Genomic DNA, 57,671 nt, shown 5'->3' on the forward strand with positions numbered 1-57,671 from the left:
ATCAGGAATGAGATATTTAAGATTTAGACATAAGAGCATGGAAAAAATCGTTGCAGAGATGAAATTATTAAGTTTTGCCATAAATATAAAAAAATTAAGTAATAAAATGAAATCTAATAAACTGGGTTTCGTGAAATATAAAGAGGCAATTTAATTATAAAAAATATAATAAATAGAATAAAACTTAAAAATATTTAAGTTTTGTTTGCTATACCTAAAATTAGGCTAAGAAAAATATATTTGAATTTATTGAAACTTAGGTACTTCAGTTGTTAACTTGAACATAATAAAAGAGGCGTTTCATAACTGATTAATCAGTTATGAAACAGCCCCTTTTTTTTATATAAGATTAAAGAAAAAATATAATAAAAAACTAATCTTCATATTTTCTTCAAAATTGTTCACTATAATGGAATCAAAGAAAAGATGTGGTTAGAAATAGATTGATTCTATTATAAAAACTATATTTTAACCACCAAAAATAGGAGGAATAAATTATGAAAAATAAATTTTTAGCAATATTAGGTGCAGCAGTAATTACAGTGGGTGCTATAGGTGGTGTAGCATTTGCAAGCAATTTTAATAATGGTAGTATCTACAATAGAGACACAAATATGATGGGTTCAAGGTTTAACGAGACAAATAGAATTTCAAATAATGATTTTGGAAAAAGACATTATAATCAACAGATTGATAGACCTTCAGAGTATATGCATAGTGACATGATTAGAATTATGAGAGACAATGATGCTGTGAGACATATGGAAACAGATAATTACAATAATATGACAGAGTATATGAATAATATGTCACAAGAGGATTATGATGAAATGATTGAAATTATGAATGACAATGATTATCAGTATATGGGCGAAATGATGGAGTCAATAGACAGAGATGAAATGACACGAATGCATAATTCAATGGGAAGGATGCATGGAAGAGGTCATGGCAGTATGATGGGTAGATGGTAAATATAATAAAGGCACAATATTTCAACTAAAATATTGTGCCTTTATTTATTTAATACTAATTTACAAATACATTTAGAGGTATAAGGTATTTAAAAGGCGAAATATTATATATAATATTTTCAAGGGGTTAAACTATGGAGAAAAATATGTATAAATACCTATTAAAACATAGCTTTTGGGGGAATTTTGACTCAGGTGTAATCTTTATTTTTCTTTCCTTTTATATATGGGAACAGACAGAAAACATGATTACTATAGCCATAGCATTTGCAATTCCCATACTAATAAATACCGTAATTGATTATTACTTTTCCTATCTAAGTGATAAAAAAGACCGTATTAAACTTATAATTCTAGGGAATATAGGTTCAGCAATTTTTTTGAGTTCATATGGACTTGTACATAATATATACATTTTATATATCTTTATATTTTTCAAATCATTGTTTACTAAATTATATTTGAGTTCATTGGAGCCCTATAAGAGAGAAACTATAAAAGAGAGTGAATATAAGGATTATATATCTAAAGAAAATATTAGAGTGAGTATAGGTGCATCAATTGGTGGTTTTGCATTAATGTGGATATATATATATACCAATAGCATTCCTTTGATATTTATCATATCTGGGCTGATAGAACTATATTCTACAATATATCTATGTAGACTTAGCAATATTAATCAACGAAAAACAAAGGATAGGGAAGAGGATATTGATCTAAAATGGCTAAAAGAAATTACACTGGTTTATACCATTGAAGCCTTTGGAATTGCTCTAATAATAAATAGAATAATAATATTTTTGCACGATGCTTATAGAGTAGAAATAGAAGGTGTAGGACTAATATTTTTTGTTGTATATGGTATATCTAATATAATTGCAGCAAAAATATATGATAAATTTACAAATATGCAGTTGAAAAATATGTTCATCATATCATTTTTCCTTCAAGGGATATTGATGTTACTATTTACAAAGATAAATAGATTGACAATAATAGTAGTACTGTGGTTCATATTTGAGTTGATATCTAATATAACAGATATATATTCAAGGGACAGGATAAATAGGAGTCTCTTTACAAATATTGGTGGAAGATTATCTAGGTTTAGAGTAAGTATAGCCATAGGAAGTATATTGGGGCAGATAATTATAAGTCAAATATGGGATAGGATAGGCGTGGATCAAAGTTTTTATTTTTCAAGTATGATATTGATATTGTTATCGATTTTTATCAAGTTTAAAATGAATGCAAGTTTATTAAAGTAAAGACAATTAGTTGCTTTTTTGATTACAGCATAAATAAATGGTGCCAGTGTAATATTACACTGGCACCATTTATAAAATGATTTATAATCATATATTGTCTTTTTTAGCTAGCTTTTTTTAAAAGTTCACCTTTATATTCAGTAACAATATTTTGTTCTTTGGCCATTAATTTAGCAACCTTTGGAGATAACCAAACCATTGGTAATAGTATAATGGAAACAGGGACTGCAGTTACAACGATAAATGATTGTAAAGCATCAACGCTTCCTTCACCAATTTTGAGCAGTATTGCAGCCACAAATCCCATGACAAGGGCCCAAAACACTCTAATGCTACTTTTAGGGTTATCATTTCCTGTAATGGCCATAGATATGGTATAGGCCATGGAATCACCAGTTGTAGCAACAAAGGAAACAGTTACAAATAGAAATGCTGTTGCCATGAATAATCCAAAGGGTAACTGTTTAGTGATGGCAATCATTGCGGCAGGCATGCCAGCACTGTTTAACGCATTGGAAATAACCCCTGGATTTTGCATTTCGAAAAATATTCCTGAACCACCTATAACTGTAAACCAAAAGTTTGTAACAATAGGGGCAATTACTGCTACTGCAATAAATAATTCCCTTAATGTTCTCCCTCTGGAAATACGACTTATAAAGATAGCCATCATAGGTCCATATCCAATAAATCATCCCCAGAAGAATACAGTCCAAGATGAAAGCCAGCTTTTATCACCACGATAAAGGCTCATCTTTAAGAAGTCTTTTGTGTAGACACCTATAGTATTTAGGAATGAATCAAATATAAATCCGCCAGGACCTAAAAATATCATAGCTATAACTAATATAAATGTAAGGATAATATTAAATCTACTTAAAATTTGAATTCCCTTATCAATACCTGATACAGCAGAGATAGCAGATACTGTTACAAGTCCAAATATAATAAATACCTGGGTTAGATAGACATTTGGAATTCCAAAGAGACTTTCAAGTCCATATGCCGCCTGTAATCCAAGAAAACCTATGGGACCTATTGTACCTGCAGCAACTGCTATAATGGAAAAAGAGTCCACAAGGGTTCCCAATATACTATTTTCCATTATTTTATCACCAAAGATAGGATAAAGCAGTGTACGAGGTTTAAGGGGCATACCTTTATTGTAATGTCCATACATTAAGACTACAGAACTTAATGTTCCTAAAATAGCCCAAGCTAGAAATCCCCAATGCATGAAAGATTGAGATAAAGCAGGCACGACTGCACTTTTAGAGGCTGAATCAACACCATCGAATACAGGTGGAGAAGATATAAAGTGGTATATAGGCTCAGCTGCAGCCCAAAACACACCACCCCCAGCAAGAAGTGTACACATAATAATTGCTATCCATCTAAAAGTACTCATTTCAGGAGAATCTAAATTTCCAAGTCGAATATTTCCCAAATTAGATATGGCCATACCAATAGCAACAAAAAAAGTAACTAACATTAATACTTGCCAAAAAGAACCAAAATATTTTACGGACAGTCCAAAACAATAATTTACAACATTACTAACAAGATCGGCATTTATTAATGAAGTCAATACAAATAGGACAAGGAGTCCACCACTTATCATTAATACAGGCCAATCAATTTCCTTTTTTAAATTCAAAAAATAACCTCCTAGATTTTCTAACACCTTAAAAGATGTTTGATTTTTATTTCAAAATTACAACACAGTTAATAACTATATCATAAAAAGCAATAAAATCAAAAAATAAAGGGATTATTTAAAAAAATATACATATAGTTACAAATCACCATATATTCATTGGAAATCATAAAAGTGATTCTATTTACTAAATACAGAGACATGTGGTAATATTATTGTTAAAGTAATGGCTAATTACCTGAATTATAATTAAACTAGAAGTTTATTACATAACAAATAGAGGTGTATATATGAATGAGAAAAAACTATTTACAGTCAAAACGTCCATGGGAAAAGAAGATTATCATAAATTTTTATATATAGCTACTTTTTTACGGAATAAAATGATAATCCCATTTATACTTGTGATTTCTGGAATAATGTCTGTCTTTCTGATTTATAGAGAAAAGGAATTCAATATGAAAAGATTTTTATTTTTTTGGGTGGCATTGGCAGTCGTAGCCATCATTGTAATAATATTCAAAGTTGAGAGAAAGAACAAACAGAGAATTAATACAGATAAAGCAGGTGTATTTAATGCACAAGAGATATTAGATTTTTATGATGACTTTTTAATTATAAAAAGTACAGCATTTGAGGGAGAGAGTAAAATTAATTATAATCAATTTTATCAGGTATTGGAGACAAAGGATTATTTTATTAATTATTTCAATATAAATCAAGCGTCATTAATAAGAAAAAAAGATATGGATAGTGGGACAATAAAGAAGTTAAAAGATTTATATAGAAAAAATATGAAAGATAAATATAGACAAACGTATTTAACAGGAAAATAGTTAGTAGCTAATAGCTAGTAGTTTATAATATAGCAATATAAGGGGAGGGTATTGAGGTGGAAATAGTTTGTATTGGAGATAGCCTTACATTTGGATATGGAGTGGAGAAAAATAATAGATGGACTGAAATTTTAAATAATAGATTGGCTTCAAATATAATAAATAGAGGAGTAAGTGGAGAGACCACTACCCAGATTATAAATAGATTTCAAAGAAATGTTTTATCTAAAAGGCCTGATAAGGTATTTATTATGGGAGGCAGTAATGACTTAATTTTTGAAAGGGCTCCTAAAAAAATGAAAGATAATATTATAAAAATGGTTCAATTAGCATCATATAATAATATAATTCCGATTATAGGAATACAGCCATTAACATATCCAGAAATGGCCAGTAAATTTTGGACAGATGGCACTGACTATGTCTGGATAAATGATCAAATCCAATTATACCGAAATTATATGTATGAATTTGCCAATAAAAAGGATATAGATATCATAGACTTTTATGGACTTTTTACTGATATAGTAAATAATGCCAATGCATCAAAATATTACATAGATGGTCTTCATCCTACTGCTAAAGGGAATCTTTTGATGGCAGAACAGGTTATAAAAAGCAGAGTGTTTGAGTAATTTTTATAATGGCAGTTAAAATATTTAGGGGTGATTATATTGAAAAGGTTAGTTTCAATTATTATAATTATGATCATGGTATTTTCATATTCAGTTACTATTTTTGCCAATTCAGGACCGGTATATTGGAAAGGGTATCCATCTTCAGATATAATGATAATTGAAGAAGAATCCCCTATTGAAATAAAAAAAGAATATCTTGTATTCGACTTTTCTAACAATGATAATGCCTATTATACTGTTAATGGAAAAGTTAGAGCAACTTATGAAATGGTTAACAATACAGATGAGGGACAGAATGTGGAGATGGCATTTCCTTTGGTTAGTAATATTAATAATATATTAAAAGAGGAAGTGACTATAAATGCTGATGGTCTTTCATTACCTTATAGCATTTATATAGGAGATGGATTGAATAATTACAATAGATTACCTATGGATGATAAGCAGGTAAAATTTGATTTTAAAAGTATCGTAGATGAAATAACAGATAAAACTTACAGTCCGAGGAATTTTACTGAAAATGAGATAGGAAAGCTATACAAAATCAAAGTAATACCCACAAGTGAGCAACGGATAAACTTTGCTATTGATTTTAGCTTTAATCATCAAAAAACTAAAATTTTTGTTGATGGTTTTAATAGTTATCAACGAAATAATAAGGAGATAAAAATTGCTGCACGATGTTATAAGCCTAAAATGTTAGAAATCTTTGTAATTGGAGAAGATATTGATTTAGATATAAATGGGTATATAGATGGAGAGTTTAAAAAGGAAACTGATTTATATAGGTACGAAATATATACGGAAAAAACAAAGTTTAAATCATATTTAGTAGAACATATAAAGGAAGATATAGAATATGGAAATGAAAAGTTTAATACACAATTGTATAATATGTATGCTAAATTATTAGATAATATGTTTGATGCAAATAAGGGGTATATCTATAAGGATGATATAATGGGACAAAGTAATTATAATCGAATTTTGACTTTAGTATATGATGTTTATTTTCCTAAAAAGAGTGAAAAAGACATAACAGTAGTATATAATACATCTGGAACTATGGATATGACAGAAACTCCAGACCCATTATATTCATTTGATTATATATTAAATCCTGCTAAAAATTGGAGAAATTTTAAAGATTTAAGTATAAAGATTATTCCACCAAAGGAGGCACCATATATAGTAAGTAGTAATATCGAATTTGATAGACATAAAGATGGTTTTTATACAGCAGAATTATCAGATCTACCAGAACAGGATTTATCATTTACTCTATATTCAAATGAAAAAGTGACATTAATGGATAGAGTCCATGGAAGATTTAAAAATACCTTTGGGTACTTTACTCCTGTAGCTATAGGTATGGTAGTATTTATAATTTTATTAGTTATTATAATTATATATAGAAGGAAAAAGAATAGTTTATAATAGATTTAAGGGAGGAAATGTATATGGTTAAGACAAATAGTGAAAAACTAGTTATGCAATCAGTTCAAGGCAAGATTCATAGCCCTGTAGCATCTAAATTATTTAGAGTTAATAGGGAAGGTATAGCAGAGATTATACCTGCAACTGGAGGGATTACATATAATTTTAAAATTGGTGACTCATGCATGGATTTAGTAGGAGATCATATAGAACCAGGAGTCAGCATCAAAAATGATAATGTTAGCGAAAATAATGCTCTTATGCTACTGTCTTGTATAGGCAATGAGGCTAGAGTTGTATCTGGTGAAGCTAAAGGAGCAAAGGGCTATGTAACAGGTATGCATGGTGGAATAGAACATGTCCTGATATATTTTGATGAAGAAGATATGGAAAAGATGGCAATAGGAGATTCTATATTGGTAAAATCCCATGGTCAAGGATTAAAAATAGAAGGTATTGAAGATGTAAAGTGTATGAATATAGACCCCAATTTATTTGACAAAATAGGCATTAAACAAAATGACGACAAAATTCTAGAGGTTCCTGTAGTGACAGAAATACCTGCATATCTTATGGGTTCAGGAGTGGGAAGTGCTACAGCGTTCTCAGGGGATTACGATATAATGACAGGTGATAAAGGTGCAAATAAAGAGTTCGGAATAGATAAACTTAGGTTTGGAGATTTAGTACTGTTGAGGGATTGTGATAATACAAATGGACGTCAGTATTTGAAGGGTGCTGTATCAATAGGAATAGTTGTCCATAGTGATTGTATAAAATCTGGTCATGGTCCTGGCATTACTGTCATTATGAGTTCCAAGGACAGATTGATAAAGGGAATAAAAACAGAAAATGCAAATATAGCACATTACTTAGATATTGTATAAAATGCTTTGCTAATATATACTAAAAAAGTTAGATTATAATCTAACTTTTTTAGTATACAAATATCTTAACTAATCGTTTAACATATTTATTAACAAATTCTATTAAACCATATTCACCGTCATGTAAACACCAGTCATAAATGATACCCCTTACAGCTATAAATAAATATTCTACAATTTCATCGGAGGACATATCCCCATGAATTTCTCCATTTTTTTGACCTTGTATAATAATATCTTTTAATACGGTCTGCATATGTCTTCCCTTTGCCTTAAATACTTTAGTGTGAACATTGAATAACTGTTTTATAAAATCAATGCCATTATCGAAATTATATTTAGCATAGGCATGAAAGAATTCAATTATCTTATCTTCAGCAGTGCTTCCTGTTAATTGATTTGACACCATATTATAAAAATAATCATCTGCAAGTTTAAAGATTTCATCAAGTATATCATTTTTTGATTCAAAATAATTATAAAAAGTCCCAACAGAGACTCCAGCTTTTTTGCAAATTTCTGATACTGTAATATTTTGAAATCCTTTTTCACTCATCAAAGCTACAGCTGTTTTATATACTCGTTGTTGAGTATTTTGTGCCTGAATCTGTCTCTTAGTTAATTTTTTCATAAAAACAGTCCTCTTTAAAAAATATATCCCATAATAAATTATACTAGATCAATATTAAAAGTCAAACACATACAGTGATAGGACAAGATATATAAATAGTTATAAGAAATTTTTAAAATAACTATAGATTTAATAGATTGACTAATTGTTAACAACTATATATAATGAATGTATTCGGTGAATACGTTCATCATTAATCTACCCATAAAAATTATACTAAAGGGTTGTAAACTATGAGGTAAATTTTGTAAAAAAGGGAGGAATGTAAAATGAAAAGTAATAGAAAAGCAAAAAGGATAATTTCTGCGGTACTATGTATTATGTTAGTTGCATTGACAGCTGCTTGTGGGTCTCAACCTGCTGAAGAGACAGCAGCCATGTTTAAAGCAGGAACTTATACTGCGACAACTGATGCACATAATGGAGAGTTAAATGTTGAGGTTACAGTTGACGAAAACACAATTAAGGAAGTAAAGGTAATTGAACATAAAGAGAGTCCTGGCATATCAGATCCAGCAATAGAAAGAATACCAAAGGCTATTGTAGATGAACAAAGTTTGGCAGTGGATACTATATCTGGTGCTACTGTGACAAGCGATGCTATTATTGTAGCAGTAACAGAGGCATTAAAGCAAGCCGATGCTGATATTGAGGCACTAAAGGTAAAAAAAGAGGATGAAAAGGGATCAAAAGAGACTAAAGAATATACAACTGATGTAGTTGTTATCGGTGGTGGAGGAGCAGGATTGGCAGCAGCAGTAACTGCCCATGAAAATGGTGCCGAGGTGTTAGTACTTGAGAAAATGCCAAGGCTTGGAGGAAATACAATCCTTTCTGGTGGGGCATACAATGCAGTAGATCCTGGAAGGCAATCAAAACAGGAGATTGAAGACTCTATAGAAAAATATTATACTCAGACATATGAGGGAGGAGATAAGGCTGGTAACCCTGAATTGATAAAAACCCTTGTAGAGGGAGCATATCCGGGTATTGAATGGCTTGAAGGGTTAGGCATGGAATTCAATGATGAAGTATTTACAGTCTTAGGTGGTCTATGGCCAAGGGCACATAAACCTTCTGCACCATTGGGAACTGGTTTTATAGATACATATTCAAATTATATTGAGGAAAACGATGGCATTGAGGTATTGCTCGATACAGAAGCAAAGGAACTTATGATGGACGATGATAGAGTCGTAGGAGTAAAGGCAAGGGGTATAGAAGGAGATGTCATTGTTAATTCAAATAAAGCTGTAGTCATTGCAGCTGGTGGATTTGGAGCCAATGTTGAAATGAGAAATCAATACAATGAAATTTGGCCTGACCTTACTAATATAAATACAACTAATCATCCAGGGGCTACAGGAGATGGATTAGTTATGGCTGAAGGTATAGGAGCAAATTTAGTTGGAATGGAAAATATTCAGTTGCTTCCAATGGGAGATCCTGAAACTGGAAGTCTCAGTGGTAATATCGAACAAGGTGTTGAGAATCGTATATTTGTTAATAAAAGTGGTAACCGTTTTGTAGATGAAGGAGCCCGTAGAGATGTAATGACACAGGCGTTAATGGAACAAGAAGATTCCTTTATGTGGGTAATAGTGGATAAACATTCTTATCCAACAGAGGATACTACAAATAACTTCAATGAAACAATTGCTGAACTTTTAGAACAAGGAAGGGCATATAAAGGAGAAACACTGGAAGAATTGGCAGAAAAAATAGATGTAGATGCCGATAATCTTGTTAAATCAGTAGAAGAATTTAATAAAGCAGTAGAAAAAGGAGAACCAGATGCCTTTGGAAGGACATTATTTGCAGATAAATTAGATGCACCTCCTTATTATGCAGGTGGTCGTGTGCCAACAGTACATCATACAATGGGTGGAATTGAAATCAATACGAAGGCACAAGTATTAGACAAAGATGGCAATATAATATCTGGACTATATGCAGCTGGTGAGGCTACAGGTGGTATTCATGGTACAAATCGTCTAGGTGGCAATGCATTAGCAGATATAACTGTATTTGGAAGAATAGCTGGTGAAAATGCTGCAAAGGAAAAATAATTAAATTATAATGAATGGATATATTGGGGTTGCAAGTGAATTAGTTCATTTGCAACCCCAATATGTTTTTAATCAAAGAGATGTATACAATACATTATTGGTAGGAGAAGTTATAAAATAGAGGTTAGTAGTTAAAAAAATTATTGATGATATTTTAAATTTTATTAAATTAGGTTTATCTACATATGATATACTGTAAAGCAAATAGTATACTTGATATTATGTGATAATAGTATATTTAAATATGAGGTGAACTATGGCAAAAATATTTATAATAGAGGATGATAAAAAAATAAGAAATCAACTAGCTATATTTTTAGGTCGATATGGCTATGAGTGTAGTTATAGTGATGATTTTAGAAATATAATAGAAATAGCATTAAATGAAGATCCAGATATTATACTTTTGGACATTAATCTTCCATATTTTGATGGATATTATATTTGTAAAGAAATTAGAAGTATATCAGATATTCCTATTATTGTGGTTACAAGTAGAGATACGGATTTAGATGAAATTATGGGAATAAATTTAGGTGCAGACGACTTTGTTACTAAGCCTTATAACTCTCAAATTCTCCTTGCAAGGATAAAATCGGTTTTAAATAGATATAGAGGTCAGAATTTTATAGAAAAGGTGGAGCACAATGGTGTTGTACTTGATATATCCAAAGGAGTGGTATTACATGAAGGCAAAGAGACAGAGCTTACAAAAAATGAATTGAGGATATTGAATTTGCTCATGAAACAGAAAGGTAGCATAGTCTCTCGTAATGAAATTATGAATGAGCTTTGGCAGAGTGATCAGTTTATTGATGATAATACGTTGACTGTAAACATTGCAAGACTTCGTGAAAAATTAAAATCTATTGGGATAGAGGACTTTATTATGACTAAAAGAGGTCAGGGGTATATTGTACTATGAGAATAATAGAATTTTTAAAAGATAAAGGTATGTTTTTTATCATAGTATTATTAATTACTATATTTGAATCAATCATACTTTGGGCATTTAATTTAAATATATATATTATAATAGTGATTGTTACAATAAATATTTTAGGCATGATTTTTTCTTTGACTTTTGAATACATTAGGAAATGGCGTTTTTATAACGATATTGATACAAGTATTAGAAGCCTTGATAAAAAATATCTTTTATCTGAAATTATAAGCAGGCCGAGTTTCATTGAGGGGCAAATATTTTATGATGCACTAAAATTTTCAAATAAATCAATGAATGATGAAATATTAAAGCATGAGATTTTATCTCAAGAGTATAAGGAATATATCGAGACTTGGGTACATGAGGTTAAAACACCCCTTGCATCAAGTAGGCTGATTATTGAAAACAATAAAAATGAGATTACACTTAATTTATTAGAAGAGATTGAAAAAATAGATGGATATATAGAACAGGCACTTTATTATTCTAAAGTAAATAATCTTGAAAGTGATTATATAATCAAGAAAACTAATTTAGAGTATATTGTCAATGAAGCAATAAAAAAACATTCAAAGACTCTTATACAGAATAATGTAAAAATATCTAAAAGAAATCTAGATATAATAGTACTTGCAGATATAAAGTGGATAAAATTTGTTTTAGGTCAAATTATAGAAAATTCAATTAAATATAGGAAAGAAAATTTAGATTTAGATTTTTCTGCAGAAGAATGGGATAATAAAGTAGTACTATATATAAAAGACAATGGAATAGGTATTAGCGATAAAGATATAGGTAAAGTATTTGATAAGGGGTTTACTGGAGAAAATGGACGAAGATTTAAGAAATCCACAGGTATAGGACTTTATCTTTGCAATAAACTTTGTGATAAGATGGGACTAGAAATAAATATTCAATCCAATATTGACATTGGGACTACAGTAAATATTACATTTCCTAAGAATAGAATGATAAATTTTGAAGAATCGTAAAAAAAAATGCGATTCTTTTTAATATGCAATAATCTATATTAGAAAACTTTCAAAAATGTAAGTTTAATGTAAGGAATAGTTATGGTAGCAAAGGAGAGTTATTTGTATAATAAAAAATGAAGTTCACATATTATAAATACTATTATAAAAGAGGAGTTTTAAAATGGCAAAAGTGTTAGAAGTGGAAAATATTGAAAAATATTATGGTAATAAAAAATACATGACCAAGGCATTAAATAAGGTAAGCTTTTCTGTTGACAATGGAGAGTTTGTTGGGATTATGGGGGCTAGTGGCAGTGGTAAGACTACTCTTTTAAACTGTGTATCTACAATAGACACTGTAACTGCTGGTCATATATATATAGATGGAAAAGATATTACTACATTAAAGAGCAAAAAACTTTCACAATTTAGGAGAGAACAATTGGGGTTTATATTTCAAGACTACAATCTTTTAGATACACTTACAGCATATGAAAATATTGCAATTGCCCTTACTATAATGAAATATCCTGCAAAAGAGATTGATAATAAGGTTATGAATATGGCAGAAAAGCTTGAAATAATGGAAGTGTTGAAAAAATATCCATATCAAATGTCAGGTGGGCAGAAACAAAGGGTGGCATCTGCTAGAGCAATGATAACTGGACCGAAACTTATACTTGCAGATGAGCCAACAGGTGCTTTAGACTCCAAATCTTCAAGGATATTGCTTGAAAGTTTTGAGAAATTAAATGATGAAGAAGGTGCTACTATTCTAATGGTGACTCATGATGCCTTTGCTGCCAGTTATTCTAAGAGGATACTTTTCTTAAAAGACGGAAAGATTTTTACTGAATTAATTAGAGGAAATGATTCGAGAAAAGAGTTTTTTAATAGAATAATTGATGTTGTAACATTATTAGGGGGCGATAACAGTGATGTTATCTAAACTTGCCATAGGAAATGTAAAAAAAAGTTTTAAAGACTATACTATATATTTTTTAACCCTTGTTTTTGCAGTATGTATATTTTATATGTTTAATTCAATAGAATCTCAAAGAGAATTAATGGAGGCTACAAAGACTAAAAATGAAGCTATGGAGTTATTAGTAGCAATACTTAGTTATATGTCTATGTTTGTATCAGTGGTATTGGGATTTTTGATAGTTTATGCAAATAATTTTTTGATTAGACGAAGGAAAAAAGAGTTGGGGATATATATGACTCTCGGTATGGAGAAAAGCTCAATATCACTGATTCTAATTCTAGAGACATTATTTATTGGCATATTTGCTTTGATTGTAGGATTAATAGCAGGCATATTTTTGTCCCAGATTATGTCCATATTCACAGCAAAAATGTTTGAAGCAGACATGACATCTTATAAATTTATATTTTCTTTGAAGGCCAGTATGAAGGCCATATTGTATTTTGGAATAATATTTTTAGTTGTAATGGTATTTAATTTTATATCAGTAAGTAAAGGTAAATTGATTGATTTATTATATGCAGAAAACAAAAACGAAACATTTAAGACAAAAAATATATTTATGTCATTGATATTGTTTGTATTATCAGTTATAAGTCTGGGCATTTCTTACTATCTCATATTGACAAATGGTATGCTTGATTTAAATAGATATTTTACATTTAGTATTGTCTTTGGTGTAATAGGAACACTATTGTTTTTCATGTCATTATCAGGATTTATATTGAAATTTGTTCAAAATAATAAAGGACTATATTTTAGGAAACTAAATATATTTATTTTAAGACAATTAAATAGTAAGATTAATACCAACTATATTTCCATGAGTGTAATATGTATAGTCTTACTTTTTAGTATAGGTACTTTATCAAGTGGTATGAGTTTAAATAATGTCCTTTCTCAAACATTAAAAAAAGGGACCCCCTTTGACAATAGCTTCTTTTTATATCGTGATACAGGAAAAAATATATATGAAGGTATAGATAAGGAATATCCCCTTGGCGATAAAGTAAAGGAATATGAACAGTATAATATATATAAGGCAGAACAAACATATGACAAAATATTGTCACCTGACTATAAAGATAGTAATTATGAGATTATGGGAAATGAAAAAATAGATGTAATTAGTATTAGTGATTATAATAATATTCTTAAAATGCAAGGGAAAGAACCAATTACACTTGATAAAGATGAATATGCAATAAGCTGTTCCAGTAAAGAAATATTAGATTTATTAAAATATACTATAGAGAATGATATTAATATATCAATCAATGGGAAAACTCTAAAATTAGGTATAAAAGATGTATTGGAAACAACATTTGATAATAATGTAATAGCTTCAAATATGGGAACAGTTATTGTAAATGACAAATTAATAGATGGACTTTATTTGGATAGCTCTGTATTGAATATTAATTACAAAGATACCGTTGACCCCGTAGAAATTGATGAAGCTATGGATAAAATCAATAAGAAATATTATGAAGAAGATAATAAACAAGAAGCACCATTTCTTTTCTATATCTCAAAATTAGCCACGTATACTCAGGCGGTGTCTACAAAGACCATAGTGACCTTTATTGCTATTTATCTTGGACTTGTATTTTTAGTAGCCTGTGTTGCAATCCTTGCACTCCAACAATTATCTGAGGCTGCAGATAATAAAAAGAGATATGATTTATTAAGAAAAATAGGTACAGAAAGGTCTATGATTAATAGTGCTTTATTTACACAAATATTTATATATTTCTTGATGCCTTTGAGTCTTGCTATTGTTCATTCAATTGTGGGATTGTCAGCAGTTAATGATGTGATTAAAATATTTGGTAAGGTAGATTTATGGCATAGTATACTTGCTACAACTGGGTTCTTTGTAGTAATATATGGAGGGTATTTCATAGCAACTTATTTTGGCTGTAAAAATATAATAATAAAAAATTAAATAAAGGGAAAATATGGTCATCCTTGTAAAGAATAAGAACAAAGTATATAATATAAATGTTAACAAATATATGGGATATTTTTCTATAAAATGAAAAAATAAAGGGCTTGTTTTTTATAAAAATTTAGTTCAGATGAAGGACAATCTCCATCTGAACTAATTATTATTTTATAGAAATAAAGAGTAAAGGTGACAGGGATGAATGATAAAAATGTTCAATTAGAGAACAAATTATTCAGAATAATTGTATTATTAGCTATAGTGGTATCTGTAATTACTATTGTGTTGAATATAGCCATTGGATTTTCTCTATATGTAAACATAAAATGGGCATTTATTATTATATTATCTAGTATTGTCATCAAGTCTATGAAATCACCATTATTAATAAAATATTTAAAGTTAATTTATTTTTTAGTTATTATATTTGTAATTATCCCATATGGTTGGATTGATTCAGGGGGGAGCAGTAATAATACCATAGCATATATATTTATAGTGATGATTTGTATAACTTTTTTCTTTCATAAAAGATTAAGAAAATTGCTTATTATTATGTTAATTTCAAGTTTTACAATTCTATTTTCATTAGAATATTATTATCCTGAGATAATGAGGGTACATAGTTCTAACCAACAATTTTATGATAGACTGGTGCAGATACCATTAACTTTGTTGGGAGGATATTTGTTATTAAAACAGTTTGCCGATGCATATAATGAGGAAAAGGAAAAACTTAATGAATATAGTGAGGAATTAAAAAAGCTGAATAAACAGCTTGAGCTAATAGCTAATACAGATGGACTTACTGGATTATATAATAGAAGAATTTTTGATTCAAGACTAAAAGAAATTATATTAGAAAAAAGATATATTTATGAAGAAATACATATAATATTATTTGATATAGATAATTTTAAAGGCATCAATGACACATATGGACATAGCACAGGAGATGAAGTTATATATAAGCTAGGAAAAATAACCCAAGCTATTATGCCACAAACCAGTATTATATCAAGGTGGGGCGGAGATGAATTTGCTATTATATTTTTTGGAAATGCAGTTGAAGTAAAGTCACATATACTGAAATTACATAAAAAGGCAAGGGAGATACAGATAGAAGGAAATAGAGTCATTACAGTAAGTATTGGTATAACCCAGATTTTAGAGAAGGACAATACAAAGGATGTATTTAAGAGGGTAGATTTAGCTCTCTATGAATCTAAAAACAGAGGGAAGGATATGTATATATTTTTGTAAAAAAATAGAGATTTAAATTAGTCATCACTTTTATCTTTATTTAACTTATTTAGATACCTGTATATACTGGGTTCTGAACAATGAAGCTGTTTTGCTACTTCACTTACGGCTCCTTTAAGCATAAATATACCCTTTTGGTTTAAAATATCAACTATTTTAAGTCTTTCTTCCTGAGTGAGTCTGTCAATAGGAATATTATTTTCATTTAAAACTTTATTCAGTACAGATGCTGTGGTTTCAACAATGGAGTCGGAAAATGTCTCTGCATCTTGCAAAAGGGAATTTATAGAACTGTGTCTACTATTTTGTTCAATTAACTTATCAGGATGACAGAGTTTTAGTATTTGGTTACTTATGTCCACATATCTTTTATCATCAAAATTGATACATAACATACCTACAAGTTCATTATTTTCATCTTTTATAAATAATGTGGAGCATCTCAGTATCCGCTGTTCTTTAGAAATGCCATTGTAGTTAAGCCTATAATCAGTATCCAGATAACTCTTATCGGACATCACATTTAAACCCAGATTTGTCATCGGAGCACCAATAGTCCTACCACTGACATGACTATTGGCAATAGCAACAATGGAATTTGTAGGGTCTTTGATATCATGTAATGCTATTTCATAATCTGGTCCCAATGTTTTTCCTAAAAATTCTACAAGTATACTATAGTGCTTTAACATCAGATCATCCATATATTTCACCTGTCCTTAATATATATTATAAAAACAAATATTATAATTGATATGTTTTATACAATAGATTAGCATAGTAACAGAAAAAAAGCAATAAATGAGTATATTTATAATAATTTTTTATTATGATGATAAATAATGTTTCAAATAACGGTATGTTAGTATTTAAGAGGTGTAAATCAACCTAAAAATAACAAAAGATGATGATGGAATAATAAAAAATTATTATAAACAATTGACTGAATATTATAACAATGATAAAATTATATTCGAGGAGGGAAGTATATGAAAAAAATTATTGATACAAAAAAGGCACCTGCTGCTATAGGACCATATTCTCAAGGTACTATAGTAGATGGACTGATATTTGTTTCGGGACAGTTACCTATTAATCCTAATACAGGAGCATTTGTAGCTGGGGGAATTAAGGAGCAAACTAATCAATCCCTTGAAAATTTAAAACAAATATTAAAATCTCAAGGATCAGGTCTAGACAAAGTACTAAAGACAACGGTTTTTCTAAGTGATATGAATAATTTTAGCGATATGAATGAGGTATATGGCAGTGTATTTGGAGATGGTAATTATCCAGCGCGATCAGCTATAGAAGTGGCAAGATTACCTAAAGATGCATTGGTAGAGATAGAAGCTATTGCAGTAAAATAGTAAATAAAGGGGGACTTGTTAGGCAAGTTGTATTTTGATTGGAGAAATATCAATAAAAGGGGAGGGGTTTTGTTGTGGTAGCAAAATATGTACCGGAACCATTTAGAATCAAAATGGTAGAGACTATAAAAATGCTCAGTCGTGAGGAAAGGGAACAGAAGATTGCCGAGGCAAAGTATAATACATTTAATCTCAAGGGGGAGGATGTATATATTGACTTATTGACAGATAGCGGAACAAATGCTATGAGTCAAGAGCAATGGGCTGGTGTTATGAGAGGCGATGAAGCATATGCAGGGGGATCAAGCTATTATAAGCTTATAGACGCAGCTCAAGATATCTTTGGCTATAAATATATACAACCAGTACACCAAGGTCGTGCAGCAGAAAAGGTCCTTTTTGGTCTATTGATGAAAGAGGGTCAGTACTCTATTTCAAACATGCATTTTGATACAACAAGGGCCCATGTAGAATTAGCAGGGGGAAGGGCTATTGATTGTGTTGTTCCTGAAGCTGGAGATCCATCTAAAAGGGTACCATTTAAAGGAAATATGGATGTAGAGAAATTAGAATCTTTGATTAAGAAATACGGTGCAGATAAGATTGCTGTTGTTATTATGACAATAACAAATAATTCTGCTGGTGGTCAGCCAGTATCTATAAAAAATATGAAAGAAACATCTAAAATCTGTAAAAAACATGGTATAAAGTTATGTATTGATGCTGCTCGTTATGCAGAAAATGTCTATTTTATCAAGCAAAGGGAAAAAGGATATGAAGATAAATCTGTCAAAGAAATCATAAAGGAAATATTTGGTTATGCAGATATGTTTACTATGAGTGCTAAGAAAGATGCCATTGTAAATATGGGAGGATTAGTTGGAATTAAAGATGATGAAAAATTGTTCCAAGATTGTAAGGGGCGCACTATTTCCTTTGAGGGTTTTGTCACCTATGGTGGTCTTTCAGGTCGTGAACTTGAAAGTTTAGCAATTGGACTTTATGAAGGAATCGATGAAAATTATTTGAGGTATCGCATTGGTCAAATGGAGTATTTAGCCAGTCGTCTTGATGAAGCTGGGATAACATATCAATCACCAGTGGGAGGGCATGGTGTATTTGTAGATGCAAAGGCTATGTTCCCCCATATTCCATATTATGAGTTTCCAGGGCAAGCCCTTGCCATTGAACTGTATAAGGAAGCAGGTATCCGTACATGTGATATAGGTTCTTATATGCTGGGGAATGATCCCGATACAGGGGAACAGCTACATGCTGATTTTGAGTTTACACGATTAGCAATACCACGAAGGGTTTATACACAGGCCCATATCGATGTCATGGCTGATGCATTGATAGCAATTAAAGATAGGGCAAGTGAAGTGAAGGGCTATAGAATTACATGGGAACCACCTATTCTTAGACATTTTCAAGCAAGTTTAAAGCCAATTAAGTAAAGAAAAATTAAATAAAGATATAAGTATAGTTAGTGGTTAGTAGTTGATGGTTGAAATTCTATGGATTTTATCATTAAATTACTTACTACTAACTTTTTTATTTTTCAATAAATTTTGTGAAACATTTTTTGTTTTACACCTTGGTTATAACTATATATTTGGCAATAATCTGAGAATATAACTTAGAGTAAAATTATTGTAGGTAAAATTACAAAAAATAAAAAAAGAGTTCCTCTAGATGTGGGAAATCTCTATTTTATAAAAACCTACAGCAACTTCACACTATCCTTTAGATTGAATTTGTTGACATACTATGATGGCAGTGCTATACTTGATTTATACTAATAAAAAACTAAATACTATGACTATTGGTTTGATGTATGTAATTACATCAATTAAAAGGGAAGTTGGTGAAAATCCAACACGGTCCCGCCACTGTTAAAGTTAATAAAGCTTCATTGCCACTGTGCTGATGCATGGGAAGGGAAGTTTTATGTTTATACTTAAGTCAGGAGACCTGCCAATAGTAGATGCGCTGTTATTTCCACGAGGATGGGAAGGTGTTATAAAAATTGAAGTAATTTTTCAATTTGACTATAATACCCTTTTGATGAAAAAGGGTTTTGTTTTTAGTGAAAATAACTAGCACATAGGCTGGTTTTTTTATTTTGTCAAATGGGAAAGGGAGGGATATATGGTGATTAAAAAATTTTATGCAAGTTTGAATATATTATATTTAAAGATGTATCAATATGAAAAATATATAAGAAAAGATTTCATAGATGATATTATTGATCAAATAAATAAAGACTTGGAGTTAATTGAGAAAAAATATGCTGAAGAAATGGATATATGTTCAATAACATTAAGTGATATTTTTTCAATGAGTGTTATCAATACTGCATTTAATCATGATTTAGGCACTGAAATCATAGAGACTCAACTGTATTGTGACTTGAACAAAGTAAATAAGTTGAGAAAAGAGATTTTTAAAGCACCTTATAAGCTTGTTAGTTAAATAATTACATAAATTTTTAATATCATTCATTAAGAATCCTTTTGATGTGTTAAGCATTAGCAGAAAGGATTCTTTATTTTTATAGAATATTTTGGTTGGTATAAATATATAGTTTTTGGTTGGAGACATTTATTAGATTAATTATTATAATAAATATGTGTAAGAAATGAGAAAGGGGATTTATATTTCAGTAAATACTATAATAGGGGGGTAAAAATGTTTGGATTTTTAGCACATGGATTTATGTTGGGATTAGCCTATGTGGCACCAATAGGAATGCAGAACCTTTATGTAATAAATACTGCAATTAGTGAAGAAAAAGTAAGGGCATATAAAGTTGCACTTATAGTAATTTTATTTGATATTTCCTTGGCATTGGCATGTTTTTTTGGTATGGGTTTATTGATGGACAGGTCTCAATTATTAAAAACAATAGTATTATTGGTTGGAAGTTTAGCAGTTATATATATTGGTATAATACTTATAAAAAGTAAACCAGAGACTAATAATGAAATCGATACAAATAAGTCTTTATTGCAGATAGCATCCACATGTTTTGCAGTTACTTGGCTCAATCCTCAAGCATTGATAGATGGCTCATTGCTTTTGGGAGGATTTAGAGCTTCTCTTCCTGTAGAGGGTTCAAGGCTTTTTATATTAGGGGTTTGTCTGGCATCATTTTTGTGGTTTAGTGGATTAACCACTATAGTTTCAATATTTAAGAATAAATTTAATGATAGAGTGATAAAGGTAATTAATATTGTATGCGGTAGTATTATTATATATTATGGCTTGAAGTTGGGTTATAGTTTTATAAGTACATTTTTTTAGATTTTGACTTATATTGAGCAAAAACTATTGTATACTAATTAAAAGATTGTTTGAGCAGTATTTCGCTTCAGAGGTGATATAATGACAAATATAAATTGGAAACCAAATAGAGATTTAGATATACCTGTTTACAGACAAATAATAGATTATATTAAAGATAAAATATCTGATGGAGAGTGGGACGTAGGATTTAAATTACCAACCCAAAGACAGTTAGCAACACTATTCGATGTAAACAGGAGCACAATTATTGAGGCATTAGATGAGTTAAAGGGAGAGGGAATAATAGAATCTAGAGGTAGTGGGGGTACTATTATTGTTAATAATACTTGGTCATTATTGACTTCTACACCACCCCCAAATTGGTATGAATATATAGAAGCAGGTATTCACAGGCCTAATTTGCCTACTATTCAGCTAATAAATAAGTTAGAGTATCACCGTGATATAATTAGATTGGGGACAGGAGAGTTATCTCCAGAACTATTTCCACGGGAAATGTTCAGTGAGGTGTTAATGAAGATATCAAAGAAAATATATTCTCTGGGGTATGAAGAGCCTAAAGGGCTATTGTATTTGAGAAAAGTATTGAGTGAGTATCTAAAGAGATATGGCATATATGTTTCCCCAGAATCTATATTAATAGTTTCTGGTTCTTTACAGGCTCTACAATTAATATCTTTGGGCATTTTGCATCCTGGTTCTAGGGTATTTATAGAAAATTTATCTTATTTAAAGTCTCTTCATGTTTTTCAGTCTGCTGGAATGAATTTAAAGGGAATTTCAATGGATAATCAAGGTGCGATACCCAATGAAGTTGTATCGAGAAATAGAAATAATATGGCACTTCTATATACAATACCCACATTTCACAATCCAACGGGAATAACTATGACAAAAAAGAGACGGGAAGAGATATTAAAAAGGTGTGAAAGTGAAAGGGTGCCTATTATAGAAGATGATGTATATAGAGAACTTTGGTTAGATAAAGAGCCTCCAAATGCTATAAAAAGTATGGACAGCAAAGGAATAGTATTATATATGGGAAGTATATCAAAGTCATTGTCGGCAGGATTGAGGATAGGGTGGTTAGTGGGACCAGAATCAGTTATAGAAAGACTGGGAGACATAAAGATGCAGACAGATTATGGATCTAGTTCTCTGGCACAATGGGCATTAGCACACTGGATTGACAGTGGGTTATATGATGAATATTTACATCAAGTAAGGAAAGAGTTGAGGATTAGAAGAAAAGTAGCACTTGAAGCCCTTGACAAATATTTTTCAGATATAGCTACTTGGCAAAAACCAAAGGGTGGATTTTATATATGGACAAAACTTAATAAAAAGGTGTCAATAAACAACTTGTTTTCTGAAGCATTAAAAGAAAATTTGTTGATAAATCCTGGAAAGATATATGGTTTTTCCAATAATCAATATTTAAGGATTTCATATTCATATGCTTCATTGAGTGATTTGGATAAAGGATTAAAGAGGCTTGCATTTTTAGTAAAGAAAGCTAGTAAATAAAAATGGAGGGATGATTTATGTTAGATATTTTAAAAAAGAGGAGGAGCATTCGGAAATTTAAAACAGAGAAAGTTGAAAGGGAAAAAATAGATAAATTAATGAAGGCAGCCCTTTTATCACCAAGTTCAAAAAATAAGAAGCCTTGGGAATTTATTATTATTACAGATGAGAGCATATTAGAAAAGCTTTCCAAAGCTAAAGAACATGGAGGATTATTTTTAAAGGGTGCACCATTGGGCATTGTAATTTTAGGAGATGAAGAAAAAAGTGATGTATGGGTAGAAGATACTTCTATTGCATCTATACTTATTCAGATGGAAGCAGAATCTATAGGACTTGGCTCATGTTGGATACAAATAAGAGAAAGACAACATGGCTTGGGAAAAACAGCAGAAGAATATATTCAACAAATATTAAATGTGCCTAAAAATAAGAGGATAGAGTGTATTATTGCAGTGGGATATCCCGATGAACAAAAATCTCCCCATACTGAAGAAGAATTGAGATTTGACAAGGTATATATGAATAAGTATAGGATATAATTAGGGTATAAAAAGATAAAAAAGTTAGTAGCTAGTAGGTATTAGTTATTAGTTGATGGTGGGAATCCTTAGGGATTCCTATTTTTATATAGATAAAATATTCACATTTAAGTAAAGGGTACTATTTACCAATAGAAATTAATATTATAGAATACTGTATGTTGTCATTGGGAATTCTTACCTGCTAGATAGCTGCATTATCAAGTAATAATTATTTTTATAGAGCTACATAAAACAAAAGATAAAGTACATAAGAAGTGGAGGTGTATTAATGTTTAAGATATTTGGCGATAAAGAATCAAAAATGGTTACATATGAGGATGCTATAAAAACCATAAAGACAGTAACAAATGCATTCATTGGACTTGCCATGATACAATTTCTATTTTTAGTAGTATTTTTACAGAATTATGGTGCTATTTTAGATGTTTTAGTGTTGGTGATATTGTCATTAATATTAAAGAAGTTTCCAAATATGCTGTGTGCAGTATTGTTATTTTTACTTAGCTTAGGTGGATTGATAGTGACGGCTATGAATAAATTTGGTATGGGTCAAGGGGGAAAGAATATATATTTAGCATTGTTATTGGTAGTTATTAGTATGAAGGGCATTAAGGCTACTTGGCTTATTAGAAAATTTAAAAAAGAAGCTAAGGCTGAGGTGTAAAAGATAACGGAATAGTGTTTTGGTATCTATAGATAATGAAAAAAACATTTTTTTTATTATAGCATAGGATAGTAGTAAATATGGAATTTTAAAAGGAGAGTAATATTATGAATTCTATGGTAGTATCCTTTGCTAGAGGAGATGTAAATGGTGATAGAATCCCAGATAATGTATATCTTACAGGAACTAAAACTCCCGACAGTCCCTTTGTACAAAATATTAACCTTGTAATTCAAGACGGAAGAACAGGTATGATTGATCGCATTCCCCTTGAGACTGATGCAGGATATAATCCAACACTGACTTTAAGAGATTTTACTGGAGATAGAGTGAAAGATATACTGATAGGTATTAACTCAGGAGGAAGTGGAGGAATTATGTATTATTACATCTATTCATATTTAATGAATAGACCTAGGTTATTGTTCGACTACAATGTATTCAATGAAACATATAAATATGATGTTAATTATAAAGATTATTATAAGGTTGAAGTAGTAAATGTTACAAATCAAATCAAATACTTGATTGACATATCCAACAAAGGAAAGGATTATTTAGATGAAATATATGATGACAATGGCAAACTAAAAAGGCCTATAGAAGGTTTTGTAAATCCCATAAGTGGTCTTTACCCAGTAGATTTTGATTCCGATGGAGTATATGAGCTGCTAATTTATCAAAGGATTGCAGGTAGATATAATGCAGATGCTTTGGGATATATCCAGACAACTTTAGATTGGGATAGGGATAAATTTAGCCTATGGAATCAAGATTTAGCTATTTTTGGAACAGAAATATGAAAAATAACACGGAATATTCCGTGTTATTTTTTATATTAACCCCAATACCTTTACACCTTGAGCTACAATAAAACATAATACAATGCCTGTAATAGTTGGTATTATTAACGATAACCCAGTCCATTTCCAACTCTGAGTTTCTTTATGAATAGTCCACAGAGTTGTGCCGCAGGGCCAATGATTTAAAGAGAACAACATTACACAAACAGCGGTTAACCAAGTCCATCCGTTATCAATAAATAATTGTTTCATTTCATTTAAACTTTCTAATTCCAACATAGCACCCTTAGACATATAGCTCATTATTAATATTGGAATAACTATCTCATTAGCAGGTAAACCCAGAATAAATGCCATTATAATATATCCGTCCATTCCAATAAGTCTTCCAAAGGGGTCTAAAAATTCAGCACAATGGGTTAGGAGGCTTATATTATTAATAGATATATTTGCCATAATCCATATAACTAATCCAGCAGGTGCTGCAATTATTATAGCCCTTCCCAATACAAATAGAGTACGGTCAAATATGGAATGCACAATTATCCTTCCAATTTGAGGTTTTCTATAAGGGGGAAGTTCCAATGTAAATGAGGAAGGCAGACCCTTCAAAATTGTTTTAGATAATATTTTAGATATAAATAGAGTGATTAATACGCCTAGTATAATAGTAGCTAATACTGCTAAAGTAGCTTTAACAGAACTAAATGTACCACTAGTACCAGCTATAAAGATAGTGGCAAGGGCAATAAGTGTGGGAAATCTACCATTACATGGGACGAAATTATTAGTAATAATTGCAATTAACCGTTCTCTGGGAGAATCAATGATTCTACAGGAGATAATACCAGCAGCATTACATCCAAACCCCATACACATGGTTAATGCTTGCTTTCCATGGGCGCACGCTTTTTTAAAGAAATTGTCTAAATTGAAAGCTACCCTTGGTAGATATCCTAAATCTTCAAGTAGAGTAAATAATGGAAAAAATATAGCCATTGGGGGAAGCATTACTGATATTACCCATGCTAAGGTACGATAGCAACCCAATACTAATATATCATGTATCCATATAGGGGTACCCATATTGTTGAGCAATATACTTAATTTACTTTCGACCCAGAAGAGTCCATTGGCTAACATAGCTGATGGAACATTGGCACCTTTAATAGTAATCCAAAATACAATACCCAAAAGTGCTATCATAATGGGAATGCCTAAAAACCTAGAGGTCAGTATATTATCAATCTTTCTATCCAATTGATTATAGGATTTATTATTAAAATGGACAACCTCATTGCTAATATTTTCAGCTGTCTTTACAATGCTTGAAACTATATAATCTCTTAAATTATCCTTAGATATATTTTTTTCTTGTAATTCAGTATTGATGGTTTGTAGATTTTGTTCTAATAATTTATTTTTAGATAGGTCAAAATTGAGATATTTATTCATTGATGCCAATATAGAATCATTTCTATCTATTAGGCGAAGGGATGCCCATTTACTATTAATTTTATTATCTACTAAATTATTAACATGCTCTTCTATTAATGCAACAGATTTTTCTATTGTATCATTGTAGATTATTGTTTTGGGATTAGTTTTGATATCTCCATTGGCTACTTTTTCTACTGTATCTTTCAACTCTTCTAATCCTTTACCTTTTCTTGCGATAGTGCCCACCACTGGGACTCCCAGGAGCTCACTTAATTTATCAAGATCCAGATGAATTCTCTTTCTGGTAGCTTCATCCATAAGGTTTACACAAACCACTACTTTGTCTGTAATTTCCAATATTTGAAGAACTAAATTGAGATTCCTCTCTAAACAGGTAGCATCGGTCACAACTACTGTCGCATGGGGATTACCGAAACAAATAAAGTCTCTAGCTATTTCTTCTTCCACTGAATTTGCAAGCAAAGAGTATGTGCCAGGTAAATCTACTATGACATGATTTTTATTATTATGGATATATTTACCTTGAGCATTGGTAACAGTCTTGCCGGGCCAATTTCCTGTATGCTGTTTAAGTCCTGTGAGAGTATTGAACACTGTGCTTTTACCAGTATTAGGATTACCTGCCAGTGCTATTACAATATCATCAGATGAGTCTAATTTTACTTTGAAACTTTCTTTTAGAGTGTTTAATCCTGTTGATTGACTTGTTAAACCCAATTATAAGACCTCCTTTAAATTGATTCAACGAAAATTTTTGAAGATTCTTCTGATCTTAGAGCTATTACAGCACCTCTAATTTCATATGCTATGGGATCGCCAGCAGGGCTTTTAGTTAAAGAGGTGATAGTTGTATCTTGAATTAAACCTAAATCTAACATTCTTCTGTGGGAATTTCCTTCCGCTATAATTTGTTTTACTTTACCAAGAGAACCAATAGGCAACTGATTTAATGGAATTAAATTTTTATTCATAAGAAAAATCTCCTTTTTTCAATAATTTTTTATTTGTTTGTTTCATAAGTTAGTTATAGGAAACTTTATTTCCTATAACTAATAATTAAGATATGCAAAAATGTTTATATTTGTTATATGTAAAAGTAAAAAAATAAGGGAGAGATGAAAGAATTGAAAAAAGATAAGGAGTTTTACACAGTTCGTGGATATCAAATCTTAAATGCAGAAAGTAAATTATTAACTTCTAGTATGGAAGATTATCTAGAAATGATATATAGAATTTGTATAGAGGAGGATTATGTAAGGATTAATCAATTGGCTAAAAAATTAAATGTACGTCCTCCATCGGCTACTAAAATAGTACAGAAGCTAAATAGGTTAGGATTAGTAGCATATCAAAGATATGGTATTGTCCAATTGACCAAAGAGGGAGAAGAAATAGGTAAATTTTTATTGAAGAGACATATAATTATAGATGAATTCTTAAAAAATCTAGGAATAGAAGAGACTAGGCTTAAAGACACAGAAATGATAGAACATGATATAAGTCTAAATACATTGGAAAGTATATATTTATTGAACAAATTTTTAGCTATGAACCCATATATATTAAAGAAGTATTATATTTTCAAAGAGAAATTTTCGGAAGATATGCAGATATTCTAGTTTATATGAAGAAACTCAAATTTTTTTGCCCTTTTATCAATTTATATAGTGTATTTTAATTATAAAAAAATAGGTGTAACTTTTATACTGTTTCATCGAATAAAGGGTGAAGGAGTGATATAAATGGAAATTAATATTAAAAATCTAAATAAATCATATAAAGGGGTAAAGGCTCTAAAGGATATAAATATAAATATGAAAACACCGGCTATGATAGGGCTTGTAGGTCCAAATGGAGCAGGTAAGAGTACCCTTATGAAGATTTTAGTAGGACAAGCATTGCCTACTTCAGGAAAAATCACAGTTGATGGTAAAAATCTATATAAAAACTTTAGATATTTAAAGAAAAGGCTAGGATATTTGCCCCAAGATTTTGGATTGTATGATGAACTTTCAGTTTACGAGTTTTTAGATTATATGGCTTGTTTAAAAGGAATAACGAAAAATAGGAAAAGAAGAGTTCAGCTTTGCATAGAGGAAACAAATTTAGAACAGAAAAGCAATGCAAAAATAAAGACTCTTTCTGGGGGGCAAAAACAAAGGGTTGGTATAGCACAGGCTATGCTAAATAATCCAGAACTTTTTATAGTTGATGAGCCTACGGTAGGATTAGATCCAGAGGAGAGAATAAAATTTAGAAATCTTTTTTCAAAGGGTTCCAAAGATAAGGTAGTTATATTGTCTACCCATATAATCGAAGATGTACAATCTATATGTAATTATCTAATAGTATTGAATAAAGGTAAAATTTTGTTTAGTGGAATTCCTAGTGAATTGGTAAAGAAGGCAGTAGGACATGTAGGGATGGTAGAGATAGGCAATGATGAAGACAAGATTATAGAAGAAAATTTCAAAATTATATCTACTGTAGTTACTCCTGAGGGTATCAAATATAGGATTGTGGGAGAGGAACTTCCAAATTACTGTACAGAAATAACACCATCTCTTGAGGATGCCTATGTATATTGTATGCTTAAGGAAGGAGCGCTATTAGATGAATAATTTAAAATTGTTCAGAAATGAAATAAAATTTTTTGTAAAATCTAAATTAATATTATCTATGATTGGATTAAATATATTGATTTCCCTATGGGGTATAAACTCTATAAATAATTCCAATGAGATGTTTTTACATAATATGAGAAAAACTGCCATGACCATGGGATTAGGTACTGCAAGATATGGGGCTTTAAGTGGTGTATTGATATTTGCGATGTTAGCAGTATTTATATTGAGTAGAGATCTACGAAAGGAAAGTAGGTGTATTATAGATTCAAGTTTAGACTATGCTAAATTAAACTTAATTAGGATAATAACATTGATCTTTTATAGTGTTATCATGACTTTAATACTACTTATACTATCATTTGCAATGCAAATATTTATATTTAAAATTCCAATAGATATCTCCATATACATCTATTGCTATGGCACAATTTTGTTTCCCGCCATACTATTTTCCATATTACTAAGTAGTGGTATATACATGATTAGTGACAGTATGGATATAACCTTTATATCTATATTGGTTCTGTTTTTTATTAATATATTTTCTAAGAACTATCTACTATCATGGGTGCATACTGTGATACCAGTATTTTCTGATTTCGCAGGCATAAGACCAGTGGGCAAACTAATTATATACAATAGAATATTATGGCTATTTATATCCAGTGGAGTTTTTATATTGGGATATATAAGTAGAAGGAGATATGATGAAAACCTATTTAGTTCCTTTAGGATGAATATAAATAGTAAAATACCTGTTTTATTATTTATATTTTTTGTAATTAGTAGCATATTTATTTGGTCTAAGGAGCCATATATGAAGACATATCCATCTATGACTGCAAATTCAGAAAATATAGATGAAGATATAAGTCTAAAGGAAATTATTGCAGATGTGGAATTGGATAGTGAAGATGAGAGTATGTCAGCCCATTTGTCCTATGGGTTTGAGAATATAAAAAATGCTAATTATATCAGATTCGATACAAATGAAGGGTTAAATATAATAGATATAAAAGTAAACAATAAACAGGGAAGCTATAAAAAGATAGAGAAAACCAATCTTGTTGAGATAGATATTCCAAAGGATAAGCATATAGATATCGATATATATTATAACGGTAAAATAAAATATGATGCGCCATGGGCAATTGGAGGATATATATGTGAAGATAGTGTATACCTACTAGAGAATTCCAATTGGATATTTAGACCTTTAACAGACAGAAAAGACTATGTTGAGGTTTCAGGTTCTATTACTGCCCCTAAAAAATTAACTGTGGTTACACCGGGTAAAACAACAGGTATAGAACAGAAAAATGCAAAAAATAAATGGAAGTATGCTATGAAATCTTTTAATACTGATATGGCAGTTTTTGCAGCTGAGTATGAAAAGACAGCCTTTGAAGTAAATGATGTAGAAATTGAATTTTACTATAGTCCAAAACATAAACGGTATATAGAAGATAAGGAAATTGGAAGTCTAATAAAGAATATGGTTCAATTCTATAGTGCAAAATTCGGTCCATATTATAGTAAAGAACTTCCATTGAAGATAGTTGAAACATCTGTATATAAACCTGGAGGACATTCTTCTGCAAATGTGATCACCTTTGCAGAGTATATGGTCAACAGGGAATTTGATATGCATGACTATGTATTTGTACATGATGTGAAAATAATTGCCCATGAAATTGCACATCAGTGGTGGGGAAGTGCTGTGGAATGTGTACAAGAAATACCTTGGAGTAATGAAGGTATAACTAATTATTCTTCATATAAATATATAGAAGAAGAATTTGGAAAGAATTTAGCATATTCCAATTTAAGTATGTGGGAAAATGCCTATGAAAGATCTAATAAGGGATATTATATGATGAATCCTGAAGAAATGAAGAATTTGAAACAAAGTTATAGGGATAGTCTTCAGATGCAAAAAATAAAAGGACAAGTTTATTATGAAATGCCTCTTAAACTACTAAAGGGAGAAGAAATATTGGGTGAAGAGGTATTTCTGGAGAATATATCGAGAATTTATAGAGAATATTTTTTAAAAGAGTTAACATATGATGATTTTCTTGAACAGATGGGATTAAATAAGGAGATGATATCCATTGAATAATATAAATTTATTAAAGTATGAGATACGTAGGATTATGTATAATAAAAAATATTTCTATATGATTTTAATATTATCATTGCTTACTATAGATATATTAATGAGACTTATAATAAGTGGAACATATAATACAGCTCCCTTTTCTAGGTGGAGTTATTCGGAGTTTATAGCTCTTATTACACCATTGTTATTAGTTATATTAGTACTTTTATGTATATCAGTTTTTGATGAGAGAGAAATGGCAGTAAGGAAGGTTATTTCGGCTACTCTCTTTTCTCAGATAGAATATTATTTTCTAAAGGGAATTTCAATAGGATTGGTATTTATACTTACTGCATTGATACCAATAATAATGAGTTTTATATATTATGGGGTACTATTTAATTATTATGACTTTACTGTATTTATAAAACCCATATTATTGTTTTTATTACCTCCATTTATATTTGTATTGGGAATAGCTATGGTTATGGGCAAAATAAATGTAAAGCTATTGTATTTTATGATTCCAGTGATTTATTTTAGTTGTGCAATGAATTTTGGTTTTCCTATATGGATAGATATATGTGGAAATAATTTTATATCAAGCCATGGCCTTTATCTTCAAGTAAATTTTTTTAATAATGGAGAGATTCCATATAATATGCCATTGAATTTTATTTATAGTAGGATTATATTAATTATATCTGGTATAGGATTGTTTTTATTTGCAGCTAAAAAATTGGATCGTATTCAATGACTTCTATAGTATATTTAAGTTTTATATGCAAAGGAGGGGACATAAGTGAATGAAGATAAAGTTTTAATGACAAAATTCCAAAATGGAGATAAATACAGCTTTGAACAATTAATATTAAAATACAGAAATACGGGAATCTCCTTTGCAAAGAGGTTTTTACACGATAGATATATGGCTGAAGATGTGGTACAAGAGAGTTTTGCCTACATATACGTCTATAGAGACAGATATAACGATAAATATTCTTTTAAGACATATTTATTTACTATCATAAGAAATAAGAGTATTGATTATATAAGAAAAGAAAATAGAATTGTGCTATATAAAGATGACAGTTTTGTTGATCTCAATAGCCCTGAAGAGAGGGTTATTGAAAAGGAAGATAAGGACTTGTTAAATATAAGTATAAATAAATTAAATGACAGTTATAGAACTGCTATATATTTAATAGATTATGAAGGCTTTAAATATAAAGAAGCTGCAAAAATCATGGGAAAAAACCTTGCTCAAATGAAAATATTGATTTATAGGGCTAGAAAAAAATTGAAATGTCTACTTGAAAAGGGGGGGTATTGAAATGAAACCAATAAATGAAAGGGAAAGGGAGTTTATTGATGGTGTTTGGAATAAGGTTAGATATCTGGAATATCAGAGAAACATAAAAGAAGATATGATAGAGGACATAAAAAGATTAAAGCAAAAAAGACTTAAAATTATAGGTATATTTATTCTTGGGGCTATAATTATTTTAATGGCTGGCTTTGTGAATAAAGAATTTAGTATGGGACTGATGTCTATTATGGGAATTTATTTATTAGGATTTAGTAGCTATTATGAAAATTATTTAAGTTTAGATATAAAAGAAAATAGAAGTGCTAAATCTTAAGGGTGGTGTAAAAATGTTTTGGAATCTAGTTGGAAAAGAAATAAAATATCAGTTGAAAAGTATGACATTTTATGCATTTTTAATAGTTGTAATACTTATGTATATGACGCAATTTCAGCCACCTAATAAATATAATCCTTTAAAGCCTATCCCTAGTAATTTAAAAGAAAGTAACGAGACTATTATATCGGCAGATAAAGATAGTATTATGAATAGTGTGTTTTATCATATGGAATATAATATTAATAATGGGGTAACTTTGAAGTACAATACTTTTTCTAAGAGATGGGTTCCATTGTCTGAATTAGAGAAGTCAATTATGGAAACAACAAAGAATAAAATTTTTAGAGATGAAGTAGATGAAAGAGGAAATGTAATAAGTTTAGTTTCATATGATGAATTCATAGAATTAACTAAAAAATTAGATGATAAATTAGGAAGAAATAGCATCTATGATATAAAACGGTTATCTGAAGAAGAATGTATGGATGATTTAATATTGCATTATGGATACAAAGATATAAAAGATCCAAATGAAAAAATAGATGCAATTTATGATTATATGACGAATATTTTAGCAACAGGAAGATATATTGAAATAGGGATATTTTCTAGTGAATATGAAGATTTATCTAATACTCAAAGAAAGGCTATTGAAATAGCTATGGAAAGGATTAGCTCTAACGGAATAGATGAATTTGACAATCTAAATACTAATATAAAATACAATGAAATAGAGAGAATTTTAGATGATTTAAATAATAAAATGGGAGGAAATACTGAATTTGCTAAAAATGAAAGGAAATATATATATCGCAAAAGGCTCTCCTATGAAGATGCGGAAAAAAGATTTGGTGAGATCATAAATAAGGATAAAATAACTAATGCATATGCTAGATATTTTTCTGATTATATGGGACTTACAGCGGGATTTTATGCTATATTTATAGCAGCATTTTTATTTTCAAAAAGGCAGAGGCAAAAGATGGATGCTTTAATAAATAGAGATAAAACATCTATAAAGACAGTTATTTTATCTAAATATATAGGAGTATGTATTTGCATACTTTTATGTTATGTATTGGTTGCAACCCATGCTACATATAGATTTTACCTTATATCTTCAAATTTCAATTATACTGTGGATTTATTTGCTTTTTATAAATATATATTTATTTGGGTATTGCCCACGGTAATGTTTACTATTGCGATAGGTATGCTATTGTCAATTGTTTTAAATAGACCCATATTGACTATAATTATACAGGGAATTTTATATGGGGTTTCAGTACTTCCTCTTAAGGGAGACTATGGATTATCAAAATTCATGATTAGGTTTAATGTATTGGGATATTATGAGGATTATATCAAATGGCAGCCACAGATTATTAGAAATAGAATTTTTTATACTGTTTTATCTATAGGCATTGTTATATTTACTATATATATATGGAATAAAAGGTATATGAAAAAAGTTGTCAATTGATAAACATAGATTTAGAATTATTGTATGTCTTGTTTAGAATATATATATTTGGGTAAAAGATAAAAAGTATTTAAAGACATTATAGGTTTTTAATTTCTACATTTATTAATATTTTAAAAATTAAAGTTTGATACCTATATTATTGATAAGATTAAAAAAAGGTGGGGTTTATTGTGATGTGGAAAGATAAATATAAAGTTGGTATAGATTTAATAGACCAGCAGCATCAAGAGCTTTTTAACCGTGTATCTGAATTTATTAGGACTGTTGAAAATGAAGATAGTTGGGAAAAAAAATTAAATAAGGTAAAAGAGACCATGGATTTTATGCAAAAGTATGTAGTAATCCATTTTGATCAAGAGGAGGCATATCAAAGAAAGATTGATTATCCAGATACCCAAAAACATAAGCAGATTCATGAAGAGTTTAAGGGAGTAGTAAATAATTATGTTAAACTATTTGAAGAGGAAGGTTTTACAGAGGAGAAGATACAGGAATTTAGTGCTAAACTGATGACCTGGTTAATTATGCATGTAGCACAAACCGACCAAAAAATAGGGGATTATGTAAAGAATAAAGGAGGAGAAATTCTATGAAATCAGAGTATGTAAACTCCTTTTATAAAGCAACTAAGGATGTATTTAATCTAATGCTTGATATAGATACTGAAAGAGGAGATTTAAAAGTAGTAGAAGGCATGGTAAGTAGTAAAGATGCCAATGTAATTTTAGGAGTTACAGGAGATCTTAAAGGTACAATTCTATTTAGTTTTCCTAAAGAGATGACTTTAGAAATGGTAAAGATTATGTCTGGAATGCCAATTAAAAAAATTGATAATTTTGTATCCTCAGCATTGGGAGAAGTAGCCAATATAATCGGTGGGAATGCACTGACTATATTAAATAATAATGACTATATATGTGATATAGTACCACCACAAATTTTTATAGGAGAGTATAAATCATATTCTATGGCCAATGAGAGGGCATTATTTTTACCTTTAAAGACCCCTATTGGAGAATTTGATATTAATATATATTTAAAAGAAAATTAGCATGTTATTATTTTCTACCTAAGTATTCTTCTAAGGTAATATTTTTAGCAGTTATATCTTTAGCAGTTTCATTTCCTACATATCTAAGATGCCACGGTTCATATTGATATCCTGTAATGGATTCTTTACCTTGAGGGTATCTGATTATAAAACCAAATTTATGGGCATTTTTTTTAATCCATTTCCCTTCTTTGGTTTTTCCAAAATTTTGTGTCAAACTGAAATTTACTGAACGACTAGTTATATCCATAGCTAGTCCAGTTTGATGTTCACTCTGTCCAGGTTTGGCACTAAATTGATTTGCAGTTTCAAGTCCATGTTTATTAACATTGGAATTGAATATTGTATTTTGTCTGTCGTAGGATCTGTAGCCAGATACTGCATATAAGTCAATATTTTCTCTTTTTCCTTGTACAAACAGCCTTTCTAGGGCCAATGCAGCGTCTTTTCTCATTAGTTTTTTTGGGTTATATTCTTTAAATGGAAAAGAAACATTTGGTATAACAAGATTTTTTGGTATATAATCTGATGAAATGGAATTATTTTTATTTACTAAAACTAAGATATCACTGAGATTTGATTTAATATTATTATTAAGTAGTTCTTGCTCTAAATAATTTTTAGTATTAGGACCATATATCCCATCATCAGCTAAATTCTTGTATTGATTTTGAAATCTGAGCATAGCTGATTTAGTATTAGGTCCATATATCCCGTCTACTGCCAAGTGATAACCGATTTTATTTAGTGCTCTCTGTATATTTTTTATCTCATTTCCTTGATGTCCAATATGAATAATGTTATCAGGCAAACTGTTTATTATTTTTATTATCTCTTTAGTAGGTATATATATAATTTGATTGGGATAGATTAAGTTAGTTTTTAAATGGTTAAAATCTTTTAAATGCTTAACTGTTATGCCAAATTTTTTAGCAATTTTAAATAAGCTATCTCCTGACTTTACTGCATAATTATTTGTAGCTTCAGTAGGGATAGGATTACTATGTGTACTGGCTTCAACATTGATAGAACTGAAAGGAATGGATGCAATTAGTAAAGAACCAAGCATAATATTGATTGTTTTTATTCTTAAATTTGGAATTTTGTATTCTATATAATTTTTAATTTCTTTTTTAAAGTCTTTAACTTTTTCCTGTTTGTTTGACAAAAATTCCATTGAGGTCTCATCGTATTGTCTTTGTAGATATAGTTCAACTATGTATTCATCTTCAACTTTAATTATTTTATGATTTATAAATATATTCATTTTTTTCACCTCCATTACTTTTTATTATGCATTGATATAGAATGAATTATACTAAATACTATTTAGCCTATTTACTTATGTATATATAGATGATATAACTAATATGGTAGTCAATTTTTATAATGATTTATTGCATAAATATATTGTACTAGGGGGAGCTATGGTGGTATTAAAAGGAATTCTTATTGGAATATTTGTTTCATTGCCTGTAGGTCCTATAGGGCTTTTATCTATTCAAAGGACATTAAATAGAGGGTGGAAGATAGGTTTTCTTTCAGGTGTTGGTGCAGCAGTATCAGATCTAGTTTATTCATCCATTGCAATTTTGGGAATGGGATTTATTGATGATTTTTTAGAAAGAAATAGATATATTATTAATGAAATAACAGGAATTTTATTTTTAATCATTGGAATAAGTATTATTATGAAGGCTGTATGCAATAAAAAAGTAAATACAGAGACAAAAGAAGATATTATACATCCAGCCTTTTCTACATTTTTAATGGGTTTGTCCAATCCCATGACTTTTTTTATTTTTTTGGCTATTTTTACTAAGATAGGTATAGATGTAAATGTAGACAATTTTAAGCAAAATATAGTATTGGTAATTTCGATTTTTTTAGGTTCCTCTATATTGTGGTTTTTCACTTCTAATTTAGTTAAAGAGTCTAAAAAAAATTATAAAGAATGTAGTCTCTCTTTTATAGATAAGATAATAGGTACTATAATAAGTATTTTTGGCATTATGAATTTACTTAAAGGTATAATGAGATTTTAAGTTATATGATTTTGCATATACTAAATACAATAAACATATGAGGTATCATTATAAATAGGGGTGTATATATGAATCAATATATTCGTTTGATAGCACCGCATAGGAAGTTGAAGGATATATCTGATAGTGTGATAAAAAACAAGGGACTATATAAGGAGACCATTGATACAGTTGTGGGAGATTTGAGTACTGGTGTAATTAAAGCTGTAGAAGCTAAAAAAGAGGGTATAGAGATTATAATTACTAGAGGAGGAACAGCTACTCTTATTAAGAATAAAGTAGACATACCAGTTGTAGAAATCAAAGTTACAGGATATGATTTGCTGAGGGCATTAAAGAAATATATAGGTACCCATAAGAAAATAGCAGTTATTGGATATAGCAATGTGATAACAGGTGCTAGAAGTATAGGGGAAATATTAGGACTTGATATATGTTGGTTTAAGATAGATAAGGAATCTGAAGCTATAGATAAAGTTAATGATGCTATAAATTTAGGGGTGGAGGTTGTAGTAGGTGATACTATATCTGTTATGGCAGCCAAAAGTAAGGGGTTGGAACATAGATTTATAATGTCTGGAAAGGAAGCAGTTATCAATGCCATAGAAGAGGCAATAAAGATACATGAAATCTCCATGAGAGAAAGAGAGAAAAGTAAAAGGCTGAAAGCTATCTTGGATTTTTCTCATGAAGGGATTATGTCTGTAGATAGTAAAGGAGTAGTAAATGTTTATAATACAGCAGCAGAGAAGATATTTAACAAGCCTTATAAAGAAGTTATAGGAAAACCAGTCAAAGATATAATACCAAATACTAGATTACCAGAAGTGCTAAAATCAGGAGAAATGGAATTGGGTCGAATTCAAAAGATAAATGATAATATGAATATAGCAGTAAATAGGGTGCCAATAATTATAAAAAATGAGGTAAGGGGAGCCGTAACGACATTTCAAGATATAACTAAAATACAAGAATTAGAACAGAAGATAAGAAAGGAAATATTTAAGAGGGGACTTATAGCAAGGCATACCTTTCAGGATATATTAGGTGTAAGTCAAGAAATAAAGCGTATCATAAAATTGGCAAAAAAATATGCGAAAATAGACTCTACAGTATTGATACTTGGAAAAAGTGGTACAGGTAAGGAGCTTTTTGCACAATCCATACATAATTATAGCAATAGAAAAAAAGGCCCATTTGTTGCTATTAACTGCGCAGCATTACCTAGCAATTTATTGGAAAGTGAATTATTTGGATATGTGGAAGGTGCATTTACAGGAGCAAGAAGAGGTGGAAAGCAAGGTCTATTTGAGATAGCCCATAATGGAACAATATTTTTAGATGAAATAGGTGAGATGGATGCTATGCTTCAGGCCAGAATTCTTAGAGTTATCCAAGAACGTGAGGTTATGCGTATAGGCGATGATAAGTTGATTCCAATAAATGTACGTATTATAACTGCAACAAATAAAGATTTGAAAGAAGAAGTTATAAATGGTAATTTTAGAGAAGATTTATACTATAGATTAAATGTATTGAATTTAAAAATACCACAGTTAAAAGATAGAAAAGAAGATATCAAGATATTAGTAGATTTATTTTTAAATAAATTTAGTAAAAAATATGGAACTAAAGTTAAAGAGATAGACAATGATATGTTAGAATTTTTTCAACAATATGATTGGCCAGGTAATATAAGGGAGTTGCAGAATGTCATAGAAAAGATATCTGTAATAAGTGATACTAATATAGCTAAAAAAGAAGATTTGGATATAATCATAAGAGAATTGTGTAGTGAAGGTGATAATATAGAACATCAAGATGTATTGCTACAAGGAACTTTAAAGGATATAGAAAAAAGGATATTAATAAAGGTGTTAAAAGAGGAAAATTACAATAAGACAAAAGCTGCTATGAGATTAGGCATAGATAGGGGAACTATAAATAGAAAACTAAAAAACTGAAAAGATGTATATTGCATCGTGACTGATGCAATATACATCTTTTTTTTATAGAGTTTTTTATATTCAATATGGCTATGAGAAGATTATAATATATAGACTTTGAAAATTAGTCGTTTGTAAAGAATTTTGCTTAAAACTAATTAAATGGCATAAATCTTGCTTCTTTATTAAAGTAGACAGAAAATTTAAAAATAAAGGAGGAAAGACAATGGGATTAAAGGCTATAATTGCAAATTCTAAAGACAATGTTGCTACAGCTATTTCTAATATCGTGAAAAAAGAAAAGGTTTCCATGAACCTAGAAGATGATATTGTGGAAATAGTATCAAACCAAGATATACCCTTTGGACATAAGATGTCTCTAAAAGATATAAAAAAGGGCGATGATGTCATAAAATATGGAGAAGTAATAGGAATGGCAACTCAAGATATTAATAGAGGGGATTATGTACACATTCATAATGTTGAAAGCAAAAGAGGAAGAGGAGATTTAACAAAATAGGAGGAGGTATTGGTATGAAAATAATGGGCTATAGAAGAGAAAATGGAAAAATAGGCATAAGGAATCATGTAGTAATACTTCCAACATCTGTATGTTCCAGTGAAACAGCAGTAAGAATCAGTAGAAATGTAGAAGGAAGTATAGCGTTGCCCCATCAGCATGGTTGCTGTCAAGTAGGAGCGGACCATGACCAGACTGTAAGGACTTTAATAGGGCTTGGAAGCAATCCCAATGTGGCTAAAGTATTGGTAGTAGGTCTAGGATGTGAGGGTGCAGAACCTACCTATGTAGCCGATGAAATAAGGAAAACAGGAAAAACAGTAGAGACCATTACTATTCAACAGTGTGGAGGCACATTAAAGACTATAGAGAAGGGAACAAGGATAGCTAGAGATATGGTACAAAGTGTGGCAAATATTCCTAGAGAAGAAGTAGATATGGATGAAATAGTTTTAGGCATAGAATGTGGAGGAACTGATACTACCTCGGGTATAGCTGCCAATCCAGCAGTAGGTGTAAGCTCAGATATCCTTATAAAAAAAGGTGGTACTGCAATGCTCTCAGAGACTACTGAATTGATAGGGGCAGAACATATATTGGCCAAGAGGGCTGTAAATAGAGAAGTAGCTGAAAAATTGATAGAAATAGTGGACAGAACTGAAAAAAGGGCTATGAGTTTAGGCGTAGATATAAGGGGCAGTCAACCTACACCAGGAAATATAGAAGGTGGTGTGATAACTATAGAAGAAAAATCTTTAGGATGTATATATAAGGCAGGCTCTGCACCTATACAAGGAGTATTAGAGTATGCAGAATGTCCTAAAGGAAAGGGATTCTATGTAATGGATACTCCTGGTCAGGATATAGAATCTATTACTGGCATGTTAGCTGGAGGTGCCCAGATAATTATATTTACTACAGGGAGGGGCACACCTACGGGATCGCCAATAGCGCCAGTTATAAAAATAACCGGTAATAGTAATACCTATAATAATATGATAGACAATATGGATATAAATGCTGGAAAAATAATTGATGAACAAGTATCAATAGAGGATTTAGGAAAAGAGATATTTGAAGAGATGGTTAAAGTATGTAATGGTAAAATAACTAAGGCAGAGGCCCTTAAACATAGGGAATTCGGCATATATAAAATAGCCCCCACATTTTAGATAAAGGCAATATTATGTAAAGTACATGGACATGTATTTTACATAATATTTGGAATTACGAAAATAGAATAAATTTTATAATTTATTGAGGAGGAATAAAGTTGAAAATCAAAGAGAATATAGAGAAAATACCAGGAGGAATGATGGTTGTACCTCTAGTTATAGGAGCAATTATTAATACTTTTTTTCCACAATTATTAGAAATAGGAGGATTTACTACAGCTATAGCTAATGGAGCTGGTGCCTTGATAGGTGTGTTTTTAGTATGTATGGGTGCAGGTATAAGTTTTAAGGCAGCACCAAAGGCCATTAAGAAAGGTGCAGCTATTACTTTAAGTAAGTTTATAATAGGAGTTGTAATAGGACTAATAGTAGCTAAATTTTTTGGACAAAATGGATTATTTGGACTTTCTTCTCTTGCTATAATATCAGCTATGACCAATACTAATGGAGGTCTTTATGCAGCGCTTACAGGAGAATTTGGGGATGAAACTGATGTAGGGGCTATAGCAATAATATCTGTAAATGATGGTCCTTTTTTAACTATGATAGCATTGGGAACAGCTGGAATTGCCAGTATACCCTTTAAAGCATTAATAGCAGTTATTTTACCTATAATTGTGGGTATGATTTTAGGGAATTTAGATGCAAAGATGAGAGACTTTTTGACTAAAGGTGGTCCTATATTGATACCGTTTTTTGCATTTGCACTAGGTGCAGGAATCAATTTCCAAATGCTTATAAAAGCAGGATTACCAGGTATATTGTTAGGTATTATAACTACATTGATAGGAGGAACATTTAACATATTGGCTGATAAAGCTACAGGTGGTTCAGGTGTAGGAGGAGCGGCAGCTTCCAGTACAGCAGGAAATGCAGTAGCGACACCAGCAGCAGTGGCAATGGCAGATCCAGCACTTAAATCTATAGCTGCTGTAGCTACTCCACAAGTGGCTGCATCTACAATAACAACTGCACTGTTGGCACCAATCCTTACAACATACATTGCAAAAAGAAATAAAAGACTTAACAAAAAAGAAAATGCTGATTAAATAGGAGAGGATATTGTGACTAATAAATTTATCATTATTGCAGACGATTTGACAGGCTCCAATGATACCGGTGTACAATTTAGTAAAAAAGGTTTGAAAACAGGAGTAGTTACAGACTTTTCTGGTATAAAAGAGGCTATAAATAATTTAGATACTATTGTAATAGATACAGAGAGTAGATTTGATAAGAAAGAAATAGCATATGATAAGGTTAAAGAAGTAGCAAATATAGCAGAAACTGAAGGAGTTAATTATATATATAAAAAAATAGACTCTACATTAAGAGGAAATATAGGCTCTGAAATAGAGGCTGCTATGGAAGGTTTTAATAGTAATCTAGCAATAATAGTGCCAGCATTACCAGAGAATGGCCGTACTACAGTAGGAGGCATACATTTTGTAGACAATATTCCCCTTGAGCAAACGGAGATAGCTCAAGACCCCATTACACCTGTTAAAAATTCCTTTGTGCCAGAAATAATTACATTGCAGACAGATAAAAAAGTGGGAATAATAGGTTTGCAAGATGTAATTAAAGGAACAGAAATATTGAAAAATAAGATCATTAAACTAAATAATCAAGGGTATGAAATCATTGTAATAGATGCTAATAATAAATCTAACCTTAAAGATATAGCAGATACCATTGCCCTTTTAGATAAAAAGATAATAATGTCGGGTTCGGCAGGACTGGCTGAATATTTACCAGAGGCCTTAAACTTAATAGATAGAAATGAGAATAGAGAAGGGACTGTGGTTATAATAGCAGGTAGTGTAAGTGATAATACAAGAAATCAAGTAAATTACCTATCTTCCTATGCCAATATAGAGATTATAGATATAGATATAAAGAGAATGTTTTTGAATCCAGAGGAAGAAAAGAAAAGGATTTTAGAATTAGTAAATAGATGTGTAAAGGAAGATAGAGATATAGTAATAAGAAGTGCAAAGGATAGACAGCAAGTTAAATATGCTAGAGATATAGGTAGAGAAAAAGGCCTTGCCAGCAACAATGTAAGTGATAATATTGCCCAGTTTTTTGGATTATTAACTAGGGAGATATGTAATAAACAAAATATAAAGGGTCTGATGTTAACCGGGGGAGATATAGCTATAAAGACAGCTAAATTTATGGAGGTTTCAGGAATAATAATAGAGGATGAAATATTGCCAGCTATACCCTATGGATATTTCATAAGTGAAAAATTTGGAGAAATACCTATTGTAACCAAAGCAGGGGGATTTGGAAAAGAAGATACGATGATCAAGGTCATAGAGTTTTTGAAGAAAGGATGATAGTTGATGAAAAGGAATGTACCATTGATAGGTGTAACTATGGGAGACCCTGCAGGAATTGGACCAGAAATTATATTAAAGAGTTTTAAAAATACCATTAGGCAACAAAATTATAATATTTTAGTTATAGGTAATATGGATGTAATGAAAAAGGTAAAGGATATTATAGGGATTGAAGATATAATACTAAATGAAGTCCATGATACCGATGAATGTGATTTTAGTGATAATATCTTGAATGTGTTAAATATTGATAATATAAAGATAGATGAATTATTACCAGGAGAGATACAAAAGATGGCAGGGAATGCAGCGTATGAGTATGTAGAAAGGGCAGTAAAGTTGACATTGGATGATGAAATAGATGCCATTTCTACAGCACCTTTAAACAAAGAAGCAATGCATTTGGCAGGACATAATTATCCTGGTCATACAGAAATTCTAGCAAGATTGAGCAATGGAAAAGATTATGCTATGTTTTTATATGATGAAAGCTTAAAGGTGATCCATGTATCTACCCATGTATCATTACTTGAAGCTATACAAGGATTGTCAAAGGATAGGATTGAATCAGTAATAAAACTTGCAGATAGTACTATGAAAAGACTGGGGTATGAAGACCCTAAAATAGCAGTAGCAGGTATCAATCCCCATGCTGGCGAAGGTGGATTATTTGGGGATGAAGAAATATCAACAATAAATCCAGCTATAGAAGAATGCAAAAGTTTGGGAATAAATGTGCAAGGGTCAATTTCTCCAGATACGGTATTTGTAAGGGCAAAGGATAAAGAGTTTGATATTGTAGTAGTTATGTACCATGACCAAGGTCATATTCCCCTTAAATTATTAGGATTCCATAGTGGAGTAAATGTAACTGTAGGTTTACCCATCATAAGGACATCAGTTGACCATGGAACAGCATTTAATGTTGCATGGAAAGGATTGGCAGATGAGAGTAGTATGACGCAGTCTATACAATTAGCAGCTAGATTGATAGGTAAATAGCGGGTAGTATGTGGTTACTAATTAATATGATATTTTTATTAAAAAAAGGAGTTAAATCTCTATAGAGATTTAACTCCTTTTTTTAATAAAAATTCATCTTGTGTTGAAATTAACAATAAAATAATATAGAATATAAATAGAAAATGATATTCATTTTCAATTACATAAAAATTATTGAAAAATATATTTAGGGGGTGAATCATAGTGCATGAATTAATTATATCAGGAATAGCATTTGGTCTATTTATTACTTGCCCAAGAATGGCTGGAATGATGCATATAATCAATAAGCATTCCAATAGCTCTGTACTAAGGACAGTTATAACAGGTACTATAATATCTATTCCCCTATTGTTGATTATGGTGGGGTTTTTTAACCTTTTTGGTATATGGGGAGCTGCTATTTTTTGTGTGTTAACTGATTTTACTGCTGCATTTATTATGAAGGAAATTAGTATCAATGCAGCAATAGAGACATTTATTATAGCATTATTTGTAGTATTGGGAGTGAAGGTAGCACCTATAATATCAAACTTAATAATAGGCTAGTCAAATACATAAATTTTTTTGAGGGTGATTACATATGAAAGATAAATTAGGTTTTACAAGGGAAAATATTATATCTAGTTTAGCCTTTGCCTTTTTTGTTGTTTGTCCAAGAATGGCTGGGATGATGCATGTAATAGAGAGTTATACTAATGTTTCTATGTTGTATACCGTCTTGGTGGGCATAGTTATATCTATACCACTATTAAGATTAATGGTATTTATTTTTGCTAAATCAGGAGTATGGGCTGCACTTGGGTTTTGTGTCTTTACAGACTTAGGTTCTGCATTGATAATGAATGGAATTAATATTAGTGCGACAATAGAGATTCTTGTGATAGCAATTTTTATGGTAATAGGAGTAAAATCAGCACCTCGTATATTAAATATATTTATTAAAAAACAAGAAGATAAAAAAACAGACGAAGAGGAAGAGATGAAAGAGGATAATGAAAGCTATAAAGATGAGGCATATGAAGAAGAGGAATTAGAAGATAGTAGTGTAAAGGAAGATTAAATTTTATAAGTTAAAAATAATTTCAAATAAATGGAGGAATTTAAATGAAAAAAAAGAGTGCTAATTTCAAAACATGTTTGAGGCCTGTACCAGATTTATTGATATCATGTAGAGATAGAGAAGGCAATGACAATGCTCTAGCTGTTGAATATGCTTGTAATTGCAGTTTTGATCCTCCTATGGTAATGGTTGGTATAGTTCCAACACGCTATTCATATCCTATAATCAAGGAAACGGGAGTATTTGTTGTCAACTTAGTGACTGAAGCTCTTAGAAAACAATATAAATATCTTGGAACTCATAGTGGAAAAGATGAAGACAAGCTAGCTAAACTAGGCATGAATATAGGTGAAGGAGTTAAAGTTAATGCACCGTTATTGTTGGATTGTCCTGTAAATATAGAATGTAGTGTTGTAGATTCTATAAAAACTGGTTCTCATGAAATGTTTATAGGCAAGATCAATTATGTACATGCCAATAAAGGTATAGTTGATACAGAAGGGAATATTGATTACTCAAAAATACAATTCTTAAAATTTAGATAAGTATAAAATTGATATTAAAATGAGAAAAAACATAATAATTATCATTATTTAGACTGATGACAAAGGGATAAAAATAGCCAAATCTTTAGAAAGATTTGGCTATTTTAATGCTACTTGTGTCGAATGTTGTAGAAAAACATCGAAAATCATAGAATATTTATTGAAAATATGAATAAATATCAATATAATAAGAGTAAATATTATGAATATTAAAAAGGAGAGTGATTATGAGAAGTATAAAAAGCAAATTAATATTAATTTTTTGCAGTTTAGTTGTAGTATCTACTAGTTTGATTGCGTATTTAGGTTTTGCAAAAAGCTCCAATGGTATGAATGAAGTTCAATATCAAGTATTGAAAGAGAAACTTTCAGCAGATATTAATTCAGCTAATCAATATTTAAAAAATGAATTTGGATATCTAAAACTACAAAATGAAAAATTAGTTGATAAAAATGGTGTCAGTATAGAAGAAAGATATGAATTGGTCGATACAATTTTAAAAGATTTGGGAAATGTCGCCACTATATTTGCAAAGGAAAATAATGACTTTATGAGGGTTATTACGAATATCAAGAAAGAGGATGGAAGTAGAGCGGTAGGTACTTTTTTAGGAGGGGACAGCAAGGCATATAATAGTATTATAAAAGGCAAACGATATGTAGGGGAGGCAGATATATTAGGGGAATCTTATTTGACAGCATATGACCCTATAAAGGATGCGAAAGGCCAAATTATAGGTATTTTATTTGTTGGTATTTCTATGACAGAGGTAGAAGCTCTAATTCAACATAATTTAGATGATATAAGGAATTATTTTTTACTAATAACTTTTATTGTGATTATTTTTTCTATATTAATAGCGTTTTTGGCTGGTAAACATATTACTGATCCCACTAAAATGGCAGTTTCACATATAGATACAATAGCAAATTTTGATCTTACAAAAGATATACCAAATAAATTTACTAATAAAAAAGATGAAATAGGGGCATTGGCAAGGTCGATAAAGTCTATTGAAGATAATTTACGAAATATGATTAAGAAAGTAGGAGATACATCGGAACAAGTAACATCATCATCTGAAGAATTAACTGCTACTACTCAACAGTCTTCTATAGCAGCTGAAGAAGTTGCTAAAACTATATCTGAGATAGCAGAGGGAGCAACAAACCAAGCACAGAATACTGCAGAAGGAGCTGAAAAATTAATAGAGTTAAGTGAACTAATTGAAAAGGATCAACATAAATTAAAGGAGTTGACAATGGCATCGAAAAAAGTAGAAGAATTGGCTAAAGATGGTCTAGGTGTGATGAATAATTTATCTTCAAAAACTAAGGAAAGTAGTAGAGCGGCTGATGATGTATATAATAGCATTATCAAGACTAATGAGAGTTCTACAAAGATAGATCAAGCAAGTAATCTAATAAGTGAAATAACAGAGCAAATTAATTTATTAGCTTTAAATGCAGCAATTGAAGCAGCTAGAGCTGGTGAATATGGAAAAGGGTTTGCAGTGGTAGCAGATGAAATTAGAAAGCTTGCAGAACAATCAACTCAATCAACCAAAATTATTGATGACATGGTCAATGCACTACAAGATAACTCTGATATAGCAGTAAAAACTATGGATGGTGTGGGGGCTATATTAGAAGAACAAGTGAAAAATATGAAAATTACTGAAGAAAAATATCTAGAGATTATCAAGGCAATAGAAAATACCCACAAAATTATACAGGGATTAAATGATTCAGGGCATATAATGGAGCAGAAGAAAAATGAAGTAAATGATACTATAGATGCATTATCGGCATTAGCTCAACAAAATGCAGCTGGAACAGAAGAGGTTTCTGCCTCTATGGAGGAACAATCAGCATCAATAGAAGAAATCACAAATGCCAGTGAAGGGTTAGCAAGACTTGCTCAGGCATTACAAAACTTGATTAGTAAATTTAGAATTTAAGTATTATTGTAACTATTTCTTGACAAATATATATATAAGTATTATCCTATATAACAGAATTAAAAATTAAATATTTCTATTTATCTTTTAGAACTTAGAGGTGCATTATTTAATAGTACAGCAGTGGAGTTAAGCTACGTTGAAGCTGTTGGAAAGGAGATATTGCCGAAATATACAGTTAATTGCTTTAATACTGTATATTGGTCTTGTATAGAATATATCCAAGACTGTCACAAACATTCATTTTGTGGAGCGCTATAGTTTGATAGGAGAAGAAGAGTTGTTTCTATACTTCCTTGCATAAGGAGGTTTAGTAGCGATGATATTAAATTCAAATCCTTAAGCTATTGCTTAAGGATTTTTTTATTTTTAAAACTATAAAGGAATCTATCACAGAATGCTTCTACAAAAAAATGAATAGGATATAGTAAATAGAAAAAGAGGAGGAAAAAAGATGAAAAAAAGTATTACTGTGATAACTATCATAATATGTATGTTTATTACAGGAACTGTATTTGCCGTTGACCCAGAGGTTGCTCAGGCCAATGCAGAAAAGTTTGGTTTTCTTACATTGCTTCCACCATTGGTGGCAATTATATTGGCTTTTGCAACTAAAAATGTGGTATTATCTTTATTTATTGGTGTATTTTCAGGCACATTTTTATTGGGGCTAAATGATCATGGAGTATTTGGAGCTGTTTTTTATGGAGGACTAAGCATAATTGACCAAGTATTAAACTCATTAGCAGACAAATGGAATGCTGGAATAATTCTTCAATGTCTTACTATAGGAGGACTAATAGGATTGGTTACTAAGATGGGAGGAGCTAAAGCAGTTGCAGAATCTCTATCAAAAAAGGCAAAGTCTCCCACTAGTGCACAACTTATTACATGGGTTTTAGGGTTATTTGTATTCTTTGATGATTATGCTAATTCTCTAATAGTTGGGCCAATAATGAGACCTGTGACTGATAAACTTAAAATTTCAAGGGAAAAACTGGCGTTTATAATTGATGCTACAGCAGCACCTATTGCAGGGATTGCCCTTATATCTACATGGGTAGGATATGAAATAGGCCTAATAAAGGATGCGTATGATTCAATAGGTCAAAGTGTAAATCCCTATGGTGTATTTATGTCAACTATACCCTTTAGATTTTATAATATTTTGATATTAGTATTTATAGTTACTACAGCAGTATTATTAAAAGAGTTTGGGCCTATGTACAAGGTAGAAAAAAGAGCGAGGACTACTGGAGAAGTTCTTAGGGAGGGTTCTAATCCTATGGTTTCTAAGGAAACAACAGGGATAGAACCTATAGAAGGGATTAAGCTTAGTGTTTGGAATGCAATTATTCCCATAGGAATACTGATAATATCAGCATTCTTAGGATTTTATTATAATGGATATACTGCGTTATCAGACAACCCTGAGATGATGGAAATAATTAATAATGCACCACTATCTATTGAGGCAATAAGGGAAACATTTGGTGCATCTGATGCTAGTGTAGTATTATTTCAGGCAGCACTATTGGCCAGTATAGTGGCATTAATAATGGGAGTTAAACAAAAATTATTTTCTATAGGAGATGGAATCGATACTTGGATAAATGGTATGAAATCTTTAGTGATTACAGGTGTAATATTATTATTGGCATGGTCAATATCTGGAGTAATTAAAGAATTGGGTACTGCTAAATTTATGGTATCTATATTGTCAGATACGATACCAGCATTTTTGCTTCCATCGATTATATTTGTCTTGGGATCTATAATATCCTTCGCTACAGGTACATCCTATGGAACCATGGGAATATTAATGCCTATTACTATACCTTTAGCCTTTGCCATAGTGCCAGAGCAAAGTTATATTATTATGAATGCAGGGGCAGTTTTAACTGGTGCAATATTTGGAGATCACTGTTCACCCATTTCAGATACAACTATATTGTCATCTATGGGAGCTGCCTGTGACCATATAGATCATATTAAGACTCAGTTGTTTTATGCCATAACTGTTGCTACTATATCAATAGTATTTGGATATATACCAGTTGGACTGGGAGTACCAGTTTATATAGTATTATTAATAGATTTAGTTATGATATTTGCAGTTGTGAACTTCTTTGGTAAGTCTGTAAAGGAAGACCAATTACAAAAATCTATGAGTAAGTAGTAGTGAAAAAGACCAAAGGCTATTTTATTTTGGTCTTTTTCTATTCGCGTAAAGTATAAAATATTCTGAATAAATATGATTATATTGACTTTAGGGATTACATTTTATAAAATCTTTTTATGGTTATTTAAAATTTAATAAGATTCGGATGAAAATAGCGGGAGAGGATAGTGAATCCACCGAAGAAGTGAATCTTTCAGGTATCCATTCTTGGATAGGACCGTTATTGGACGAACCTCTGGAGAGACTCTATTAGAGCACCGAAGGAGCAAGTTGGCTATGGCCAATGAAACTTTCAGGTAAAAAGGACAGGGGAATTTCAAATACAGAATAGAAATTCTATCTAGAGGTCATTATAAATATGACCTCTTTTTGTATTTTTGAGAGTTTAAGTAATTTTCAAATGAACTGTATGAAATTCCTACTAAAATCAAAATTAGGAGGCAAAAATGACAACATTAGTAAGGGTATTTGAAAAAATTGATTCTATTGTATGGGGACCACCATTATTGATTTTATTAGTTGGAACAGGGATTTATTTAAGTTTTAAATTAGGCTTTATACAGGTTATACATTTACCAAGGGCATTAAAGTATATTTTTCAAAAGAATGATGAGGATAATCAGGGAGATATATCTAGCTTTGCATCTCTATGTACTGCTCTCTCCTCAACTATAGGTACAGGAAATATAGTTGGGGTTGCTACAGCGGTGAAATTAGGAGGACCTGGAGCATTATTTTGGATGATAGTAGCAGCATTTTTTGGCATGGCTACAAAATATGCAGAGGGTTTATTGGCAGTTAAATATCGAGTTGTAGATGAAAATGGTCAGATGTCTGGTGGCCCAATGTATTATATTGAAAGGGGATTAAATAATAGCTTTTTAGCTAAGGCATTTGCTTTGTTTGGAATTGGTGTGGCTTTCTTTGGTATAGGAACATTTCCACAAGTAGAGGCAATTACAAGTTCTATGGAAATAGCATTTAGTATTCCAAAATGGTTGACAGGTAGTATATTGGTTTTATTAGTAGCATTGGTAACATTAGGAGGAATAAAGAGTATATCTAAAGTTGCCCAGCTTATAGTGCCTTTTATGGCTGTTCTCTATGTATTTGGAGTATTGTCAATCTTACTGTCTAATATTGAACTTATACCTAGTACAATTTCATTAATAATCAGGGGTGCATTTACTAAAACATCAGCAGTAGGTGGTTTTGCAGGTGCAGCAGCAATGAAAGCTGTTCAAGCAGGGATATCTAGAGGTGTTTTTTCCAATGAATCAGGACTGGGCTCGGCTCCTATAGCAGCGGCTGCTGCTAAGACTAATTCATGTGTAAGACAAGGGCTTATATCTATGACAGGAACATTTTTTGACACTATAGTAATATGCACAATGACAGGATTAACTTTAGTATTAACAGGAATGTGGAACTCTGAATATGCAGGGGCTTCCATGACTAATCAAGCATTTAGAAGTGGATTTTTTAACCCACAAATAGGGGAGTATATAATTACTATAGGATTAATATTCTTTGCCTTTACCACGATTATAGGATGGAACTATTATGGAGAAAGATGTACTGAATACTTAGTGGGAGTCAAGGGAATAAAATTTTACAAATTAATTTTTATTGTTCTCATAGGATTGGGACCATTTCTTAAGCTCAATCTTATATGGACTATAGCTGATATAGTAAATGGGCTCATGGCTATACCTAATCTTATAGGACTTATAGGACTAAAGTCAGTGATTTTGGCTGAGACAAAGTCATATTTTTCTAGGCTATAGTTTTAAAAAAGTGTTATAATGAATGTAAAAAATTTTGCAAAGGTCAAATAGGGAGGAATATTGTGAAATATTATGATGTGATAATTATTGGATCAGGACCAGCAGGACTTTTTACAGCGATAAATTGTGATGATAGTAACAGAGTTATTGTGTTAGAAAAGAATAATGTTGCAGGAAAGAAGCTTTTGCTTTCAGGGGCAGGACAGTGTAATATAACCCATGAGGGGAACGTAGAAGATTTTGTAAAACATTATGGTGAACATGGAAGATTTTTAAAAAATGCATTGTATAGATTTAATAATAATGATTTATTAGATTTTTTTAGAAAAAGAAAACTTGAATTTATATCTAATGATGAGGGAAAAGTATTTCCCAATACCCTTAAAGCATCGGATGTTTTGGATATCTTGATTAAAGAGTGCAATAAAAGGGGTGTAGAAATTAATTATAATTTTTGTGTAACAGATATATCATATAATGAAGAAGACAAAATATTTAATGTAAAAAGCAAGGGGAAAAAATATAAATCTTCCAATTTAGTAATTGCTACTGGGGGTAATTCATATTCTTATACTGGTTCTACAGGAGATGGATATACACTTGCATCTAAACTTGGACATAGGATAGAGGAACCTCTGCCGGCATTGACGCCTTTATATATTAAAGATTATCCCTTTGGAGATTTGTCAGGGATATCCTTTGAAGATATACCTATATATTTGTGGCGAAATAATAAAAAGATTAAGGAAACAATGGGAGATATATTGCTAACCCATAAGCATATATCAGGACCAGGGATATTAAATTTTTCTAGATATGTAAATCCCAATGATGTAATAAAGATAAATTTTATTGGTCAAAAAAACATAGAAGGATTTAGAAAGGAATTTATAAAAGATATTCAATCTAATGGTAAACTTCTTATAAAGACTTTACTGAAAAACTATTCTATACCTAAAAGGTTCATAGATGAGATTCTTAAAATTATTGGTATAGATGAAAAAATAACCTGCGCCAATTTGAATAAAAAGCTCAGAAATAGATTAGTGATGATGCTTACAGAATATCCTATGACTGTGGAGAGATTAGGAGAATTTAATATGGCAATGGTTACAAAAGGAGGAGTTTCAATTAGGGAAATAAATACCAAGACTATGGAGTCCAAAATAGTAGATGGATTATATTTTGTAGGAGAAGTTATAGATATAGATGGAGATACTGGAGGATATAATATTCAAGCAGCATTTTCTACAGCATTTGTTGCTGGAAATACAATATAAGCTTAATGACGAAGGTATAAATACAGTTAGTAGTTCGTAGTTAGTAGCTATTAGTTGATGGTGGAAATCCTATGGATTTCATCATTAACTATTAACTACTAACTTTTTTATGTCTTTTGAAATTAAAAAAATGCATGGTTTATGTAGATTATACAAATACTTATATAAAATGAATATTTATAAAGGGTGGATATAATGTTTAATCGAAAGAAAACAGAGTTTGACAAATACAATTTAGACAAATATTCTTTGTTTAAATCTATTGAAATGAATATACAAATACTTAAAGATATATTTAATCATGATGATACCATAATCTTTAGACATTTTGGAAACAAGACTGACAAAAAATTAAAATATTGTATCGTATTTATTAAAGGGATGGTAGATAAGGATATGATACATGAAAGTATAATAAGGCCTATTTTAAGAAATTCAATATTAGGAAAAGAAAAAAATACAATAGAAAGCATGGAAAATCATGTAATCACTTCAGACAACATAAAAAAGACTAAATACATAGATAAAGTGGTTAATTCAATAATTAGTGGAAATACAGTACTTTTATATGAAGGTGTACAAGAGGCATTAATAATAGAAACTATGGGATGGGAAAGTAGAGATATACAAGAGTCTGAAGTAGAAAAGTCTTTGAGGGGACCAAGGGAAGGTTTTACAGAATCTATAATCAAAAATTTAACTATGATAAGAAGAAGAATAAAGACACCTGATTTGAAGTTTAGGTTTAGAACCCTTGGATTAAGAACAAAAACTGAATGTTGTATATGTTATATTGAGGGAATAGTTAATGAAAAAATATTAAAGGAATTAAATAAAAGACTTGATAAGCTCGAAATAGATGGCTTATTGGATTCAGGATATATTGAAGAATTGATAAAAGATGCACCTTTCTCTCCATTTAGAACTATAGGAGATACTGAACGACCCGATGTTGTTGCAGGTAAAATATTGGAAGGGCGTATTGCATTATTGTTGGATGGTACTCCAGTAGCGTTGACATTGCCATATATTTTTTTAGAATATTTTCAATCTCAAGATGATTATTATACCAATTTCTATTTTTCATCAATTAACAGGTTGTTAAGGATATTATCATTTATTCTTACAATTAGTGTGCCAGCTATATACACGTCATTAATAACTTTTCATCAAGAGATGATACCTACCTCTTTGATATTGACTGTTTCTGCTTCGAGACAAGGGATACCATTTCCTACAATACTGGAGGTGTTTGCTTTATTACTTGTATTTGAAGCATTAAGGGAAACAGGGATTCGTATGCCCACATTTATAGGTCAGGCCCTTAGTATAGTTGGGGCATTGGTATTAGGGCAAGCAGCTGTAGAGGCTAGATTTGTCAGTGCACCTATGGTAATAATTGTAGCGTTTGCAGGGATAACGGGGCTTATGATTCCAAAGATTAAAGGAGCTGTGGTTTTATTAAGGGTAATATTTTTATTGTTATCATCATTTTTAGGTTTATATGGTTTCATTTTTGGAGTTGCAGGATTATTAATTCATCTATGCAGTATTTATTCCTTTGGGATACCTTATATGTCATATATAAGTACGTTAAAGATTAGTGAATTGAAGGATACAGCCATAAGAATGCCCAGATGGTATATGGAATATAGACCAAAGCTTATAGCAGATAGGAATTTCAAAAGGCAAAATAATGGGGGGAAAGGCTATGATAAATAAGAAGGTGATGATACTTTGCATATTTTGCATATTAAATATATTCATATTAAATGGCTGCTGGAGTTATAGAGAAATGGATAAGCTTGCAATTGTCGGAGGTATGGCAATAGATAAAGGGAAAAATGATAATTATTTAATAACAGCAGAAATAGTAGATTTGGAAACCGATGGCGGAGAGGTAAAAGTAAAGTCGAAAAAGATACGAATGGAAGGAGAATCTGTATTTGATGCAATAAGAAATATAATTAAAATTTCAGCAAAAAAATTATATTGGGCCCATACTAAAGCTGTTATAGTGAGTAAAGACATTGCAAAAGAGGACATAACACAAGTAATTGATTTGATAAATAGGGATGCAGAGATTAGACTTTCATTAAATATTCTAGTTTCCAAAGAAGAGACTGCTAGAGAGCTACTTTCACAGCAAAGTGTAACTACAGAGATAAGAACCTTTGAAATTGAAGAAGTGTTTAAAGGTCAAAAAAGCTTAGGAAAATCTCCAGATGTAGATGTAAGTGATTTTATTAACGCCCTATCTGGTGAAGGTATCTCAGCAGTACTACCCAGCATATCAGTTGTAACTAATGAAGGTCAAAGGACATCAAGTTTATCAGGCACAGCAGTTTTTAAAAGGGATAAATTAGTAGATTTTTTAGATGGTGAAGAGACAAAATCCTATTTGTTTATAATAGATAAAATAAACAGTGGATTGATTATATATAAATACCCTTCCAAAGTTAATACGGATAAAATTACATTAGAAATATTAGAAAATAAAACTAAAATGGAGCCCCAGTATAAAGATAATAATTTAATTATGAATATAAATATAAATACAAAAGTAGCTGTTGGGGAGCAAGGGACAGATAGAAATTATGTCCATAAAGATGGTTTAGAAACTATAAAGAATGGTGTACAGAGGGTACAAAAGAAAAAAATAGAAGAATTAATAAGAAAAGTTCAAATGGAGTATAATGCAGATATTTTTGGGTTTGGAAAGACTATTAAAGAAGAAATGCCTAATTTGTGGAAGGAAATAGGTAGTGAGTGGGATGAACTATTTAGGACAGTAGATACTAAAGTGAGTGTATCCATGGATATAAAAAACAGTGGACTTTCTCCAAAGGTTATAGAAGTAGGTGATTAATTATGATATTAATGCTTATTATGTGTTCATCTATTTATATCTTTTTTGTATTTGTAGATTTAATACCTATTTATAGATCTGGCAAATATAAGTTATTTTCAGTATATACTTTGATGTTGACAGTATCATATGTAATTAGAGTATTGATAAGTATAGGAATAAAGATACCTAGTCCTGTAGAACCAATAAAGAAAATAGTTATTTCTATTTTTAATATATAGAAATATTGATTTTGTTATAGGAAAGTGGGAGATACATGAATAAAGAAAATATTGCTAGTAAGCAAGGTATAGCAATTATGATTTTGTTTATAATTGGAAGCACATTAGTTTTAGGTGTAGGGGGAAAAGCTAAACAGGATATATGGATAGCTGTTATATTGGCTATGTTGGGAGCTTTGATTATAACTTCAGTATATGCAAGAATTTTACATCTTTTCCCTGGAAAAAATTTGTATTCTATAGTAGAAATTTTGTTTGGAAGTATATTAGGTAAAATAATTTCCATATTCTATATTTTTTATGTTATTCATTTAGGAGCTTTGGTTTTCAGGAATTTTTCTGAATTTATTCATATAGTATCTTTAATAGAGACTCCCCAGTTTGTTCTCGTTATGACTATGGGCATTACCAGTATTTGGTTTACAAGAAAGGGTATAGAGGTATTAGGAAGGTGGTCTCTTTTAATTCTTCCCATTGTGGTATTTATAATTATATCTCTAATTACATTGTCTACACCTAAAATGGATATCAATAATTTGAAGCCAATATTATATGAAGGGATTAAACCAGTAATAGATGGTAGTTTTTCTATATTTACATTTCCATTTGCAGAAACTATTGTATTTACAATGATTTTAAGTTCTTTAAAAAATACTGATGATGTATTTAAGGTATATAGATATGGCATAGTGATATCAGGATTACTTATATTGATAGTATATACAAGAAATATCCTTGTCCTTGGAGTAGAAACTGACAGTGCATTGTATTTTCCATCGTATTCGGCTGTTAGTTTAATAAAGGTAGGAGACTTTATTCAAAGAATTGAAGTATTAATATCTGTTATATTTTTATTTTCAGGATTAATTAAGATAAGCATATGTATATATGGAGCAAGTATAGGCATAGCAAACTTATTTAATTTTGCTGACTTCAAATTATTAATTCCTCCAGTAGCATTAATAACAATGAATTTATCATGCTTTATATATGATGATGTCATGGAAATGTTTTTTTGGTCATCAAATATTTATAAATATTATGCTATTCCATTTCAGATAGTATTACCAATGATTATTTTAATTATTGCGGAAATAAAGAAGGGATTTTTTTCTTCTTCCAAAAAAGACAGAAACTGATATAATTAGTGTAAAAGGGAGGGATTTTATTGTTGAGAAAAATATTTTTACTAGGAATATCAATAATTATCATGACAACATTAGCAACAATGGGTTTTTTATTTTTTATGCCAGTAGAGCCACAAAATGTAGCAATGGCTTATTCACCAGGGGAAACTAATATAGTAATGGAAGACGAATTTATACATACGGATGTCTACCCTATAATTGATGGAGAGAAAATTTTTATACCATTAGATATTTTCAAAAAATATATACACGAAGATATTAGATTTGACGAACAGAAAAGATTGTTATATTTGAACATAGAAGAGCCCCAATTTGAATTGGAAACAGAAGAATTAACTGAAAGATTAGATAATGGAGTTAACTTAACTATGCTTGTAAGAAATCTTTCAGATAATTATTATGTAGAGTTATCAGGATATGAAAAAATATTCAATATAGAGATTACATATATTGAAAAAAATAATATTGTA

53 protein-coding genes, 1 pseudogene and 4 riboswitches (1 of these 58 running past the window's edge) are annotated in these 57,671 nt (G+C 30.5%); of the genes and pseudogenes, 48 read left to right on the forward strand and 6 right to left on the reverse strand.

Annotated elements, in window-relative coordinates:
* Nucleotides 1-497 precede the first annotated feature (497 nt).
* Both Q326_RS16890 and Q326_RS0106620 read left to right on the forward strand, forming a co-directional pair.
* Entirely contained in the window at nt 498-974 is a 477-nt protein-coding gene (locus tag Q326_RS16890) for a hypothetical protein (protein WP_051531259.1), read from the forward strand.
* A gap of 134 nt (nt 975-1,108) precedes the next feature.
* Nucleotides 1,109-2,245 carry an MFS transporter gene (locus Q326_RS0106620; protein ID WP_026894661.1) on the forward strand — a complete coding sequence of 379 codons (1,137 nt, stop codon included), beginning with the start codon at nt 1,109-1,111 and terminating at the stop codon, nt 2,243-2,245.
* Nucleotides 2,246-2,348: 103 nt separating this feature from the next.
* Here the strand turns inward: Q326_RS0106620 and Q326_RS18880 are convergent.
* Nucleotides 2,349-3,866, reverse strand: a pseudogene (locus tag Q326_RS18880) (BCCT family transporter).
* A 326-nt stretch (nt 3,867-4,192) separates the two neighbouring features.
* Here Q326_RS18880 and Q326_RS0106630 point away from each other — a divergent pair.
* From Q326_RS0106630 to Q326_RS0106645, 4 genes are read left to right on the forward strand one after another with little or no spacing between them, the layout of a single operon-like run.
* Nucleotides 4,193-4,738, forward strand: a complete 546-nt coding sequence (locus Q326_RS0106630) for a YcxB family protein (RefSeq protein ID WP_026894662.1) — start codon at nt 4,193-4,195, stop codon at nt 4,736-4,738.
* Nucleotides 4,739-4,794: 56 nt separating this feature from the next.
* Nucleotides 4,795-5,373: a GDSL-type esterase/lipase family protein gene (locus Q326_RS0106635; protein WP_026894663.1), complete on the forward strand. Its 579-nt coding sequence runs from the start codon at nt 4,795-4,797 to the stop codon at nt 5,371-5,373.
* A 39-nt stretch (nt 5,374-5,412) separates the two neighbouring features.
* The gene (locus tag Q326_RS0106640) at nt 5,413-6,813 is read left to right on the forward strand and encodes a hypothetical protein (RefSeq protein ID WP_026894664.1); all 1,401 of its coding nucleotides are present in this window, start codon (nt 5,413-5,415) and stop codon (nt 6,811-6,813) included.
* A 23-nt stretch (nt 6,814-6,836) separates the two neighbouring features.
* On the forward strand, nt 6,837-7,700 hold the full coding sequence (locus Q326_RS0106645) for a DUF4438 domain-containing protein (protein WP_026894665.1): 864 nt from the start codon (nt 6,837-6,839) through the stop codon (nt 7,698-7,700).
* Between the two features lie 49 nt (nt 7,701-7,749).
* Here the strand turns inward: Q326_RS0106645 and Q326_RS0106650 are convergent, their stop codons facing one another.
* Nucleotides 7,750-8,331 carry a TetR/AcrR family transcriptional regulator gene (locus Q326_RS0106650; protein ID WP_026894666.1) on the reverse strand — a complete coding sequence of 194 codons (582 nt, stop codon included), beginning with the start codon at nt 8,329-8,331 and terminating at the stop codon, nt 7,750-7,752.
* 269 nt (nt 8,332-8,600) lie between these two features.
* Here Q326_RS0106650 and Q326_RS0106655 point away from each other — a divergent pair, with 269 nt between their 5' ends.
* The 6 genes from Q326_RS0106655 (at nt 8,601) to Q326_RS0106685 (ending at nt 16,519) form a co-directional block, all read left to right on the forward strand.
* On the forward strand, nt 8,601-10,400 hold the full coding sequence (locus Q326_RS0106655; protein WP_026894667.1) for a flavocytochrome c: 1,800 nt from the start codon (nt 8,601-8,603) through the stop codon (nt 10,398-10,400).
* A gap of 256 nt (nt 10,401-10,656) precedes the next feature.
* On the forward strand, nt 10,657-11,325 hold the full coding sequence (locus tag Q326_RS0106665) for a response regulator transcription factor (protein ID WP_026894668.1): 669 nt from the start codon (nt 10,657-10,659) through the stop codon (nt 11,323-11,325).
* Nucleotides 11,322-12,338 carry a sensor histidine kinase gene (locus Q326_RS0106670; RefSeq protein ID WP_026894669.1) on the forward strand — a complete coding sequence of 339 codons (1,017 nt, stop codon included), beginning with the start codon at nt 11,322-11,324 and terminating at the stop codon, nt 12,336-12,338. Before Q326_RS0106665 ends, Q326_RS0106670 begins: the two co-directional genes overlap by 4 nt.
* Nucleotides 12,339-12,501: 163 nt before the next feature.
* On the forward strand, nt 12,502-13,269 hold the full coding sequence (locus Q326_RS0106675; RefSeq protein WP_026894670.1) for an ABC transporter ATP-binding protein: 768 nt from the start codon (nt 12,502-12,504) through the stop codon (nt 13,267-13,269).
* Complete coding sequence (locus Q326_RS0106680; RefSeq protein WP_026894671.1) at nt 13,259-15,256, forward strand: FtsX-like permease family protein; 1,998 nt, start codon at nt 13,259-13,261, stop codon at nt 15,254-15,256. Before Q326_RS0106675 ends, Q326_RS0106680 begins: the two co-directional genes overlap by 11 nt.
* 198 nt (nt 15,257-15,454) lie before the next feature.
* A complete protein-coding gene (locus Q326_RS0106685; protein WP_026894672.1) occupies nt 15,455-16,519 on the forward strand; it encodes a GGDEF domain-containing protein in 1,065 nt (354 codons plus the stop codon).
* A gap of 17 nt (nt 16,520-16,536) precedes the next feature.
* Here the strand turns inward: Q326_RS0106685 and Q326_RS0106690 are convergent, their stop codons facing one another.
* Nucleotides 16,537-17,223: a helix-turn-helix transcriptional regulator gene (locus tag Q326_RS0106690; RefSeq protein WP_026894673.1), complete on the reverse strand. Its 687-nt coding sequence runs from the start codon at nt 17,221-17,223 to the stop codon at nt 16,537-16,539.
* Between the two features lie 285 nt (nt 17,224-17,508).
* On the opposite strand from Q326_RS0106690, the gene Q326_RS0106695 reads away from it, so the two are divergent.
* The 8 genes from Q326_RS0106695 to Q326_RS0106735 all read left to right on the forward strand — a co-directional run bounded on the left by Q326_RS0106695 (nt 17,509) and on the right by Q326_RS0106735 (nt 24,737).
* Nucleotides 17,509-17,889, forward strand: a complete 381-nt coding sequence (locus Q326_RS0106695) for a RidA family protein (RefSeq protein ID WP_026894674.1) — start codon at nt 17,509-17,511, stop codon at nt 17,887-17,889.
* A gap of 74 nt (nt 17,890-17,963) precedes the next feature.
* Nucleotides 17,964-19,346, forward strand: coding sequence for a tryptophanase (locus tag Q326_RS0106700; protein WP_026894675.1), 1,383 nt, complete (start codon nt 17,964-17,966; stop codon nt 19,344-19,346).
* A gap of 352 nt (nt 19,347-19,698) precedes the next feature.
* Nucleotides 19,699-19,885, forward strand: a riboswitch (cobalamin riboswitch).
* A gap of 158 nt (nt 19,886-20,043) precedes the next feature.
* Nucleotides 20,044-20,364, forward strand: a complete 321-nt coding sequence (locus tag Q326_RS0106710) for a hypothetical protein (RefSeq protein WP_156936263.1) — start codon at nt 20,044-20,046, stop codon at nt 20,362-20,364.
* 216 nt (nt 20,365-20,580) lie between these two features.
* Nucleotides 20,581-21,195 (forward strand): LysE/ArgO family amino acid transporter, encoded by a 615-nt coding sequence (locus Q326_RS0106715; RefSeq protein WP_026894677.1) that lies wholly within the window; start codon nt 20,581-20,583, stop codon nt 21,193-21,195.
* 81 nt (nt 21,196-21,276) lie between these two features.
* Nucleotides 21,277-22,725 (forward strand): aminotransferase-like domain-containing protein, encoded by a 1,449-nt coding sequence (locus Q326_RS0106720; protein ID WP_026894678.1) that lies wholly within the window; start codon nt 21,277-21,279, stop codon nt 22,723-22,725.
* A gap of 17 nt (nt 22,726-22,742) precedes the next feature.
* Nucleotides 22,743-23,267, forward strand: coding sequence for a nitroreductase family protein (locus tag Q326_RS0106725; RefSeq protein WP_026894679.1), 525 nt, complete (start codon nt 22,743-22,745; stop codon nt 23,265-23,267).
* 271 nt (nt 23,268-23,538) lie between these two features.
* On the forward strand, nt 23,539-23,934 hold the full coding sequence (locus tag Q326_RS0106730) for a hypothetical protein (protein WP_026894680.1): 396 nt from the start codon (nt 23,539-23,541) through the stop codon (nt 23,932-23,934).
* A 107-nt stretch (nt 23,935-24,041) separates the two neighbouring features.
* Nucleotides 24,042-24,737: a hypothetical protein gene (locus tag Q326_RS0106735; protein ID WP_034601464.1), complete on the forward strand. Its 696-nt coding sequence runs from the start codon at nt 24,042-24,044 to the stop codon at nt 24,735-24,737.
* A gap of 30 nt (nt 24,738-24,767) precedes the next feature.
* On the opposite strand, the gene feoB is transcribed toward Q326_RS0106735, so the two are convergent.
* Both feoB and Q326_RS0106745 read right to left on the reverse strand, forming a co-directional pair.
* Nucleotides 24,768-26,915, reverse strand: coding sequence for a ferrous iron transport protein B (gene feoB / locus Q326_RS0106740; RefSeq protein ID WP_026894682.1), 2,148 nt, complete (start codon nt 26,913-26,915; stop codon nt 24,768-24,770).
* Nucleotides 26,916-26,929: 14 nt separating this feature from the next.
* Nucleotides 26,930-27,169 (reverse strand): FeoA family protein, encoded by a 240-nt coding sequence (locus tag Q326_RS0106745; protein ID WP_026894683.1) that lies wholly within the window; start codon nt 27,167-27,169, stop codon nt 26,930-26,932.
* A 144-nt stretch (nt 27,170-27,313) separates the two neighbouring features.
* Between Q326_RS0106745 and Q326_RS0106750 the strand changes: the two genes are divergently transcribed.
* The 9 genes from Q326_RS0106750 (at nt 27,314) to Q326_RS0106790 (ending at nt 35,109) form a co-directional block, all read left to right on the forward strand.
* Nucleotides 27,314-27,817, forward strand: coding sequence for a metal-dependent transcriptional regulator (locus Q326_RS0106750; protein ID WP_205687656.1), 504 nt, complete (start codon nt 27,314-27,316; stop codon nt 27,815-27,817).
* 123 nt (nt 27,818-27,940) lie between these two features.
* A complete protein-coding gene (locus Q326_RS0106755; protein ID WP_026894685.1) occupies nt 27,941-28,819 on the forward strand; it encodes an ABC transporter ATP-binding protein in 879 nt (292 codons plus the stop codon).
* Complete coding sequence (locus tag Q326_RS0106760; RefSeq protein WP_026894686.1) at nt 28,812-30,947, forward strand: M1 family aminopeptidase; 2,136 nt, start codon at nt 28,812-28,814, stop codon at nt 30,945-30,947. Before Q326_RS0106755 ends, Q326_RS0106760 begins: the two co-directional genes overlap by 8 nt.
* The gene (locus tag Q326_RS0106765; protein ID WP_026894687.1) at nt 30,940-31,683 is read left to right on the forward strand and encodes a hypothetical protein; all 744 of its coding nucleotides are present in this window, start codon (nt 30,940-30,942) and stop codon (nt 31,681-31,683) included. The genes Q326_RS0106760 and Q326_RS0106765 overlap by 8 nt, the downstream gene beginning before the upstream one ends.
* Before the next feature lie 45 nt (nt 31,684-31,728).
* On the forward strand, nt 31,729-32,259 hold the full coding sequence (locus Q326_RS0106770; RefSeq protein WP_026894688.1) for an RNA polymerase sigma factor: 531 nt from the start codon (nt 31,729-31,731) through the stop codon (nt 32,257-32,259).
* 1 nt (nt 32,260) lies between these two features.
* On the forward strand, nt 32,261-32,569 hold the full coding sequence (locus tag Q326_RS0106775; RefSeq protein ID WP_026894689.1) for a hypothetical protein: 309 nt from the start codon (nt 32,261-32,263) through the stop codon (nt 32,567-32,569).
* Between the two features lie 13 nt (nt 32,570-32,582).
* On the forward strand, nt 32,583-34,055 hold the full coding sequence (locus Q326_RS0106780; RefSeq protein ID WP_026894690.1) for an ABC transporter permease: 1,473 nt from the start codon (nt 32,583-32,585) through the stop codon (nt 34,053-34,055).
* A gap of 176 nt (nt 34,056-34,231) precedes the next feature.
* Entirely contained in the window at nt 34,232-34,651 is a 420-nt protein-coding gene (locus tag Q326_RS0106785) for a bacteriohemerythrin (protein ID WP_051531268.1), read from the forward strand.
* Nucleotides 34,648-35,109, forward strand: coding sequence for a chemotaxis protein CheX (locus Q326_RS0106790; protein WP_026894692.1), 462 nt, complete (start codon nt 34,648-34,650; stop codon nt 35,107-35,109). The genes Q326_RS0106785 and Q326_RS0106790 overlap by 4 nt, the downstream gene beginning before the upstream one ends.
* Before the next feature lie 7 nt (nt 35,110-35,116).
* Here Q326_RS0106790 and Q326_RS0106795 read toward each other — a convergent pair whose 3' ends face one another.
* The gene (locus Q326_RS0106795; protein ID WP_026894693.1) at nt 35,117-36,376 is read right to left on the reverse strand and encodes a D-alanyl-D-alanine carboxypeptidase family protein; all 1,260 of its coding nucleotides are present in this window, start codon (nt 36,374-36,376) and stop codon (nt 35,117-35,119) included.
* 160 nt (nt 36,377-36,536) lie between these two features.
* Here Q326_RS0106795 and Q326_RS0106800 point away from each other — a divergent pair, with 160 nt between their 5' ends.
* The 19 genes from Q326_RS0106800 to Q326_RS16910 all read left to right on the forward strand — a co-directional run.
* A complete protein-coding gene (locus tag Q326_RS0106800; RefSeq protein ID WP_169733578.1) occupies nt 36,537-37,154 on the forward strand; it encodes a LysE family translocator in 618 nt (205 codons plus the stop codon).
* Between the two features lie 68 nt (nt 37,155-37,222).
* Complete coding sequence (locus Q326_RS0106805) at nt 37,223-39,118, forward strand: sigma-54-dependent Fis family transcriptional regulator (protein ID WP_026894695.1); 1,896 nt, start codon at nt 37,223-37,225, stop codon at nt 39,116-39,118.
* Nucleotides 39,119-39,326: 208 nt separating this feature from the next.
* Nucleotides 39,327-39,620, forward strand: coding sequence for a UxaA family hydrolase (locus tag Q326_RS0106810; protein ID WP_026894696.1), 294 nt, complete (start codon nt 39,327-39,329; stop codon nt 39,618-39,620).
* 14 nt (nt 39,621-39,634) lie between these two features.
* Nucleotides 39,635-40,792: a UxaA family hydrolase gene (locus tag Q326_RS0106815; protein WP_026894697.1), complete on the forward strand. Its 1,158-nt coding sequence runs from the start codon at nt 39,635-39,637 to the stop codon at nt 40,790-40,792.
* A gap of 101 nt (nt 40,793-40,893) precedes the next feature.
* On the forward strand, nt 40,894-41,844 hold the full coding sequence (locus tag Q326_RS0106820) for a 2-keto-3-deoxygluconate permease (protein ID WP_026894698.1): 951 nt from the start codon (nt 40,894-40,896) through the stop codon (nt 41,842-41,844).
* Nucleotides 41,845-41,859: 15 nt separating this feature from the next.
* A complete protein-coding gene (locus Q326_RS0106825) occupies nt 41,860-43,140 on the forward strand; it encodes a four-carbon acid sugar kinase family protein (RefSeq protein WP_026894699.1) in 1,281 nt (426 codons plus the stop codon).
* A 6-nt stretch (nt 43,141-43,146) separates the two neighbouring features.
* Nucleotides 43,147-44,145: a 4-hydroxythreonine-4-phosphate dehydrogenase PdxA gene (pdxA, locus tag Q326_RS0106830; protein ID WP_026894700.1), complete on the forward strand. Its 999-nt coding sequence runs from the start codon at nt 43,147-43,149 to the stop codon at nt 44,143-44,145.
* A 204-nt stretch (nt 44,146-44,349) separates the two neighbouring features.
* Nucleotides 44,350-44,694: a hypothetical protein gene (locus tag Q326_RS0106835; RefSeq protein ID WP_205687657.1), complete on the forward strand. Its 345-nt coding sequence runs from the start codon at nt 44,350-44,352 to the stop codon at nt 44,692-44,694.
* A 34-nt stretch (nt 44,695-44,728) separates the two neighbouring features.
* Nucleotides 44,729-45,208, forward strand: a complete 480-nt coding sequence (locus Q326_RS16900; protein ID WP_026894702.1) for a hypothetical protein — start codon at nt 44,729-44,731, stop codon at nt 45,206-45,208.
* Between the two features lie 44 nt (nt 45,209-45,252).
* Nucleotides 45,253-45,753, forward strand: a complete 501-nt coding sequence (locus Q326_RS0106845) for a flavin reductase family protein (protein ID WP_026894703.1) — start codon at nt 45,253-45,255, stop codon at nt 45,751-45,753.
* Between the two features lie 227 nt (nt 45,754-45,980).
* Nucleotides 45,981-47,714 (forward strand): methyl-accepting chemotaxis protein, encoded by a 1,734-nt coding sequence (locus tag Q326_RS17920; protein ID WP_026894704.1) that lies wholly within the window; start codon nt 45,981-45,983, stop codon nt 47,712-47,714.
* Nucleotides 47,715-47,801: 87 nt separating this feature from the next.
* Nucleotides 47,802-47,980: riboswitch (Lysine riboswitch) on the forward strand.
* A 188-nt stretch (nt 47,981-48,168) separates the two neighbouring features.
* Nucleotides 48,169-49,893: a Na+/H+ antiporter NhaC family protein gene (locus tag Q326_RS0106855; protein ID WP_026894705.1), complete on the forward strand. Its 1,725-nt coding sequence runs from the start codon at nt 48,169-48,171 to the stop codon at nt 49,891-49,893.
* Between the two features lie 148 nt (nt 49,894-50,041).
* Nucleotides 50,042-50,126, forward strand: a riboswitch (glycine riboswitch).
* Nucleotides 50,127-50,128: 2 nt separating this feature from the next.
* A riboswitch (glycine riboswitch) is annotated at nt 50,129-50,208 on the forward strand.
* A 134-nt stretch (nt 50,209-50,342) separates the two neighbouring features.
* Entirely contained in the window at nt 50,343-51,683 is a 1,341-nt protein-coding gene (locus Q326_RS0106860) for an alanine/glycine:cation symporter family protein (protein ID WP_026894706.1), read from the forward strand.
* Nucleotides 51,684-51,745: 62 nt separating this feature from the next.
* Nucleotides 51,746-52,963 carry a BaiN/RdsA family NAD(P)/FAD-dependent oxidoreductase gene (locus Q326_RS0106865; protein ID WP_034601468.1) on the forward strand — a complete coding sequence of 406 codons (1,218 nt, stop codon included), beginning with the start codon at nt 51,746-51,748 and terminating at the stop codon, nt 52,961-52,963.
* Between the two features lie 195 nt (nt 52,964-53,158).
* The gene (locus tag Q326_RS0106870; RefSeq protein ID WP_026894708.1) at nt 53,159-54,685 is read left to right on the forward strand and encodes a spore germination protein; all 1,527 of its coding nucleotides are present in this window, start codon (nt 53,159-53,161) and stop codon (nt 54,683-54,685) included.
* Complete coding sequence (locus Q326_RS0106875; protein ID WP_026894709.1) at nt 54,675-55,832, forward strand: Ger(x)C family spore germination protein; 1,158 nt, start codon at nt 54,675-54,677, stop codon at nt 55,830-55,832. The genes Q326_RS0106870 and Q326_RS0106875 overlap by 11 nt, the downstream gene beginning before the upstream one ends.
* 2 nt (nt 55,833-55,834) lie before the next feature.
* Nucleotides 55,835-56,053: a hypothetical protein gene (locus Q326_RS0106880; RefSeq protein WP_026894710.1), complete on the forward strand. Its 219-nt coding sequence runs from the start codon at nt 55,835-55,837 to the stop codon at nt 56,051-56,053.
* A gap of 35 nt (nt 56,054-56,088) precedes the next feature.
* The gene (locus Q326_RS0106885; RefSeq protein WP_026894711.1) at nt 56,089-57,192 is read left to right on the forward strand and encodes a GerAB/ArcD/ProY family transporter; all 1,104 of its coding nucleotides are present in this window, start codon (nt 56,089-56,091) and stop codon (nt 57,190-57,192) included.
* 29 nt (nt 57,193-57,221) lie between these two features.
* Nucleotides 57,222-57,671 carry the 5' portion of a glycosyl hydrolase family 18 protein gene (locus Q326_RS16910; RefSeq protein WP_051531261.1) on the forward strand. Its footprint extends 1,245 nt past the window's final position, so 450 of the gene's 1,695 nt are visible here — the first part of the coding sequence; it begins with the start codon at nt 57,222-57,224; its stop codon lies off the right edge, out of view.

Origin of the sequence: Clostridiisalibacter paucivorans DSM 22131, from assembly GCF_000620125.1 — a bacterium.
In the GTDB taxonomy this organism is placed as follows: Bacteria; Bacillota; Clostridia; order Tissierellales; family Clostridiisalibacteraceae; genus Clostridiisalibacter; species Clostridiisalibacter paucivorans.

What these genes read in the sequence shown, in the direction of transcription:
- Q326_RS16890 (WP_051531259.1), top strand. Translation starts at nt 498, where the DNA reads ATGAAAAATAAATTTTTAGCAATATTAGGTGCAGCAGTAATTACAGTG.
- Q326_RS0106620 (WP_026894661.1), top strand. Translation starts at nt 1,109, where the DNA reads ATGGAGAAAAATATGTATAAATACCTATTAAAACATAGCTTTTGGGGG.
- Q326_RS0106630 (WP_026894662.1), top strand. Translation starts at nt 4,193, where the DNA reads ATGAATGAGAAAAAACTATTTACAGTCAAAACGTCCATGGGAAAAGAA.
- Q326_RS0106645 (WP_026894665.1), top strand. Translation starts at nt 6,837, where the DNA reads ATGGTTAAGACAAATAGTGAAAAACTAGTTATGCAATCAGTTCAAGGC.
- Q326_RS0106650 (WP_026894666.1), bottom strand. Translation starts at nt 8,331, where the DNA reads ATGAAAAAATTAACTAAGAGACAGATTCAGGCACAAAATACTCAACAA.
- Q326_RS0106655 (WP_026894667.1), top strand. Translation starts at nt 8,601, where the DNA reads ATGAAAAGTAATAGAAAAGCAAAAAGGATAATTTCTGCGGTACTATGT.
- Q326_RS0106665 (WP_026894668.1), top strand. Translation starts at nt 10,657, where the DNA reads ATGGCAAAAATATTTATAATAGAGGATGATAAAAAAATAAGAAATCAA.
- Q326_RS0106670 (WP_026894669.1), top strand. Translation starts at nt 11,322, where the DNA reads ATGAGAATAATAGAATTTTTAAAAGATAAAGGTATGTTTTTTATCATA.
- Q326_RS0106675 (WP_026894670.1), top strand. Translation starts at nt 12,502, where the DNA reads ATGGCAAAAGTGTTAGAAGTGGAAAATATTGAAAAATATTATGGTAAT.
- Q326_RS0106680 (WP_026894671.1), top strand. Translation starts at nt 13,259, where the DNA reads ATGTTATCTAAACTTGCCATAGGAAATGTAAAAAAAAGTTTTAAAGAC.
- Q326_RS0106685 (WP_026894672.1), top strand. Translation starts at nt 15,455, where the DNA reads ATGAATGATAAAAATGTTCAATTAGAGAACAAATTATTCAGAATAATT.
- Q326_RS0106690 (WP_026894673.1), bottom strand. Translation starts at nt 17,223, where the DNA reads ATGGATGATCTGATGTTAAAGCACTATAGTATACTTGTAGAATTTTTA.
- Q326_RS0106695 (WP_026894674.1), top strand. Translation starts at nt 17,509, where the DNA reads ATGAAAAAAATTATTGATACAAAAAAGGCACCTGCTGCTATAGGACCA.
- Q326_RS0106715 (WP_026894677.1), top strand. Translation starts at nt 20,581, where the DNA reads ATGTTTGGATTTTTAGCACATGGATTTATGTTGGGATTAGCCTATGTG.
- Q326_RS0106720 (WP_026894678.1), top strand. Translation starts at nt 21,277, where the DNA reads ATGACAAATATAAATTGGAAACCAAATAGAGATTTAGATATACCTGTT.
- Q326_RS0106725 (WP_026894679.1), top strand. Translation starts at nt 22,743, where the DNA reads ATGTTAGATATTTTAAAAAAGAGGAGGAGCATTCGGAAATTTAAAACA.
- Q326_RS0106730 (WP_026894680.1), top strand. Translation starts at nt 23,539, where the DNA reads ATGTTTAAGATATTTGGCGATAAAGAATCAAAAATGGTTACATATGAG.
- Q326_RS0106735 (WP_034601464.1), top strand. Translation starts at nt 24,042, where the DNA reads ATGAATTCTATGGTAGTATCCTTTGCTAGAGGAGATGTAAATGGTGAT.
- Q326_RS0106745 (WP_026894683.1), bottom strand. Translation starts at nt 27,169, where the DNA reads ATGAATAAAAATTTAATTCCATTAAATCAGTTGCCTATTGGTTCTCTT.
- Q326_RS0106750 (WP_205687656.1), top strand. Translation starts at nt 27,314, where the DNA reads ATGAAAGAATTGAAAAAAGATAAGGAGTTTTACACAGTTCGTGGATAT.
- Q326_RS0106755 (WP_026894685.1), top strand. Translation starts at nt 27,941, where the DNA reads ATGGAAATTAATATTAAAAATCTAAATAAATCATATAAAGGGGTAAAG.
- Q326_RS0106760 (WP_026894686.1), top strand. Translation starts at nt 28,812, where the DNA reads ATGAATAATTTAAAATTGTTCAGAAATGAAATAAAATTTTTTGTAAAA.
- Q326_RS0106775 (WP_026894689.1), top strand. Translation starts at nt 32,261, where the DNA reads ATGAAACCAATAAATGAAAGGGAAAGGGAGTTTATTGATGGTGTTTGG.
- Q326_RS0106780 (WP_026894690.1), top strand. Translation starts at nt 32,583, where the DNA reads ATGTTTTGGAATCTAGTTGGAAAAGAAATAAAATATCAGTTGAAAAGT.
- Q326_RS0106785 (WP_051531268.1), top strand. Translation starts at nt 34,232, where the DNA reads ATGTGGAAAGATAAATATAAAGTTGGTATAGATTTAATAGACCAGCAG.
- Q326_RS0106790 (WP_026894692.1), top strand. Translation starts at nt 34,648, where the DNA reads ATGAAATCAGAGTATGTAAACTCCTTTTATAAAGCAACTAAGGATGTA.
- Q326_RS0106795 (WP_026894693.1), bottom strand. Translation starts at nt 36,376, where the DNA reads ATGAATATATTTATAAATCATAAAATAATTAAAGTTGAAGATGAATAC.
- Q326_RS0106800 (WP_169733578.1), top strand. Translation starts at nt 36,537, where the DNA reads ATGGTGGTATTAAAAGGAATTCTTATTGGAATATTTGTTTCATTGCCT.
- Q326_RS0106805 (WP_026894695.1), top strand. Translation starts at nt 37,223, where the DNA reads ATGAATCAATATATTCGTTTGATAGCACCGCATAGGAAGTTGAAGGAT.
- Q326_RS0106810 (WP_026894696.1), top strand. Translation starts at nt 39,327, where the DNA reads ATGGGATTAAAGGCTATAATTGCAAATTCTAAAGACAATGTTGCTACA.
- Q326_RS0106815 (WP_026894697.1), top strand. Translation starts at nt 39,635, where the DNA reads ATGAAAATAATGGGCTATAGAAGAGAAAATGGAAAAATAGGCATAAGG.
- pdxA (WP_026894700.1), top strand. Translation starts at nt 43,147, where the DNA reads ATGAAAAGGAATGTACCATTGATAGGTGTAACTATGGGAGACCCTGCA.
- Q326_RS16900 (WP_026894702.1), top strand. Translation starts at nt 44,729, where the DNA reads ATGAAAGATAAATTAGGTTTTACAAGGGAAAATATTATATCTAGTTTA.
- Q326_RS0106845 (WP_026894703.1), top strand. Translation starts at nt 45,253, where the DNA reads ATGAAAAAAAAGAGTGCTAATTTCAAAACATGTTTGAGGCCTGTACCA.
- Q326_RS17920 (WP_026894704.1), top strand. Translation starts at nt 45,981, where the DNA reads ATGAGAAGTATAAAAAGCAAATTAATATTAATTTTTTGCAGTTTAGTT.
- Q326_RS0106855 (WP_026894705.1), top strand. Translation starts at nt 48,169, where the DNA reads ATGAAAAAAAGTATTACTGTGATAACTATCATAATATGTATGTTTATT.
- Q326_RS0106860 (WP_026894706.1), top strand. Translation starts at nt 50,343, where the DNA reads ATGACAACATTAGTAAGGGTATTTGAAAAAATTGATTCTATTGTATGG.
- Q326_RS0106870 (WP_026894708.1), top strand. Translation starts at nt 53,159, where the DNA reads ATGTTTAATCGAAAGAAAACAGAGTTTGACAAATACAATTTAGACAAA.
- Q326_RS0106875 (WP_026894709.1), top strand. Translation starts at nt 54,675, where the DNA reads ATGATAAATAAGAAGGTGATGATACTTTGCATATTTTGCATATTAAAT.
- Q326_RS0106880 (WP_026894710.1), top strand. Translation starts at nt 55,835, where the DNA reads ATGATATTAATGCTTATTATGTGTTCATCTATTTATATCTTTTTTGTA.
- Q326_RS0106885 (WP_026894711.1), top strand. Translation starts at nt 56,089, where the DNA reads ATGAATAAAGAAAATATTGCTAGTAAGCAAGGTATAGCAATTATGATT.